The organism is Pseudomonas cremoris, from assembly GCF_014230465.1.
On record NZ_JAAXCY010000009.1, the window covers coordinates 110,871 to 166,134 of the forward strand.

53 protein-coding genes (1 of these 53 running past the window's edge) are annotated in these 55,264 nt (G+C 61.1%); 25 read left to right on the top strand and 28 right to left on the bottom strand.

Features of this window, described 5'->3' with window-relative positions; genetic code table 11:
- The 5 genes from HF257_RS22175 (at position 1) to HF257_RS22195 (ending at position 4,271) form a co-directional block, all read left to right on the top strand.
- Positions 1–1,158, top strand: coding sequence for a D-alanyl-D-alanine carboxypeptidase family protein (locus tag HF257_RS22175; RefSeq protein WP_185708609.1), 1,158 nt, complete (start codon positions 1–3; stop codon positions 1,156–1,158).
- Positions 1,159–1,243: 85 nt separating this feature from the next.
- Positions 1,244–1,519, top strand: a complete 276-nt coding sequence (locus tag HF257_RS22180; protein ID WP_185708608.1) for a DUF493 domain-containing protein — start codon at positions 1,244–1,246, stop codon at positions 1,517–1,519.
- Positions 1,519–2,166 (top strand): lipoyl(octanoyl) transferase LipB, encoded by a 648-nt coding sequence (lipB, locus tag HF257_RS22185; protein ID WP_185708607.1) that lies wholly within the window; start codon positions 1,519–1,521, stop codon positions 2,164–2,166. Before HF257_RS22180 ends, lipB begins: the two co-directional genes overlap by 1 nt.
- A gap of 26 nt (positions 2,167–2,192) precedes the next feature.
- Entirely contained in the window at positions 2,193–3,194 is a 1,002-nt protein-coding gene (gene lipA / locus HF257_RS22190) for a lipoyl synthase (protein WP_017735632.1), read from the top strand.
- A 156-nt stretch (positions 3,195–3,350) separates the two neighbouring features.
- A complete protein-coding gene (locus HF257_RS22195) occupies positions 3,351–4,271 on the top strand; it encodes a S66 peptidase family protein (RefSeq protein ID WP_185708606.1) in 921 nt (306 codons plus the stop codon).
- 108 nt (positions 4,272–4,379) lie between these two features.
- On the opposite strand, the gene HF257_RS22200 is transcribed toward HF257_RS22195, so the two are convergent.
- The 5 genes from HF257_RS22200 to leuS form a co-directional block, all read right to left on the bottom strand.
- Positions 4,380–5,705 (bottom strand): lytic murein transglycosylase, encoded by a 1,326-nt coding sequence (locus HF257_RS22200; RefSeq protein ID WP_185708605.1) that lies wholly within the window; start codon positions 5,703–5,705, stop codon positions 4,380–4,382.
- A 61-nt stretch (positions 5,706–5,766) separates the two neighbouring features.
- A complete protein-coding gene (gene arfA / locus HF257_RS22205) occupies positions 5,767–5,931 on the bottom strand; it encodes an alternative ribosome rescue factor ArfA (protein ID WP_003176285.1) in 165 nt (54 codons plus the stop codon).
- A gap of 221 nt (positions 5,932–6,152) precedes the next feature.
- Entirely contained in the window at positions 6,153–7,190 is a 1,038-nt protein-coding gene (gene holA, locus HF257_RS22210; protein WP_185708604.1) for a DNA polymerase III subunit delta, read from the bottom strand.
- Between the two features lie 39 nt (positions 7,191–7,229).
- Entirely contained in the window at positions 7,230–7,835 is a 606-nt protein-coding gene (locus HF257_RS22215) for an LPS-assembly lipoprotein LptE (protein WP_185708603.1), read from the bottom strand.
- An 88-nt stretch (positions 7,836–7,923) separates the two neighbouring features.
- Positions 7,924–10,530, bottom strand: a complete 2,607-nt coding sequence (gene leuS / locus HF257_RS22220; protein WP_185708602.1) for a leucine--tRNA ligase — start codon at positions 10,528–10,530, stop codon at positions 7,924–7,926.
- A 262-nt stretch (positions 10,531–10,792) separates the two neighbouring features.
- On the opposite strand from leuS, the gene HF257_RS22225 reads away from it, so the two are divergent.
- Both HF257_RS22225 and HF257_RS22230 read left to right on the top strand, forming a co-directional pair.
- Positions 10,793–11,110, top strand: coding sequence for a hypothetical protein (locus tag HF257_RS22225; RefSeq protein WP_185708601.1), 318 nt, complete (start codon positions 10,793–10,795; stop codon positions 11,108–11,110).
- A gap of 97 nt (positions 11,111–11,207) precedes the next feature.
- A complete protein-coding gene (locus tag HF257_RS22230) occupies positions 11,208–11,969 on the top strand; it encodes a YdcF family protein (protein WP_185708600.1) in 762 nt (253 codons plus the stop codon).
- A gap of 123 nt (positions 11,970–12,092) precedes the next feature.
- Here HF257_RS22230 and lnt read toward each other — a convergent pair whose 3' ends face one another.
- The 5 genes from lnt to miaB form a co-directional block, all read right to left on the bottom strand.
- Positions 12,093–13,616 (bottom strand): apolipoprotein N-acyltransferase, encoded by a 1,524-nt coding sequence (lnt, locus tag HF257_RS22235; RefSeq protein WP_185708599.1) that lies wholly within the window; start codon positions 13,614–13,616, stop codon positions 12,093–12,095.
- A gap of 8 nt (positions 13,617–13,624) precedes the next feature.
- Entirely contained in the window at positions 13,625–14,464 is an 840-nt protein-coding gene (locus HF257_RS22240) for an HlyC/CorC family transporter (protein WP_015373027.1), read from the bottom strand.
- Between the two features lie 41 nt (positions 14,465–14,505).
- A complete protein-coding gene (gene ybeY, locus HF257_RS22245; RefSeq protein ID WP_185708598.1) occupies positions 14,506–14,964 on the bottom strand; it encodes an rRNA maturation RNase YbeY in 459 nt (152 codons plus the stop codon).
- On the bottom strand, positions 14,957–15,961 hold the full coding sequence (locus tag HF257_RS22250) for a PhoH family protein (RefSeq protein ID WP_185708597.1): 1,005 nt from the start codon (positions 15,959–15,961) through the stop codon (positions 14,957–14,959). The genes ybeY and HF257_RS22250 overlap by 8 nt, the downstream gene beginning before the upstream one ends.
- Positions 15,962–16,186: 225 nt before the next feature.
- Entirely contained in the window at positions 16,187–17,515 is a 1,329-nt protein-coding gene (gene miaB / locus HF257_RS22255; protein WP_185708596.1) for a tRNA (N6-isopentenyl adenosine(37)-C2)-methylthiotransferase MiaB, read from the bottom strand.
- A 131-nt stretch (positions 17,516–17,646) separates the two neighbouring features.
- On the opposite strand from miaB, the gene HF257_RS22260 reads away from it, so the two are divergent.
- On the top strand, positions 17,647–17,973 hold the full coding sequence (locus HF257_RS22260) for a DUF1820 family protein (RefSeq protein WP_017735645.1): 327 nt from the start codon (positions 17,647–17,649) through the stop codon (positions 17,971–17,973).
- Positions 17,974–18,101: 128 nt separating this feature from the next.
- On the opposite strand, the gene HF257_RS22265 is transcribed toward HF257_RS22260, so the two are convergent.
- From HF257_RS22265 to HF257_RS22280, 4 genes are all read right to left on the bottom strand, one after another.
- Positions 18,102–18,656 (bottom strand): tetratricopeptide repeat protein, encoded by a 555-nt coding sequence (locus HF257_RS22265; RefSeq protein WP_185708595.1) that lies wholly within the window; start codon positions 18,654–18,656, stop codon positions 18,102–18,104.
- Between the two features lie 225 nt (positions 18,657–18,881).
- A complete protein-coding gene (gene hemL, locus HF257_RS22270; RefSeq protein ID WP_105698794.1) occupies positions 18,882–20,165 on the bottom strand; it encodes a glutamate-1-semialdehyde 2,1-aminomutase in 1,284 nt (427 codons plus the stop codon).
- Between the two features lie 16 nt (positions 20,166–20,181).
- Positions 20,182–20,805: a thiamine phosphate synthase gene (thiE, locus tag HF257_RS22275; protein WP_185708594.1), complete on the bottom strand. Its 624-nt coding sequence runs from the start codon at positions 20,803–20,805 to the stop codon at positions 20,182–20,184.
- A 21-nt stretch (positions 20,806–20,826) separates the two neighbouring features.
- The gene (locus HF257_RS22280; protein WP_185708593.1) at positions 20,827–21,624 is read right to left on the bottom strand and encodes a hydroxymethylpyrimidine/phosphomethylpyrimidine kinase; all 798 of its coding nucleotides are present in this window, start codon (positions 21,622–21,624) and stop codon (positions 20,827–20,829) included.
- A 276-nt stretch (positions 21,625–21,900) separates the two neighbouring features.
- Between HF257_RS22280 and HF257_RS22285 the strand changes: the two genes are divergently transcribed.
- From HF257_RS22285 to HF257_RS22300, 4 genes are all read left to right on the top strand, one after another.
- Entirely contained in the window at positions 21,901–24,270 is a 2,370-nt protein-coding gene (locus tag HF257_RS22285) for a hybrid sensor histidine kinase/response regulator (protein ID WP_185708592.1), read from the top strand.
- An 89-nt stretch (positions 24,271–24,359) separates the two neighbouring features.
- Positions 24,360–26,012 carry an acyl-CoA dehydrogenase family protein gene (locus HF257_RS22290; RefSeq protein WP_185708591.1) on the top strand — a complete coding sequence of 551 codons (1,653 nt, stop codon included), beginning with the start codon at positions 24,360–24,362 and terminating at the stop codon, positions 26,010–26,012.
- A 185-nt stretch (positions 26,013–26,197) separates the two neighbouring features.
- Complete coding sequence (amn, locus tag HF257_RS22295; protein WP_185708687.1) at positions 26,198–27,670, top strand: AMP nucleosidase; 1,473 nt, start codon at positions 26,198–26,200, stop codon at positions 27,668–27,670.
- A gap of 71 nt (positions 27,671–27,741) precedes the next feature.
- Positions 27,742–28,377: a pseudouridine synthase gene (locus HF257_RS22300; protein WP_105698800.1), complete on the top strand. Its 636-nt coding sequence runs from the start codon at positions 27,742–27,744 to the stop codon at positions 28,375–28,377.
- Here the strand turns inward: HF257_RS22300 and HF257_RS22305 are convergent.
- Entirely contained in the window at positions 28,372–28,581 is a 210-nt protein-coding gene (locus HF257_RS22305; protein WP_025999909.1) for a DUF2788 domain-containing protein, read from the bottom strand. The two genes, HF257_RS22300 and HF257_RS22305, sit on opposite strands and share 6 nt — an antisense overlap.
- 205 nt (positions 28,582–28,786) lie before the next feature.
- Positions 28,787–29,266, bottom strand: coding sequence for an Lrp/AsnC family transcriptional regulator (locus tag HF257_RS22310; RefSeq protein WP_003194418.1), 480 nt, complete (start codon positions 29,264–29,266; stop codon positions 28,787–28,789).
- Between the two features lie 431 nt (positions 29,267–29,697).
- On the opposite strand from HF257_RS22310, the gene HF257_RS22315 reads away from it, so the two are divergent.
- Positions 29,698–30,789 (top strand): DUF6515 family protein, encoded by a 1,092-nt coding sequence (locus HF257_RS22315; RefSeq protein WP_185708590.1) that lies wholly within the window; start codon positions 29,698–29,700, stop codon positions 30,787–30,789.
- Here HF257_RS22315 and HF257_RS22320 read toward each other — a convergent pair.
- Positions 30,786–31,679: a cation diffusion facilitator family transporter gene (locus tag HF257_RS22320; RefSeq protein ID WP_185708589.1), complete on the bottom strand. Its 894-nt coding sequence runs from the start codon at positions 31,677–31,679 to the stop codon at positions 30,786–30,788. The two genes, HF257_RS22315 and HF257_RS22320, sit on opposite strands and share 4 nt — an antisense overlap.
- A 15-nt stretch (positions 31,680–31,694) precedes the next feature.
- The gene (locus HF257_RS22325) at positions 31,695–32,114 is read right to left on the bottom strand and encodes a polyribonucleotide nucleotidyltransferase (RefSeq protein WP_185708588.1); all 420 of its coding nucleotides are present in this window, start codon (positions 32,112–32,114) and stop codon (positions 31,695–31,697) included.
- A 253-nt stretch (positions 32,115–32,367) separates the two neighbouring features.
- Between HF257_RS22325 and hrpB the strand changes: the two genes are divergently transcribed.
- Positions 32,368–34,878 (top strand): ATP-dependent helicase HrpB, encoded by a 2,511-nt coding sequence (gene hrpB, locus HF257_RS22330; RefSeq protein ID WP_185708587.1) that lies wholly within the window; start codon positions 32,368–32,370, stop codon positions 34,876–34,878.
- 35 nt (positions 34,879–34,913) lie between these two features.
- Here hrpB and HF257_RS22335 read toward each other — a convergent pair whose 3' ends face one another.
- Positions 34,914–36,002 carry an endonuclease/exonuclease/phosphatase family protein gene (locus HF257_RS22335; RefSeq protein ID WP_185708586.1) on the bottom strand — a complete coding sequence of 363 codons (1,089 nt, stop codon included), beginning with the start codon at positions 36,000–36,002 and terminating at the stop codon, positions 34,914–34,916.
- Positions 36,003–36,042: 40 nt separating this feature from the next.
- Positions 36,043–36,702 (bottom strand): YciC family protein, encoded by a 660-nt coding sequence (locus tag HF257_RS22340; protein WP_185708585.1) that lies wholly within the window; start codon positions 36,700–36,702, stop codon positions 36,043–36,045.
- 181 nt (positions 36,703–36,883) lie between these two features.
- Here HF257_RS22340 and HF257_RS22345 point away from each other — a divergent pair, with 181 nt between their 5' ends.
- The 3 genes from HF257_RS22345 (at position 36,884) to HF257_RS22355 (ending at position 38,881) form a co-directional block, all read left to right on the top strand.
- The gene (locus HF257_RS22345; protein WP_185708584.1) at positions 36,884–37,648 is read left to right on the top strand and encodes a DUF2076 domain-containing protein; all 765 of its coding nucleotides are present in this window, start codon (positions 36,884–36,886) and stop codon (positions 37,646–37,648) included.
- 118 nt (positions 37,649–37,766) lie between these two features.
- Positions 37,767–38,243 carry a LabA-like NYN domain-containing protein gene (locus HF257_RS22350; protein WP_033896500.1) on the top strand — a complete coding sequence of 159 codons (477 nt, stop codon included), beginning with the start codon at positions 37,767–37,769 and terminating at the stop codon, positions 38,241–38,243.
- A 26-nt stretch (positions 38,244–38,269) separates the two neighbouring features.
- On the top strand, positions 38,270–38,881 hold the full coding sequence (locus tag HF257_RS22355; RefSeq protein WP_185708583.1) for a 3'-5' exonuclease: 612 nt from the start codon (positions 38,270–38,272) through the stop codon (positions 38,879–38,881).
- A 264-nt stretch (positions 38,882–39,145) separates the two neighbouring features.
- Here HF257_RS22355 and HF257_RS22360 read toward each other — a convergent pair whose 3' ends face one another.
- The gene (locus HF257_RS22360) at positions 39,146–39,607 is read right to left on the bottom strand and encodes an Lrp/AsnC family transcriptional regulator (protein ID WP_185708582.1); all 462 of its coding nucleotides are present in this window, start codon (positions 39,605–39,607) and stop codon (positions 39,146–39,148) included.
- 160 nt (positions 39,608–39,767) lie between these two features.
- On the opposite strand from HF257_RS22360, the gene yedA reads away from it, so the two are divergent.
- Together yedA and HF257_RS22370 are read left to right on the top strand one after the other, a co-directional pair.
- A complete protein-coding gene (yedA, locus tag HF257_RS22365) occupies positions 39,768–40,664 on the top strand; it encodes a drug/metabolite exporter YedA (protein WP_185708581.1) in 897 nt (298 codons plus the stop codon).
- A 48-nt stretch (positions 40,665–40,712) separates the two neighbouring features.
- Positions 40,713–42,047 carry a DEAD/DEAH box helicase gene (locus tag HF257_RS22370; protein WP_185708580.1) on the top strand — a complete coding sequence of 445 codons (1,335 nt, stop codon included), beginning with the start codon at positions 40,713–40,715 and terminating at the stop codon, positions 42,045–42,047.
- 132 nt (positions 42,048–42,179) lie between these two features.
- Here HF257_RS22370 and HF257_RS22375 read toward each other — a convergent pair whose 3' ends face one another.
- Positions 42,180–43,406: a TIGR03862 family flavoprotein gene (locus tag HF257_RS22375; RefSeq protein ID WP_185708579.1), complete on the bottom strand. Its 1,227-nt coding sequence runs from the start codon at positions 43,404–43,406 to the stop codon at positions 42,180–42,182.
- A gap of 171 nt (positions 43,407–43,577) precedes the next feature.
- Entirely contained in the window at positions 43,578–44,498 is a 921-nt protein-coding gene (locus HF257_RS22380; protein ID WP_185708578.1) for a histone deacetylase family protein, read from the bottom strand.
- Between the two features lie 75 nt (positions 44,499–44,573).
- Between HF257_RS22380 and HF257_RS22385 the strand changes: the two genes are divergently transcribed.
- The 3 genes from HF257_RS22385 to HF257_RS22395 are packed head-to-tail and all read left to right on the top strand — an operon-like array spanning position 44,574 to position 46,635.
- Entirely contained in the window at positions 44,574–45,143 is a 570-nt protein-coding gene (locus tag HF257_RS22385; RefSeq protein WP_185708577.1) for a GNAT family N-acetyltransferase, read from the top strand.
- Between the two features lie 38 nt (positions 45,144–45,181).
- Positions 45,182–46,051, top strand: coding sequence for an acyl-CoA thioesterase II (tesB, locus tag HF257_RS22390; protein WP_122486136.1), 870 nt, complete (start codon positions 45,182–45,184; stop codon positions 46,049–46,051).
- Positions 46,048–46,635, top strand: a complete 588-nt coding sequence (locus tag HF257_RS22395; RefSeq protein WP_185708576.1) for an HAD family hydrolase — start codon at positions 46,048–46,050, stop codon at positions 46,633–46,635. The genes tesB and HF257_RS22395 overlap by 4 nt, the downstream gene beginning before the upstream one ends.
- A 133-nt stretch (positions 46,636–46,768) precedes the next feature.
- Here HF257_RS22395 and HF257_RS22400 read toward each other — a convergent pair whose 3' ends face one another.
- Genes HF257_RS22400 through HF257_RS22410 form a run of 3 tightly spaced genes read right to left on the bottom strand, consistent with a single transcriptional unit; the run spans position 46,769 to position 49,101 of the window.
- A complete protein-coding gene (locus HF257_RS22400; RefSeq protein ID WP_185708575.1) occupies positions 46,769–47,743 on the bottom strand; it encodes an alpha/beta hydrolase in 975 nt (324 codons plus the stop codon).
- Positions 47,744–48,631: a KPN_02809 family neutral zinc metallopeptidase gene (gene ypfJ, locus HF257_RS22405; protein WP_185708574.1), complete on the bottom strand. Its 888-nt coding sequence runs from the start codon at positions 48,629–48,631 to the stop codon at positions 47,744–47,746.
- Positions 48,632–48,684: 53 nt separating this feature from the next.
- Complete coding sequence (locus HF257_RS22410; protein WP_185708573.1) at positions 48,685–49,101, bottom strand: membrane lipoprotein lipid attachment site-containing protein; 417 nt, start codon at positions 49,099–49,101, stop codon at positions 48,685–48,687.
- A 184-nt stretch (positions 49,102–49,285) separates the two neighbouring features.
- On the opposite strand from HF257_RS22410, the gene HF257_RS22415 reads away from it, so the two are divergent.
- Complete coding sequence (locus tag HF257_RS22415; protein WP_185708572.1) at positions 49,286–50,164, top strand: DMT family transporter; 879 nt, start codon at positions 49,286–49,288, stop codon at positions 50,162–50,164.
- Positions 50,165–50,177: 13 nt separating this feature from the next.
- On the opposite strand, the gene HF257_RS22420 is transcribed toward HF257_RS22415, so the two are convergent.
- A complete protein-coding gene (locus tag HF257_RS22420; protein ID WP_185708571.1) occupies positions 50,178–51,512 on the bottom strand; it encodes an MFS transporter in 1,335 nt (444 codons plus the stop codon).
- Positions 51,513–51,723: 211 nt separating this feature from the next.
- Between HF257_RS22420 and quiC the strand changes: the two genes are divergently transcribed.
- Both quiC and HF257_RS22430 read left to right on the top strand, forming a co-directional pair.
- Positions 51,724–53,625 carry a 3-dehydroshikimate dehydratase QuiC gene (gene quiC, locus HF257_RS22425; RefSeq protein WP_185708570.1) on the top strand — a complete coding sequence of 634 codons (1,902 nt, stop codon included), beginning with the start codon at positions 51,724–51,726 and terminating at the stop codon, positions 53,623–53,625.
- Positions 53,626–53,702: 77 nt separating this feature from the next.
- The gene (locus HF257_RS22430; protein ID WP_185708569.1) at positions 53,703–54,344 is read left to right on the top strand and encodes a TetR/AcrR family transcriptional regulator; all 642 of its coding nucleotides are present in this window, start codon (positions 53,703–53,705) and stop codon (positions 54,342–54,344) included.
- A 137-nt stretch (positions 54,345–54,481) separates the two neighbouring features.
- Here HF257_RS22430 and HF257_RS22435 read toward each other — a convergent pair whose 3' ends face one another.
- A protein-coding gene (locus tag HF257_RS22435) for a shikimate dehydrogenase (RefSeq protein WP_185708568.1) crosses the window boundary here: on the bottom strand, positions 54,482–55,264 show its 3' portion. Its footprint extends 66 nt past the window's final position; 783 of the gene's 849 nt are visible here — the last part of the coding sequence; its start codon lies off the right edge, out of view; the stop codon is at positions 54,482–54,484.

A 55,264-nucleotide genomic window follows, 5' to 3' on the forward strand; every position in this document is an offset into this window, starting at 1 on the left:
ATGAACATCACCACCTTAGCCAAACGCACGTGCCTGCTTCTTTCGCTGATCATCACCCCGGCCGCCTGGGCGGTTGAAATGGTGCCGGCTTCCCCGCAACTGGCTGCCAAGGCCTGGGTCCTCATGGATGCCGCCAGCGGCAACGTGCTGGTCGAGAACAACGGTGACCAGCGCCTGCCACCGGCCAGCTTGACCAAGCTGATGACCGCCTACATCGCGACCCTGGAAATTCGTCGCGGCCAGATCGGCGAGAACGACCCGGTCACCGTCAGCGAAAACGCCTGGCGTACCGGCGGTTCGCGGATGTTCATCAAGGTTGGCTCGCAGGTGACTGTCAGCGACCTGCTGCACGGCATCATCATCCAGTCCGGCAACGACGCCAGCGTGGCCCTGTCCGAGCACATCGCCGGCAGCGAAGACGCGTTCGCCGACATGATGAACAAAACCGTGACTGACCTGGGCATGACCAACAGCCACTTCATGAACCCGACCGGTCTGCCAAACCCTGAGCACTATTCGTCGGCTCACGACATGGCGATCCTGGCGCGCGCGATCATTCGTGTTGACCCGGTGCACTACGCGATCTACTCCCAGAAGGAGTTCTTCTGGAACAACATCAAGCAGCCTAACCGCAACCTGCTGCTGTGGCGTGACAAGACCGTTGACGGTCTGAAAACCGGCCACACCGACGAAGCCGGCTACTGCATGGTGTCCTCGGCTGTACGCGATGGCCAACGCCTGATCGCCGTGGTATTCGGCACCAACAGCGAGCAGGCCCGTGCGGCCGAGACGCAAAAATTGCTGACCTACGGTTTCCGTTTCTTCGAAACCCAGACCTTCTATCAGAAGGGTGCTGAGCTTGCGACCGCTCCGGTCTGGAAGGGCGCAACTTCCCAGGTCAAGGCTGGCCTGGCTGAAGACCTGACCCTGACCATGCCTAAAGGCCAGCTGAAAAAGCTCGCTGCCAGCATGACCATGAACCCGCACCTGGTTGCCCCAATCGCCAAGGGTGACGTGATCGGTAAGGTCGAAGTCAAGCTGGACGACAAGGTCGTGCACAGCGCTGACCTGATCGCCCTGGACGCCGTCGACGAAGGTGGTATCTTCCGCCGCGTCTGGGATAGCATCCGTCTATTCTTCTACAGCTTGTTCAACTGATAAGTGTGCACCTGCAAAGCCCCGTGTTGATCCGACACGGGGCTTTGCCCGTCGCCACGGCTTACGCTTACGAGGCCGTTACGCCATGACCGATAAAGAAGTAAAGGCGCCAAAGATCGAATTCCCAGTGACGGACTATCCCGTCAAAGTGATCAGCGATACCGGTGTGGGCAACAAAGACAAGATCCTCGAGATTGTGCGTAAACACGCGACGATCAACGACAACCGTGTGGACGAGCGCTCCAGCACCAACGGTAAGTACACGACGATCCAGTTGCACATTGTTGCGACCGGTCAAGAACAGCTCTACGACATCAACAGCGAACTGCGGGCCACCGGCTTCGTGCACATGGTGTTGTGATGTCACAGGTCCTGGGCTTTCGCGAGCTCGGCCAGATGGACTATGAGCCCGTCTGGCACGCCATGCAGCGGTTCACCAACGAGCGCGGCACGTCGGCCCCCGATGAAGTCTGGCTGGTGGAACACCCGCCGGTATTCACTCAGGGTCAGGCCGGAAAGGCCGAGCACCTGTTGGTTCCGGGTGATATTCCGGTGGTGCAGGTCGACCGAGGTGGCCAAGTGACTTACCATGGCCCCGGACAACTTGTCGCATACCTATTGTTGGACGTGCGCAAGCTGGGTTTTGGCGTGCGCGATCTGGTCAGCCGTATGGAGGCTTGCCTGATCGAACTGTTGGCCAGTTACGGCGTGACGGCCACGGCCAAACCCGATGCACCCGGTGTGTATGTGGATGGCGCGAAAATCGCCTCCCTGGGGCTGCGGATACGCCACGGGTGTTCTTTTCATGGCCTGGCCTTGAACGTGGACATGGACCTGGCGCCGTTCCGGCGGATCAACCCGTGTGGTTATGCCGGGTTGGCGATGACCCAACTGAGCGAACACGCCACACCGATTAAATTTGCCGAGGTAAGTGCCCGGCTGCGTGCGCAGCTCGTCAAACACCTCGACTATGCTGAGCAGACGACCCTTACGGGCGGAATCGACTGATTATGACTACTGATGCAGTGCAAACCATGATCCCGACGGTGGACGTTACCGACCGTCCGGCCCCGGCCCCGCGTGCCAAGGTGGAAGCCGGCGTCAAGCTGCGCGGCGCCGAGAAGGTTGCACGCATTCCGGTGAAGATCATTCCGACCACCGAACTGCCGAAGAAACCCGACTGGATCCGCGTGCGTATCCCGGTTTCGCCGGAGGTCGACCGTATCAAGGCGCTGCTGCGCAAGCACAAGCTGCACAGCGTGTGCGAAGAAGCCTCCTGCCCGAACCTGGGCGAGTGCTTCTCTGGTGGCACCGCCACCTTCATGATCATGGGTGACATCTGCACCCGTCGTTGCCCGTTCTGTGACGTTGGCCACGGCCGACCAAAACCTCTGGACGTCAACGAGCCGGAAAGCCTGGCCATCGCCATCGCTGACCTGCGCCTCAAGTACGTGGTGATCACCTCGGTAGACCGCGACGATTTGCGTGACGGCGGTGCCCAGCACTTTGCCGACTGCATCCGCGAAATCCGCAAGCTGTCGCCAAACGTGATGCTCGAAACCCTGGTCCCGGACTACCGTGGCCGTATGGATGTGGCGCTGGAAATCACCGCTGCCGAGCCGCCGGATGTGTTCAACCACAACCTGGAAACCGTGCCACGCCTGTACAAGGCTGCGCGTCCGGGTTCGGACTATCAATGGTCGCTGACCCTGCTGCAGAAATTCAAGCAGATGATGCCGCACATCCCGACCAAATCCGGCCTGATGCTGGGCCTGGGCGAGACCGACGAAGAAGTGATCGAAGTCATGAAGCGCATGCGCGAACACGACATCGACATGCTGACCCTGGGCCAGTACCTGCAACCGTCCCGCAGCCACTTGCCGGTGCAGCGTTTTGTGCACCCGGACACCTTTGCCTGGTTCGCCGAGGAAGGTTACAAGATGGGCTTCAAGAACGTCGCGTCGGGCCCGTTGGTACGTTCGTCGTACCACGCTGACGAGCAGGCCAAGCTGGTCAAGGCGAGCCTGGTTTCGTAAGCCGCACCGCAGATTGAATGTGGTAGCGGGCTTGTGTGGGAGCGGGCTTGCTCGCGAATGCGGTGTATCAGTCAACTATTCAGGTGACTGATACACCGCATTCGCGAGCAAGCCCGCTCCCACATTTCGTTCCGCGTTAGTCAAGGAGAGTCGTGGATGAGCACTGCAGTACCTGCCCTTCGCCCCGAAGGCACCATCGCCCTGATCGCCCCCGCAGGCCCGGCCGAACTGGACGCCGAAAAAGCCGCACAATGGGTGCGTAATCGCGGCTACAACCTGCGTATTTTTCCGGGTGTATTTGAACGCGATGGCTATCTGGCCGGCAGCGACGACACCCGCCTCAACGACCTCCATGCCGCCTTCGCCGATTCCGACATCGATGCCATCTTCTGCCTGCGCGGCGGCTATGGCACGCCACGCCTGCTCGACCGCTTGGACTTCGGCCTGCTACGCGACAACCCCAAGCCATTCGTAGGCTATAGCGACCTTACCGCCGTGCACCTGGCTATCAGCCGGTACGCGGGCTTCGTGACGTTCCACGGGCCGATGTTCAAAGTCGACCTGCTGGGCGACAAGCAGCAACCCACCGAGTCTTCACTGTTCAGCATGCTGCGCGGCCAACTGGGCGTCGGCAGCGTGCTGGCACACCCGGTGGCCTACCCATTGACCACTATTGCGCCTGGCATTGCCTGTGGGCGCTTGCTGGGGGGCAACCTGTCGATGATCGCAGCGGTGATGGGGACCGCCTTTGAGATCGACGCCGAAGGCATCATCTTGCTGATCGAAGACGTCAACGAGCCCATCTACCGTATCGACCGCTTGCTGACGCACCTTCGCCTGGCGGGCAAGCTGGCCCAAGTGGCGGGTGTGCTGGTGGGGGACGTGGCTGGTGTGGACAAGGTTGCGTTGGAGCAGTTGCTCAAGCAGACCTTTGAACCGCTGTGCATTCCGGTGTTGGCGGGGTGGCGCAGTGGGCATTGCGACCCGAACCTGACGTTGCCGATGGGAGCGTTGGTGCGGTTGGATGCGGGGGAGCAGCGGGTGGTATTGGAGCAGGATGTGGTAGTTAAGCCCTAGTTTTCTGTCGCCTGTTGCGAGCAAGCCCGCTCCCACATTTGATGTGTGAATACATTCAAAATGTGGGAGCGAGCTTGCTCGCGAAGGCGGTAGTTGCCATAGGCAGATCTATCGGTCCTGCAACGACTCCAACAGCTTCACCGTCGGATACCCATCCGCAGGCCAGCCTAACGCCTGCTGCGCCGCACGAATCGCCTTACGCGTATTGGCACCGATAATCCCATCCGGGTTGCCCGCGTCATAACCCTTGGCACTCAGCGCCGTCTGCAAATCAATGCGTTGGGAGCGACTCAGCGGCCGCTCATCTTTTGGCCAATCGCCACGAATCACACCACCCCCCGCAAAGCGCTCCGACAACAGGCCAACCGCCAGTGCGTAGGACGACGAGTTGTTGTACTTGAGGATCGCGCGGAAGTTGTCCAGCACCAGGAACGCCGGGCCACGGTAACCTGCCGGCAGCAACAGGGCGGCAGACAGTTGATCGACGTTTGGCGGCATGCTCGCGCCCGGTGGCAGTTGGATGCCCAGTTTCAGCCACTCAGCGACCGTTTTGCGGATGCCGCCATCGGCCAGCGCGTAATCGAAGTTCGCCGGCAATTGCTGCACTTCAAACCCCCACGGCTGGCCTTTCTGCCAGCCGGAGCTTTGCAGGTAATGCGCGGTGGAGGCGAGGGCATCGGTCGGGCTGTTCCAGATGTCACGGCGACCGTCGCCATCGAAGTCGACGGCGTGGGTGTTGTAGGTGGTCGGGATGAATTGGGTCTGGCCCATGGCACCTGCCCAGGAGCCTTTCATCTGATCGGCGGAGATGTCGCCGTGCTGGATGATCTGCAGCGCTGCCAGCAGTTGAGCCTGGGCGAACGCCGGGCGGCGGCCTTCGTAGGCCAAGGTCGCCAGGGAGCGGATCACCGAGTTATTGCCCTGGAACTGGCCGAAATTGCTCTCCATGCCCCATACCGAGACGAGTGCCTGACGATCAACGCCGTAGCGGTCTTCGATTTTTTGCAGGATATCGGCGTATTTCACCAGCAACGCCTGGCCATTGCGTACGCGCAGTGGCGACAGGGCGCCGTCGAGGTATTCCCACACCGGGCGAGAGAATTCCGGCTGGCTGCGGTCGGCGCGGATCACCGCCATGTCAGGGGTGACATTGGCGAAGGCAGTGTCGAACACGGCAGCGGTGATGCCGGCCTTCAAGGCTTGCTCGCGGAAACCGGCCTGCCATTCGGCAAAAGTCTGGGTCGGTTGAATATCTAGGTTGTCCACCGCCAGAGGAGCCACGACAGCGGGAGCCGCGACCGGTGCGGTCTGGAGTGGCGGCAGGGGTTGAGCGTCGGCCGCGGTAGGTTTTTCCGCGCAGGCGACTAGCAGAATGAGGCTGGAGGCAGCGATCAATTGGCGAAGGTGCCAACGACGGGAAAGACAAGAGGGCATGCACAGGTCCAGAGGTTACAAATCAGGAACAGACCTTATCATGTCAGAGGGCGGCTTGCCTTCAGGCAGCCAGAAAGTAAGAAGCCTCCCAGCTATTAGACTGGAAGGCTTCGCGGCGGTAGCTGCCTTTGCCCTTGCCGGCGCGTTCCTGACGGCTGCGGAACAGTGGCTGGGCGATGATGGATTTGGCCTTGTTGGGGCCATGCTTGGATGGCTTTTTGCTCATGTTCGTTACTCTCTGGGTGGGTTAAAGCGGTGCAAATCATCTGCCGAAGTTTGAGCGCTGTAAAGCCTGCCACATTTCAGAAATTGTAAATGCGATCAAAAAATGTGGGAGCGGGCTTGCTCGCGAAGACGGAGGGCCAGACCCTGATGTGCTGAATGACACGACGCCTTCGCGAGCAAGCCCGCTCCCACATTGGATTTGTGGTGTTTTTGAGAGGCGTTTTATTCGGCGGGAAGGGTTAGGCGCTGACCAGCCATCAACAGCGACAACCGACTCAGGCTCATCCACGGCGAACCGGCCGCCTGGCCCTTGATCTGCGCGTCAATGCGCTGCGCTTCCAGCAACAGTTGCGCCCAGCGTTGCGCCGAGTGCCGTTGCAGCGCCTTGCTCATCAGCGGTTTGCGTTTGTCCCACACCGGTGGCCGTGCCTGGCTGAAACACTTGTCCAGCGGCGTACCTTGGCTGTATTGCAGGGCAATATTGGCCAGTACCCGCAGCTCCCGGGCCAAAGCCCAGAGAATCACCGGAGGTTCCACGCCCTCGCCACGCAGGCCTTCGAGCATGCGCAGGGCGTGAGCGGGTTCGCCGTTGAGAATCGCATCCACCAAGCCGAACACGTCAAACCGCGCACTGTCCGCCACGGCGCCCTGCACGGTTTCGACGGTGATCTGCCCGTCTTCGGCCATCAACTTGAGCTTTTCGATCTCCTGGGCCGCGGCAAGCAAGTTGCCCTCGACCCGGGCGGCGATCAACTCCACCGCGTCCTGAGTCGCCGAGAGCCCCGATTGGGACAAACGCTGGCGAATCCACTGCGGCAACTGATTGCTGTCTACCGGCCAGATCTGGATGAACTGGGTTTGCGCCCCTTCCACCAAGGCCTTGCCCCACTTGGTTTTCTGCGCGCTGCCATCAAGCTTGGGCACGCTGATCAGCAGTACCGTGTCTTCGGCGGGGCGCGAGCAATATTCCATCAGCGCGGCTGCGCCCTTGTCGCCTGGCTTGCCTGACGGCAGACGCAGTTCCAGCAAGCGTTTTTCGGCGAACAGCGACATGCTCGCGCCGGCCTGCAGCAACGTACCCCAGTCGAAACTGGCGTCGGCGGCGAACACCTGGCGTTCATCGAAACCTTGCTGGCGCGCGGCGGTGCGAATGGCGTCGGCGGCTTCCTGGCACAACAGCGGGTCATCACCGCTGACGATGTAGACAGGCGCGAGGCCACCTTGCAGGTGTTTGGCGAGTTGGGCGGGGGCAAGTTTCATAGGCAGGGTAAACGGGGCGCGTGGGGCGCCCCGTTTGGCTTACTCGACAGGAACTTCAACAGGCGATTGTTTCGGCGTGTTGTCTTCATACTCTTGCGCGGCTTTCAGCGCGTCGGCGTCAGCCTTGGCCTTGTTGTCAGCAGCTTGCTGCAGGGTCTCAAGTTGTTCCGGGGTCAGCATCGACAGGCGCAGGACCATGCGCTGTACCAGCTCACGACGCATTTCCTTGCGTACCTGGGTGACTTCGGAGTCCGAACCCACCAGGTTGTTGCCATCATGGCTCACGATTTTCTGAACCTGGATCTTGTCACCCATCAGCGGCAGGTGGTCGCGACCCTGGATTTCGAAGTTGAGCGTGGTGCTCAGTTCGATATCAGACGCACGACCGGCGCTGGCGTAGCTCAGGTTACGCTGGGTTTCTTGTTCGTTGGCCAGGAACAGCTTGTAGGTCGCGCCGGTATAAACGTGCACACCGCTGTTTTCCAGAACCTGGCGCAGTTGGGTCACGGTCGGGCTGTAGGCGTCGCGGGCGCTGACGTCCAGTTCCTTGATCGACAGGTCATTGGTGCCGGTACCGCGCAGCTGGAAGCCGCAAGCGCTCAGCAGTACGGCAAGGCCCATAACCAGCAGATTGCGTTTGATCATTTTGTTGCTCCCCTTGAAACCATGTGGGCCTTATCGAGGCCCTGAAGGCTTTGTTCGGCGCAGGGATTGAACCCTGCGCCCGATCCGATTAGCTAGCGACGATATTGACCAGTTTGCCAGGCACCACGATCACTTTGCGGATCGTCAGGCCTTCGGTGAAGCGCAGCACGTTCTCGTTGACGCGTGCGACGGCTTCGACTTCTTCGCGGGTGGCGCTGGCAGGCATGTCGATCTGGCCACGCAGCTTGCCGTTGACCTGAATCACCAGTTGCAGCGTGTCCTGAACCAGGGCGCTGTCATCTTGCACCGGCCAGCGGGCGTCGATGACGGCGTCGCTGTGCCCCAGGCGGTTCCACAGGTCGTGGCTGATGTGCGGCGTGATCGGCGCCAGCAGCAGGGTGACCGTTTCCAGGCCTTCCTGTACCAGTGCGCGATCCTGTTCGGTGGCCTGCGGGGCTTTTTCCAGCACGTTCATCAGCGTCATCACCTGGGCGATGGCGGTGTTGAACTTGTGATTCTGGCCCACATCCTGGCTGGCTTGCTTAATGGCCAGGTGAGTGCTGCGGCGAATGGCTTTCTGCTCGTCGCTCAGGGCGGCCACGTCCAGTTTGCCCGGCAAGCCTTGGCTGATATGGGCGTGAGCCAGGCGCCAGACGCGCTTGAGGAAGCGGTGCGAGCCTTCGACGCCGGAGTCGGACCATTCGGCGCTCATGTCAGGCGGCGAGGCGAACATCATGAACAGGCGGCAGGTGTCGGCGCCGAACTGATCGATCATCGACTGCGGGTCAACGCCGTTGTTCTTCGACTTGGCCATTTTCTCGGTGCCACCGATTTCGACCGGCAGGCCGTCGGCGATCAGCTTGGCGCTGATGACCTTGGCTTTGCTGTCACGTTCAAGCTCGACGTCGGCCGGGTTGAACCAGGTGTAGGCGCCGTTGGCTTCGCGACGATAGTAAGTCTCGGCGACCACCATGCCTTGGGTCAGCAGGTTTTTGAACGGCTCATCGGAGCTCACCAGGCCTTCGTCACGCATCAGCTTGTGGAAGAAACGCGCGTACAGCAGGTGGAGGATGGCGTGCTCGATACCGCCGATATATTGGTCCACCGGCAGCCAATGGTCAGCTGCGGATTTCTCGACCAGGCCACCCTCGTAGTGCGGCGAGGCGTAGCGGGCGTAGTACCACGACGACTCGACGAAGGTGTCCATGGTGTCGGTTTCACGCTTGGCAGGCTGGCCGCATTTCGGGCAGCTGCACTCGTAGAACTCGGGCATGCGTGCCAACGGCGAACCGGCGCCGTCCGGCACCACGTCTTCCGGCAGTACGACCGGCAGTTGGTCTTCCGGTACGGGCACGTCGCCACAGGTGGCGCAGTGGATGATCGGGATCGGGCAGCCCCAGTAGCGTTGGCGGCTGATGCCCCAGTCGCGCAGGCGGAACTGGGTGCGCGAGGCGCCCAGGTTCTTCTTGATCAGTGCAACTTCCATGGCGTCGAAGGCGCCTTGGAAATCCAGGCCGTCGAACTCGCCAGAGTTGATCAGGGTGCCGTGTTCGCCGTAGGCGTCTTGCCACGGAGCCGGGTTGGTTTCACCGGAACTGGTGCGCACCACCGACTTGATCGGCAAGTTGTACTTGGTGGCGAATTCAAAGTCGCGCTCGTCATGGGCCGGTACTGCCATTACAGCGCCATCGCCGTAATGCATCAGCACGTAGTTGGCGACCCACACTGGCAGCTTCTCGCCAGTCAGCGGGTGCTCGACGAACAGGCCAGTCGGCAGGCCCTTTTTCTCTTGGGTGGCAACGTCGGCTTCGGCCACGCTACCGCCTTTGCATTCGGCGATGAAAGCCTGCAGCTCAGGGTTGTTCTGTGCAGCCTGGGTCGCCAGCGGGTGCTCAGCGGCCACGGCGACGTAGGTTGCGCCCATCAAGGTGTCTGGACGGGTAGTGAAGACTTTGAGTGCGCCCGCTGCGCCGATGGAATCGACGTTGTACGGGAACTGCACTTCCATGCCCTTGGACTTGCCGATCCAGTTGCGCTGCATGGTCTTGACCTGTTCAGGCCAGCCCGGCAAATCGTCGAGGCTCGACAAGAGTTCATCCGCGTAGGCGGTGATCTTGAAGTAGTACATCGGGATTTCGCGCTTTTCGATCAGCGCACCGGAGCGCCAGCCGCGACCGTCGATCACCTGCTCGTTGGCCAGTACGGTCTGGTCGAGCGGGTCCCAGTTCACGGTGCCGTTCTTGCGGTAGATCACGCCTTTTTCGAACAGGCGAGTGAACAGCCATTGTTCCCAGCGGTAGTAATCCGGCTTGCAGGTGGTCACTTCGCGGGACCAGTCCACGGCCAGGCCCAGGCTGCGCAGCTGGGTCTTCATGTAGGCGATGTTTTCGTAGGTCCACTTGGCGGGAGCCACGTTGTTTTTCATCGCGGCGTTTTCCGCCGGCATGCCGAAGGCGTCCCAACCCATGGGTTGCAGGACGTTCTTGCCTTGCATGCGCTGGTAGCGGGAAATCACGTCACCGATGGTGTAGTTGCGCACGTGCCCCATGTGTAGCTTGCCGCTGGGGTAAGGGAACATCGATAGGCAGTAGTAAGTCTCCTTGCCTGGCTGTTCACTGACTTCAAAGGACTTTTGCTCGTCCCAGAAAGTTTGGGCGGCGTTTTCTATTTCACGGGGCTGATATTGTTCGTGCATGGCTACTTTTGAACTGAATAGGGGTGGCCTAATCCTCTTCGGTGCAACATTCAGGTCCATCGACACCAAAAAGCGGCGCGTCCGTGCCCAAACCCTGCGGGAAGTGGAGTTACAGGAAGCGCCGTAGCATACATGACCCCACTCTATCGAGGGAAACCCTGATTGCGCGGCAGGGGCCGTCTGTCGCGGCGCCAGGCAGGTGCAGCCGTGGGGACTACGCTGTTTATTGGGGAATGAGTCATATCTTCAATGAGGTGAGGGGATGGTTGAATCGCAGCGAACTTTAACGAAACCGCAGTTGTATGAAGGACTGATCGACCGTTTGGGTCGGGCATTGGATGCAGCAAGAACCGCAGGCCGATTGCGTGATGAGCGGCCTCAGGAGCTGGAGTTGCGAGGCTTGAGCCAGGCAGAGCTTGAACTGATCAAGGGCTATCTGGAATTGCATCACCACCACGCCTCTCCTGGGCAGGCCTCCCCGCCAACCCAAGAGCCCTTGCGTTCGGCCAAGGTGATCTGGCTGAAGGACTTTTCCACAGGTCGCGGGCCGGAAAAACTTCGGGCCGTACGGTGGAAGTGAAAAACACTGTTTTCCATAAGCGTTCTCAAAATGTGCTGGTAAAGATTGTCGCTAAATCCCGTTGCATCTAGGCTTCGGGCATCTTTGGAGATGCCCGATGCCTTTTCGTTATTTCATCAAACAATTGTTGTTGCCCCCCGGCATTCTTTTGCTGCTGTTGGCGCTTGCCTGGTGGTTTCGCCGAAGCCGCCCGCGTCTGGCCGGGCTTTGTTTTGCCCTGGGTTTTGGTGGGATGTGGCTGATGAGCCTGCCGGTGATGGTGGAGTGGGGCGCGCGGGCGCTGGAGACCGAGCCGCCGCTGGCGCGTGAAGACTGGTCGACCTTGGCCCAGCGCGCAGACGCCATCGTGGTATTGGGCTCGGGGCGCGAGCGCGGTGACCCGGCCTGGGGCTCCGACCAGCCCACCGGTATAGGCCTTGAGCGCCAGCGCTACGCGGCGCGACTGGCCAAGGCATCCGGGCTGCCGGTGCTGACCACCGGCGGCTTGCATTACGGCACGCCGCCCAGCGAAGCCGAGTTGATGGCGGTGTCGATGCAGGATGACTTCGGCGTGACGGTGCGCTGGAAGGAAGAACGCAGTCGGACCACGTGGGAAAATGCGCAGATGAGCGCCGAGATTCTATTGCCCGAGGGGATCAAGCGTGTGGTGGTGGTGACCCAGGCCTGGCATATGCCGCGCTCGGTGTGGAGCTTTGAAAAGGCAGGTTTTACCGTGGTGCCGGCGCCGGTGGGGTTCCTCGGCGTGGACAATGCCCGGCCGCTGGGTGGTTGGATGCCGGAGTTCGTATCGGTGTGGCGCAGTGGGCAGTTGATCAATGAAGCGGTGGGGCAGGTGGGTTACCGATTGTTTTACCGATAACATCACAAATCAAAATGTGGGAGCGGGCTTGCTCGCGAATACGGGGTGTCAGTCGCTACAGATATCGACTGGTCCACCGCATTCGCGAGCAAGCCCTCTCCCACATTGGTTTTGTGTTGGCCGTTAGACGGTCTTCGCCATCCGACCCGCCAGCAGCGCCCAACCAAACAAAGCCAGGCACACAATGATCAACGGCCATGAACGCCATTGCAGGTACGGCGTCAGGTTGTGCATTGGCACCACTTCCCCATAAAGAATGCCGCGTTCGAACTGCGGGATCTGCGCGGTGATCTGCCCAAACGGGTTGATCAGGCCGGTCACGCCATTGTTGGTGGCGCGGATCATCCAGCGGCCAGCCTCCAGCGCACGCATCTGCGCCATTTGCAGGTGTTGCAGCGGGCCGATGGAGCGGCCAAACCAAGTGTCGTTGCTAATGGTCAGCAGCAGGTCGCTCTGGGCCGACAGGCCGGCGGCGAACTCTGGGTACACCACTTCGTAGCAAATGAAGGGGGCGATTTGATAGCCCTTGGCCTGCAACATCGCCTGGTCGGCGGGGCCTCGGGCGAAGTCGGACATGGGCAGGTCGAAGAAGGCGATCAGGCCGCGCAGCATGTCTTGCAGCGGTACATATTCACCAAAAGGCACCAGCTTTTGCTTCAGGTAGGTGCCGTCACCTTCGCCGACCACGGTAATGCCGTTGAAGTAGCGCTTCTGGTGGTGCACTTCCTGGCGGATCGGTACGCCGGTGATCAGCGCGGTGTGCCGGTCGGCGGCGAACTTGCCCATCATGCCCAGGTAGCCCTCGACGGACTCCTTGAGCACTGGCACCGCGGTTTCCGGCCACACCAGCAGGTCAACCGGTTTGGAACTGAAGCTCATGTCGCGGTACAGCGCCAACTGCGCATTGAGCTGTTCCGGGTCCCATTTCATGCTCTGCTCGACGTTGCCCTGGATCGCAGCCACGGTCAGTGGCGCGCCGGAAGGCGTGGTCCAGGCATGGTGCTTGAGGGCCAGGCCGATGGCCCAAGGTGCGACCAGCAGCACCAGGCCCGCGCCGATAAAGGCATTACGCTTGCTGGCCAGCAGGCGTGGTAGGTTGCACAACAGCGCTGCGGTGAGTGCCAGGGCAAACGAAATCAGCCACATCCCACCCACCGGCGCCAGGCCGGTCAGGGGGCCGTCAAGCTGGCTATAGCCGGAATACAACCACGGGAAACCGGTGAGGAACCAGCCGCGAAATGCTTCCTGGCCAACCCACAGTGCTGCGAAAGTCAGCGCATCGGCCAACGGTGCTTCATTGCGGCGTAACCAGCGCACCCATAACCAAGCGGGCAGCGCGAAGAACCAGGCAATGGCGGCTGTAAACAACAGCATCAGGAAACCCGCCAGCAGTACCGAAGCGCCGCCGAAGTGGTGGATGCTGTAGTAGATCCAGCTGGTGCCGGCACCAAACAGACCGAAACCGAAGCACCAGCCACGACCCAAGGCCTGGCGTGGGCTCAGTTCCCGCAGCCCGATATAGAACAATCCGACGGCCACCAGAGCAAACGGCCACAGATCGAATGGCGCCAGCGCCAGGGTAGTGATGGCGCCGGCCACCACGGCCAGCAAGTTACCGGGCCAGCCGGGTGCGATCAAACGGCGCATTTCAGTCCTTAACGGGCAATAGGTGTCAGGCGAATCAAGTGAATTCGACGGCTATCGGCATTCAGGATGCGGAAGCGATAAGCGCCGATCTCGGTGGTTTCGTTACGCTTTGGCAGATGCCCAAACGCACTCATCACCAGGCCGCCCACGGTGTCGAACTCGTCGTCGGAGAATTCGCTGTCGAAGAACTCGTTGAAGTTCTCGATCGGCGTCAGCGCCTTGACCAGGAAGTCTCCGCTCGGCAAAGGCTTGATGTAGCTGTCTTCTTCGACGTCGTGCTCGTCTTCGATGTCGCCGACGATCTGTTCCAGCACGTCTTCGATGGTCACCAGGCCAGCAACGCCGCCGTATTCGTCGATCACAATGGCCATGTGATTGTGGTTGGCGCGGAATTCACGCAGCAACACATTCAGGCGCTTGGATTCGGGTACGAAGGTGGCCGGCCGCAGCAGATCCTTGATGTTGAAGTTGTCGCCGTTCTCCTTGAGGATCAGCGGCAGCAGGTCCTTGGCCAGCAGGACGCCCATGACGTCGTCATGGCTTTCACCGATCACCGGGTAGCGCGAGTGCGCCGAGTCGATTACGGCCGGGAGGAATTCCCGTGGGGTCTGGGTCGCCTTGATGCTGATCATCTGCGAGCGCGGGACCATGATGTCCCGCACTTGCAGGTCAGCCACCTGGATGGCGCCTTCGACGATGGCCAGCGCTTCGCTGTCCAGCAACTTGTTCTGGTGGGCCTCGCGCAGCAGCTCCAGCAGCTCCTGGCGGTTTTTCGGCTCGTGGGCAAAAGCCTGGGTCAGTTTACCCAGCCATGACTTCTGCCCGTTGCTCGATCGGTCTTCGCTCATAGCGATTACTCTGAATCCTTTGTTGTTACAGTTGAGTGTTTTTAAGCTTCGTCGTCGGCATACGGGTCCGGATGACCCAATTCTGCAAGCAACGTTTGTTCCAGTGTTTCCATTTCCTCGGCTTCTTCATCGTCTATATGGTCGTAACCCAAGAGATGCAAGCAGCCGTGGATGACCAGGTGAGCCCAATGGGCTTCAAGGTCCTTGCCTTGTTCCTTCGCTTCGCGTTCTACCACCTCGACGCAGATAACCAGGTCTCCCAGCAGTGGGATATCCAGTAACTCATCCGGTACGTCGGCGGGGAAGGACAGCACGTTGGTCGCGTAGTCCTTTTGGCGCCAGGTGTGATTCAGTTCGCGGCCCTCGGGTTCGTCCACCAGACGAATGGTAAGTTCCGAGTCGGCGGTGCGCTGGCGTAGGGCCAGGGTGCACCATTGGCGGAACTGTTCTTCGCTGGGGGCGGCCGCTTCGGTGGCCAGCTGCAGGTCTAGCTCAAGCATCGCGGCGGGTGTCCTTGGACAAACCATCATCACGGTGTTCGAAGCGCTCGTAGGCCTCGACAATGCGCTGCACCAGCGGGTGGCGCACGACGTCCTTGGGCGAGAAGTGCGTGAAGCTGATGCCTGGCACGTCCTTGAGCACTTCAATCACATGACCCAAGCCCGACTTGGTGCCCTTGGGCAGGTCAACCTGGGTAATGTCGCCGGTGATGATGGCCGTGGAGCCGAACCCGATGCGGGTCAGGAACATCTTCATCTGCTCGACCGTGGTGTTCTGGCTTTCGTCGAGGATGATGAAACTGTTGCTCAAGGTGCGGCCGCGCATATAGGCCAGCGGGGCGATCTCGATCACCTGGCGCTCGATCAGCTTGGCCACGTATTCAAAGCCGAGCATTTCGTACAGCGCGTCGTAGAGCGGGCGCAGGTACGGGTCGATCTTCTGTGCGAGGTCGCCGGGCAGGAAGCCGAGCTTTTCGCCCGCCTCGACCGCTGGGCGCACCAGCAGGATGCGGCGCACTTGCTCGCGCTCAAGAGCATCCACGGCACAGGCCACGGCCAGGTAGGTCTTGCCGGTACCGGCGGGGCCGATGCCGAAATTGATGTCGTTGCCGAGGATCGCCTTTACGTACTTCTGCTGATTCAAGCCCTTTGGGCGAATCATGCCTTTTTTGGTACGCAAGGCCACGCTGGCTTCAGCGACAGGGTTGTTGGCCAAATCTTCCACAGCCGATTCCTGTAAATACAGGTGCACGGTTTCTGGCGACAGCTCGCTACCCTTGGTTTCGCGGTAGAGGCGGCGCAGCAGGTTTTCTGCGGATTTAGTGGACTGGGTTTCACCAACGAGCTCGAACTGATTGCCGCGATTGCGGATCTCGATGCCCAGGCGTTGTTCGATCAGGCGCAGGTGCTCGTCGAACTGTCCGCACAGATTGGCGAAACGGCGAGCCTCAAATGGCTCGAGGAGAAAACGATGGGGTTCTGCTATGGGTGCGTTCAAGGTCGCTTTTAGCCGCCCTTTGGCTGTTGAGGTGAAAGAGAGAATAACGCCAGTGGCGCGGGTACGAAAGCACTTACGTCATTGGAATGTTGCGCAGTTCCAATGTGGGAGCGGGCTTGCTCGCGAAGGCGGTGGGTCAGTCAATACCTGTATCAACTGATCTGCCGCCTTCGCGAGCAAGCCCGCTCCCACATTTTATCTCCATCAGTCAGACATATTGATGGGTTATTGGATCAGCGAGCCCCTCAACGAGTGCGGTTGCGCCGCATCGATGTGCACATCGGCAAACTGACCGATCAGGGTCGGATTATCGCAGCGAAAGTTGACGATTCGGTTGTTCTCGGTGCGACCCTGCAATTCGCCCGGGTCTTTTTTCGAATAGTCGGTGACCAGGATGCGCTGGGTCGAGCCGACCATTTGTCGGCTGATCTCGAAGCCTTGCTGGTTCAACCGATGCTGCAACGCGTTCAGGCGTTCTTTTTTCAGCGCTTCCGGGGTCTCGTCCGCCAGGTCGGCCGCCGGAGTGCCGGGGCGTTGGCTGTAGACGAACGAGTAGGAGAAGTCGAAACCGACGTCTTCAATCAGCTTCATGGTCTGCTGGAAGTCTTTCTCGGTCTCGCCGGGGAAACCGACGATAAAGTCCGAGCTGATGCAGATGCCCGGCACCGCCGCGCGCAGTTTGCGCAGTTTGGATTTGTACTCCAGGGCGGTGTGGTTGCGCTTCATCGCCGAGAGGATACGGTCCGAGCCCGATTGCACCGGCAAGTGCAGGTGTTTGACCAGTTCCGGCACTTCAGCGTGGGCCTGGATCAGGCTGTCGGAAAACTCCAGCGGGTGCGACGTGGTGTAGCGAATGCGCTCGATGCCATCGACGGCGGCAACCACACGGATCAGCTCTGCCAGGTCGGCCAGGCGTCCGTCGTGGGTCAGCCCACGGTAGCCGTTGACGTTCTGGCCCAGCAGGGTCACTTCACGTACTCCGTTTTCGGCCAGGTGGATGATTTCCGACAGCACATCGTCAAATGGACGGCTGACTTCTTCACCACGGGTGTAGGGCACCACGCAGAACGTGCAGTACTTGCTGCACCCTTCCATCACCGACACATAAGCGCTTGGCCCGTCGATGCGCGGCTCGGGCAAATGGTCGAATTTTTCGATTTCGGGGAACGACACGTCGACTTGCGGCAGCTTGCTGATACGCGCAGCGTCGATCATTTCTGGCAGGCGGTGCAGGGTTTGCGGGCCGAAGACCACATCGACATAGGGCGCGCGGTCGCGAATCGCGGCGCCTTCCTGGCTGGCCACGCAACCGCCGACGGCGATCACCATGTCCGGATTAGCCAATTTCAGTTCACGCCAGCGGCCCAGCTGGGAGTACACACGGTCCTGGGCCCGCTCGCGGATCGAGCAGGTATTGAGCAGGATCACGTCGGCATCTTCGGCGCGGGCAGTGACTTCCAGGGCCTGGTGTTCGCCCAGCAGATCGACCATGCGCGAGCTGTCGTACTCGTTCATCTGGCAACCGTGGGTTTCGATGTAAAGCTTCTTGGCCATGGGAATCGTCAACTGGTGGTAAAGAACCGCGCATTATAGGGGGCATGCCCATTGGTTCCTAGCGTTGTGCATCGGGTGCCATGCTATAGTTCGCGCCCTCTTTTATATCCCCGATGTGTTATTCGCCCACCATGACCAAACGTGAAGCTCCAATCTACAAGGTGATTTTCCTCAACCAGGGCCAGGTGTTCGAAATGTACGCCAAGCAGATCTATCAGAGCGATCTGTGGGGGTTCCTGGAAGTGGAAGAGTTCGTCTTTGGCGAGCGCACCCAGTTGGTCGTCGACCCGGGCGAAGAAAAACTCAAGGCTCAATTCGAAGGCGTGGTGCGCAGCTTTGTGCCGATGCATTCGATTGTGCGCATCGATGAAGTCGAGCGTTTGGGCACGCCGAAGATCAGTGAGGCGCGGGGGATGGGCAATGTGATGCCGTTTCCGATGCCGATGCCAGAGAAATAAGACTTTAGACCGCGTTGTACCCTTCGCGAGCAAGCCCGCTCCCATATTGGACCGAGTTCCAAGTTTGGAATGCAGTTAAATGTGGGAGCGGGCTTGCTCGCGAAAGGGCCTTTAAAAGCCCGGAAGATTTAAGGCAGGGGTGAAAACGGCGAACGCCCATCCGCACTCTGCAATTCCTGCAAATAGTTACGGAAAATCTGCCCCAGCACCTGCGTTGCCACTTCCAGTTCATCGCGCTGCATATGCTCGGCCACTTCGTCGGCTGTATCCAGTGCATCCTCTGCACCGTTGACCGCCGCCATTTTCAGCACGATATAGGCCTGGACGTTATTGGCCGGCACGCCTTCGCCGTGGAAGAACATAGTGCCCAGCTGGAATTGCGCCTCGGCATGGCCCTGCAGCGAGGCTTTCTCGAAGTAGCTCAAGGCTTTGTTGAGGTCGCGGGCGGGGTTCTTGCTGTCGTGGTAGTACGCGCCCAACTCGTATTGCGCCTGCGCATCCCCGGCATCGGCCTGTTTCTGGCACGCGCTCAGCGCTTCGGCCTGGCCGTCTGGCTGGGTATTGAGGGTGCAACGACCCATCGCTGGGATTAACAACGAGTTGCCGCCTGCTTGTGCATGTGCCAGCAGCGGCTGAAGGAGCAACAGGCAGCCCAGAACCAGGGTGCGGCCGGTGCGTTTCATGGGAATCGACTTACCTCTGACGGGGCACGCGGATCCTCAGGGGATCCAATAAGCGCGCATTATGAAATAAGCAGGCCTCTGCTTACAAAGTCTTTACTCGTTTTTCTGCTGGTTGGGCAAGTTATCTGCCGGATTGCAGGTGAATTCTCGAAAAAACTCGGAAATATCTGTCAGCAAAGTAGCAAATCAGACACCGCTAGGGCGGTGTCTGATTTTTTCGGCCATTTATTTCAAGGCAGCGAACGCGCGCTCGGCAGCGTCGAGGGTCAGTTTCAATTCGGCTTCGCCATGGGCGATCGAGGTGAAGCCGGCTTCGAACGCGCTCGGCGCCAGGTACACGCCACCTTCCAGCATCAGGTGGAAGAAGCGTTTGAACAGATCGGCATCGCTGCCCATCACGTCGTCAAAGGTGACGATATCGTCGGCACCGCTGAAGTACAGGCCGAACATGCCACCCGCCTGGGTGGTCACAAACGGGATGCCGGCGGCGTCTGCACGCTGTTGCAGGCCGTCCAGCAGGCGCGTGGTGTAGTCGGTCAGCTCGGCGTGGAAGCCCGGACGGCTGATCAGGCGCAGGGTCGTCAGGCCGGCGGCCATGGCCAATGGGTTGCCGGACAAGGTGCCCGCCTGGTACACCGGGCCCAGTGGCGCGATGTGCTGCATGATCGCGCGTTTGCCGCCGAAGCAGCCCACTGGCATGCCGCCGCCGATGATCTTGCCGAAGGTGCTCAGGTCCGGCGTTACGCCGTAGTAAGCCTGGGCGCCGCCGAGGGCCACACGGAAACCGGTCATCACTTCGTCGAAAATCAGCACCACGCCGTGCTTGTCGCACTGCTCGCGCAGGCCTTCAAGGAAACCCGGCGCCGGCGGCACGCAGTTCATGTTGCCGGCCACCGGCTCAACGATGATGCACGCTACGTCCTGGCCCACTTCATTGAGCATCTGCTCGACGGCGGCGATGTCGTTGAATGGCAGGGTCAGGGTGTGTTTGGCAAAGGCTGCAGGCACACCGGCCGAGCTCGGCACGCCCTGGGTCAGCAGGCCGGAACCGGCTTTCACCAGCAGGCTGTCGGAGTGGCCGTGGTAGCAGCCTTCGAACTTGATGATGCTGTCGCGGCCAGTGAAACCACGGGCCAGGCGGATCGCGCTCATGGTGGCTTCGGTGCCGGAGCTGACCATGCGCACCATTTCCATCGATGGCACGATGGCACACACCAGGTCGGCCATCTCGGTTTCCATGGCGGTCGGGGCGCCGTAGGACAGGCCGTGTTCCAGCTGCTTGCGCACCGCGTCCAGTACGTCCGGGTGGCTGTGGCCGAGGATCATCGGGCCCCAGGAACCCACGTAGTCAACGTAGCGCTTGTCATCTTCGTCGGTGACGTAGGCGCCTTCGGCATGTTTGAAGAACAACGGCGTGCCGCCCACGCTCTTGAACGCACGCACGGGGGAGTTCACACCGCCGGGGATGTGCTTCTGGGCATTGGCAAACAGCGTTTCGGAACGGGACATGGCAGGCTCTCTGAAATCAGGAATTAAGAAGGGCGTTGAAGGCGCGGGCGCGGCGCGTGACTTCCTGGGTGCTTTCGGCACCGAACAGGCCGTGGACCACTGCCAGCAGGTCGGCACCGTGGGCCACCAGCGGTTCGGCGTTCTCCAGGGTGATGCCGCCGATTACGCAGATCGGCAACTGCAGGCGCGCGCGGGCCTGGGCCAGCATTTCGACGGTGGCCGCTGGAGCGCCAGGCTTGGTGCTGGAATTGAAGAAGCGTCCGAAGGCGACGTAGCTGGCGCCTTCCTTCGCCGCCTGCTCGGCCAATTCGATCTGGCTGTGGCAGGTGGCGCCGATGATCGCCTTGGAGCCCAGCAGCGCACGCGCCGGGGTCAGCGGACCGTCGGTCTGGCCCAGGTGCACGCCGACACCGAGGCGCGCGGCCAATTCGGCGTCGTCGTTGATGATCAACTGAGTCTTGTAGCGTGAGCACAACTCCCGCAGCTTTTCCGCTTCACGCAGGCGTCGGGCTTCGTCGCTGCTTTTGTCGCGGTACTGCAGCAGCGTCACGCCACCGTCCAACGCCGCTTCGACGTAGGCGAGGAATTTGCCGGCCAACAGTTGGCTGTCGGTAATGGCGTAAAGGCCACGTAGTTTCATCGAGCAGGCCTCTTTAGAGTCTTACGAACAAAAATCCAGCGGCAACCGGCGCGGTACAAACTGGCCTTGGCCGAGTTGTTCGGCGTCACGCAGGGTGCGCCAAGTGTAGTTGAGCGCCGATTGCACGGCGCTGACCAGGCCTTCGCCCTGAGCGATCCGACCGGCCAGCGCACTGGCCAACGTACAGCCGGAACCGTGGTAGCTGCCAGGCAGGCGCTGGCAGGTGAACGTCTGCTGGGTGCCGTCGCGGCTGTATAAACGGTTGTGCACTTCATGCTCATCGCCATGGCCGCCGGTGATCAGCAGATGCTTGATATACGGCAGTAACTTCGCAGCGCATTCGTCCGCCGTGCCCTCGGGCAGTTCGGCGAGGATGCGCGCTTCGGGCAGGTTCGGCGTGGCGATCAGCGACAGCGGCAACAGCCGCTCGCGCATCGCATAACCGACTTCATCCTTGCCCAGGCTGCCGCCGCCGCCGGCGCGCAATACCGGGTCACAGACCACCGGCAGGTGCGGATGCACTTGCAGCAGTTCGACCACGGTGTCGACCATTGCGGTGGAGCCGAGCATGCCCAGCTTGACCGCCGCCACTTCGGAATCGCCGAGCACGGCATTGGCCTGGGCCAGTACCCACTCGCGGTCGAGCACGCGGAAATCGCTGACGTTGACGGTGTTTTGCACGGTCAAGGCGGTGACGGCCGGAGCCGCATGGCAACCCTGGGCGAGCAGGGCTTCGATATCTGCCTGCAAGCCGGCGCCACCACTGGGGTCGTGGCCGGAGAGACAGAGGACAACGGGGCGAGAGCTGTAGATATTCATGGTGCGCGAGCTTACCACCAAACGCTTTTGGCGTGGCCGTCCGACGATGGCTGAATTTTGCTTGTGCGGCGACGATTTTTTGGCGCTTTTACGATGCTTGAAATGCGCTGAAAGCCGCGTTCTAGAGCCTTTAGAAAAATTATTTCAATGGTGTCCAATAGCCTTTAATGGCTATGCTAGAGTGGATCCAAACTACTAACTGTATCGCCGGTATACGTCTTCTCAAAAGGAATGGGGGGCTTTTTGACAGAACCGGACAGGTCACGCTGGGGCTCTATGCGCTATTTGCTGATTTTATTGTTGTGTGGGCTTCCGATGCTCGCCAGCGCCGTCGAGTTCGACCAGGACACGCGAAGCCTGCCGCTGGGCCGAGTCATGCAAGTGCTCGAAGACCCGAGTGCCGCCCTCACCATCGCCGAAGTCAGTTCCCCCGCCTACGCTGCGCAATTCAAGACCCATGACAAAGCCACGCTCAATGCCGGTTATTCACGCTCGGTGTTCTGGCTCAAAGTCGACCTGCACTACCTGGCCAAAGACCCTCGCGCCCCGCGCACCTGGTTCCTGGAACTGGCCTACCCGCCGCTGAACCACCTGGACCTATACCAAGGCGATGGCGCCGGTGGTTATCGACTGACCACCCGCACTGGCAGCGCGCTGCCGTTTTCCAGCCGTGAAGTGCGCCAGAGCAATTACCTGTTCAAGCTCAACTTCGTGCCCGATCAGCAGGAAACCCTCTACCTGCGCCTGCAAAGTCAAGGATCGATCCAAGCGCCATTGACCCTCTGGGCCGGCACCGCGTATCTGGAGCAGCAGCCACTGCGACTTTACGTACTCGGTGCGATCTACGGTGTATTGCTGGGCATGTTGATCTACAACCTGTTCATCTACCTGAGTGTGCGCGACACCAGCTACCTCTATTACATCTTCTATATCGCCTCGTTTGGCCTTTACCAACTCTCGGTCAATGGCGTGGCCGTGGAGTACTTCTGGCCCAACAACCCCTGGTGGACCAATGCGGCGGTGCCGTTCCTGATTGGCTCGGCGGCGTTGTTTGGCAGCCTGTTCGCTCGCAGCTTCCTGCACACGGCGCAGCACAGCCGTTGGCTTGATCGCATTCTGTTGGGGCTGGCGGCCTGCGGCGCGGCAGTGATGGCATTGGCTCTGCTGACCAGCTACGCCGTGGCCCTGCGCCTGGCGACTGGGCTGGCGCTGGTGTTTACCGTGACCATCTTTGTTGCCGCGATCAAGGCGTGGTATTGCGGCCAGCGCATGGCCCGTTATTTCATCATCGCCTGGTCGGCGTTCTTGCTGGGTGGGGTCATCAATACGCTGATGGTGCTGGGCTACCTGCCGAACGTGTTCCTGACCATGTACGCCAGCCAGATCGGCTCGGCCATTGAAGTCGCGCTGCTGTCGCTGGCCTTGGCAGATCGCATCAACAGCATGCGAGAGCAGCAGGCGCAGATTCTCTTCGATGCCAGCCAGAAACTTGAAGTGCTCAACCAGCAGTTGGCCCGCAGCAACCGGCTCAAAGACGAATTCCTCGCCACCCTGACCCACGAACTGCGCACGCCCATGAACGGTGTGATCGGCTCCCTGGAGTTGATGCAGACCGTGCCCCTGGACGCCGACCTGGCGCAGTACCAGCAAACCGCCGCCGGTTCGGCGCGGGACATGATGCGCATGGTCAACGGCATCCTCACGCTTACCGAGTTGCAAGCCGGGCGTTTGAGCGCCCACCCCCAGATGTTCAGCCTGCGGGGTGTGCTCGACACGCTGCGCCAGCAGTTCGCCCCCAGTGCTCAAAGCAAGGGCCTGGCGTTTTCCATCGACGTGGCGGTTGAGCTGCCGGACCGTGTGGTCGGCGACTCGGACAAGTTACTGCAGTGCCTGGATTGCCTGTTGGACAACGCGTTCAAGTTCACTCACACAGGTTCCGTACGGCTGCGCGTCGTTGGCGTGCCTCACAGTGACGGCGGCCTTCGGCTGAGCTTTATTGTCACCGACACCGGCATCGGCTTTGCCTTCCTGGATGAGGCAACCCTTTACCAGCGCTTCTTCCAGCTCGATGGCTCCACTACCCGTGAATATGGCGGCCTGGGCATCGGCCTGGCCATCTGCCGACAATTGATCGAGCTGCTGGGCGGGCGTCTCACCCATCACTCCGAACCGCGCAAGGGCAGTCGCTTCCAGTTGGAAATGGAAGTCGCCGCAGTGCCGCCGGAGCCAAGGCAGGTGCTCGATCAACACCGCGCGCCACAGGACTGCGCGGTGCTGCTCGTGGATGGCAATAGCGTCGGCCAGTTGGTCGTGCGCGGCATGCTGCTGAAACTGGGTTACCGCGTGAAAACCGCAGACAGCGGCCCAAGCGCACTGGCGACCTTGCAAGGCGAGACATTCGACGCTGTGTTGTTGGATATCCCCGAGGGCGGGTTCTCATTGTGCTGCCAGATCCGTGCGTTGCCGGGCTGCGGTGAATTGCCGGTGATTGCCTTGAGCACGTCGCTGAGTGTGTCGGAGCGTGAACAATGCCATGGCATTGGCGTGACTGACCGCCTGGCCAAGCCGGTGCGTTTCGAAGCGCTCCAAGCGGTATTGGAGCGTCGGTTGCTGTGTCCACTTGAGGGCGAAAGCGCCGGACATTAGGCGGGTATGTCACTTTTTTAAGCCGGGTGGCGGTGCTTAACTGAGATTCGGGCCTCAACTCAATGTGGCCTTTTTCCAGGAGGCCCGTCATGAACCTGCATCAGTTCGCCGAAACCCACGACGTCACCAACCAGCCCCCATCCCTGGACGGCACCAACCTGTATCGCATCGACTTGCCCCTGCAAGAATGGTCGCGTCGCTTTGGCGCCGGTTGGGCAGAAGGGCGCATCGATGCCTACGGTGCACTGGCTGGCGGGCCGTTGATGGAGGCCGGGTTCCTGGCGAACCAGAACAAGCCGGTGTTCAGCAGCCACGACCGTTACGGCCATCGAATCGACTTGGTGGAGTTCCACCCGGCCTATCACGAGTTGATGCGAACCGCCGTCGAACATGGCCTGCCGTCGCTGCCATGGGCTCACCCACAGTCCGGCGCGCATGTGGCTCGAGCCGCGATGACCTACCTGCACAGCCAGGCCGAAGCGGGCACTGGTTGCCCGTTGACCATGACCTTCGCCTGCGTGCCAGCCCTGCGCTTGCAGCCGGACTTGGCGGATATCTGGCTGCCGAAAATCCTTGGCATCCAATATGACCCGCGCAATGTCGGCATCGCTCACAAGGCGGGCGCCACCATTGGCATGGCCATGACCGAAAAACAGGGCGGCACCGACGTGCGTGCCAATACCACCCGCGCTTATCCGGTGGGTGCGGGTGGGCCGGGGCAGGCCTATGAACTGGTGGGGCACAAGTGGTTCTGTTCGGCGCCGATGTGCGACGCGTTCCTGACCTTGGCCCAGACCGACAAAGGACTCACCTGTTTCCTGCTGCCTCGGCATCGCCCGGATGACACACGCAACGAGTTCTACATCCAGCGCCTGAAAAACAAGCTTGGCAACTGCTCCAACGCCTCCAGCGAAGTGGAGTTCCTGGGTGCCTTGGCGTGGATGATCGGCGAAGAAGGCCGAGGCGTGCCGACCATTATCGAGATGGTTGCCATGACCCGCTTCGATTGCATGGTTGGCTCGAGCGCGCTGATGCGCCAGGCGTTGACCCAGGCCAGTCATCATTGCGCCCATCGCTCCGTCGGTGGCCGCGTGCTCAGCGAGCAGCCGTTGATGCAAAACGTGTTGGCGGACCTGGCCCTGGAAAGCGAAGCCTCATTGGCCCTGAGCATGCGCATGGGCCGCGCCCTGGACCACTTGGGCGATGAACAGGAGGCCAGGTTCGCCCGCTTGGTGACGGCGGTGGGCAAGTACTGGATCTGCAAACGTGCCCCAGCAATGATCAACGAAGCGGCCGAATGCATGGGCGGTGCGGGGTATGTCGAGGACAGCATCCTGCCGCGCCTGTACCGTGAGGCACCGGTGAATTCGACGTGGGAAGGTTCTGGCAATGTGCAATGCCTGGACGTGCTGCGGGCACTGTCGAAAGAGCCGGGTGTGTTGGAAGCGTTGTTTGTAGAGCTTGGCGATGTGCATGGCGACAAGCAACTGGCGCGGCATATTGAGCAACTGAAATCGGCGTTCATGGACACTCAGGATATTCAGTACCGTGCGCGGCAATTGACCGAGGATATCGCGGTGGCGTTGCAGGCCAAGTTGTTGCTGGAAGCGGGGAATGCGGCGGTGAGTGATGGGTTTATTGCCAGCCGGTTGGGTGAGTCGTCTGGGCGGGTGTATGGAACCTTGCCGCGTGGTGTGGATGTGGCAACCATCGTCACCCGCTCTACGCCCGAATCCCTCTGACGGCATGCGGTCAAAATGTGGGAGCGGGCTTGCTCGCGAATGCGGTGTACCAGTCAAATATGTATTAACTGACAGACTGCATTCGCGAGCAAGCCCGCTCCCACATTATTAATTGCATGCCAACTCTGCTGTTTCAGTGGGGCTGGGATACAGGCAAGATAAAGGCCTGCATGTCAGAACACAGGATGCTTACCGTGACCGAAGCTTTTGTTGTCGTTCAATCCGCCGAAGAAGCCGTGGACCGGCTGGCGGCTCTGCATGAGCGTGCTACCGGCGCACTCAATCAAGCCCTCAAGCAATACCTCAAGGACCGCGTCGAACCCGATGCCGAACAGCGCGCGCTGTTTCGCTACCCGGAGCTGCGCCTGACCTACCACTGCCACGGCGAAGTCCCACAGACCACCCGCGCCTATGCCAAGGTCCAACTGCCGGGGACCTACAGCGTCACCGTCACCCATCCTGCAGCGTTCCGTAAATACCTGCTGGAGCAGTTGGTGCCGCTGATGCACGATTTCACCGTGACGGTGGAAGTCGGCGTCAGCCAACAGAATATTCCGTACCCGTACGTGGTGGAGCAGGGCGACGAACTGGCCGGCTCCGGTGTGACCGCCGCGACCCTGGCCCGTGTGTTCCCGAGCACCGACTTGTCGGCTGCCACCGATGGCATTGCCGATGGCCTCTACGACTGGGAAAACACCGATCCGCTGCCCCTGGCGCTGTTCGATGCGGCCCGCGTGGACTTTTCCCTGCGTCGCCTGGTGCACTACACCGGCAGTGACTGGCGCCATGTACAACCGTGGATCCTGCTGACCAACTATCACCGCTACGTTGACCAGTTCATCCTGCATGGCCTGGAACAACTGCGCAGTGACCCGCGTTTTGTGCGCATGGTGCTGCCGGGCAACGTGGTGATCGACAAGAGCATGGACCATGGCGAAGCGTCCGCCATTGCCGCTGGCGTGGTCTGGCACCGCTACCAGATGCCGGCCTACCACCTGCAAGCCAGTGATGGCCACGGCGTGACCTTGGTGAACATCGGCGTCGGCCCGTCCAATGCCAAGAACATCACCGATCACCTGGCCGTGCTGCGTCCGCATTGCTGGCTGATGATTGGCCACTGCGGCGGCCTGCGCCAATCCCAGACCATCGGCGACTACGTGCTGGCTCACGCCTATATGCGCCGCGACGGGATTCTCGATCGAGTGGTACCGCCGAACATCCCGATCCCGGCCCTGGCCGAAGTGCAGATGGCCTTGCAACAGGCGGCCGCCAATGTCACCGGCGAAAAAGGCGAAGAGCTGAAAAAACGCCTGCGTACCGGCACCGTGCTGACTTACGACGACCGTAACTGGGAGCTGCGTTGGGCCCAGGAACGGCCGCTGATCAACCTGTCTCGCGCCGTCGCCGTTGACATGGAAAGCGGTACCATCGCGGCCCAAGGCTATCGCTTGCGGGTGCCGTACGGCACGTTGTTGTGTGTATCGGACAAGCCGCTGCACAGCGAAATCAAACTGCCGGGTTCGGCCAACGCGTTCTATGAGCGCGCGGTGAGCCAGCACTTGAAGATCGGCATCGAAGCGGTGGATCTGCTGCGCACCGAACTCAACTCGCTGCACTCGCGCAAACTGCGCAGCTTCGACGAACCGCCGTTCCGCTAAGCGGTTGGGATGGTTATTTAACGGTCAGGCCACTAGCATTGTCGGTCCTGACCGTTAGATGTTCCTTTGCCATGTCCCGTCCCACTCGTCCTGATTCGCGCCGCCCTGGTGTGAAACCCCCGTATTCAGCTGCGCGCCGCGTTGCCAAGGCGCCACCGGCCGAGCCGAAGCTGATCCTGTTCAATAAACCCTTCGACGTGCTGACCCAGTTCAGCGACGAAGGCGGGCGCGCCACCCTCAAGGACTTTATCGACATCCCCGGCATCTACCCGGCGGGTCGCCTGGACCGTGACAGCGAAGGCCTGTTGCTGTTGACCAACGATGGCCAGTTACAGGCGCGCATCGCCGACCCCAAGCACAAGTTGGCGAAGACTTACTGGGTGCAGGTGGAAGGCGAACCCACTGAAGAACAGCTGCAACGCCTGCGCGATGGCGTTGAACTGAACGACGGCATGACCTTGCCCGCCGAAGCCCGGCAGTTGGAAGAACCCACGTTATGGCCGCGCAACCCGCCCGTGCGTTTTCGCAAAAGTGTGCCCACCCATTGGTTGGAACTGGTGATTCGCGAAGGGCGCAACCGTCAGGTGCGGCGCATGACGGCGGCGGTGGGTTTGCCCACGTTGCGCCTGGTGCGGGTGCGAATTGGTGACTGGTCAATCGACGGCCTGGATCAAGGCCAGTGGAAGGAAGTGCCAGCGCGCCTATAGGGCGCCGGACTCGATAAGGCCGATCACCACGCTCTTGATGATGAACGCGGCCACGCCCAGCCCCAGCACGAAGAACAGGATGAACGAGCCAAAGCGCCCGGCTTTGGACTTTTTCGCCAGATCCCACACGATAAAGCCCATGAAGATGATCAGGATGGTGACCAGGCCGGTCATCATCCATTCTTCAAACAGGGCGGGGTCGATGTTGTTCATGGGGACATTTCCGACAAAGGCAGGCGGGAAGTATAAGGCAGCGGCGCAGGCGCAACATTGACCTGGATCGAAGTGAGTTCCAAATGTGGGAGCGGGCTTGCTCGCGAATGCGGTGCATCAGTCACCTATGTATTAACTGACAGACTGCATTCGCGAGCAAGCCCGCTCCCACAGGGGATCTTCATTGTTCCTGAGATCAGGTACGCAAGTGAGTCAGTGGCAACTCAGTGCTATTGAGCACCTGGTTCAGCACAAAACTCGACCGCACGCTGGTCACCCCTTCAATCCGGGTCAAATGCCCCAGTAGCAGTTTCTGGTAGTGGTCCATGTCCGGCACCACCACTTTCAACTGATAGTCGGCGTCCATCCCGGTCACCAGGCTGCATTCCAACACTTGGGGCAGGGTGCGGATGGCCGCTTCGAAGTTCTCGAAACGCTCCGGAGTATGCCGGTCCATGCCGATCAGCACGTAGGCGGTAAGGCTCAGGCCGAGCATCTTGCGGTCGAGCAGGGCGACCTGGCGGGCGATGTAGCCGTCGTCCTCCAACTGCTTGACCCGGCGCGAGCACGGCGAAGGCGACAAGCCGATGCGTTCGGCCAACTCCTGGTTGGAGATCCTCGCGTCGCGCTGCAATTCCGCCAAAATACTCAGGTCGTATCGGTCAAGCTTGCTCATTGGGTTGGCCTTTGTCGTAACTATTGCGGCGAATTATCTATGAAGGGTTAAAAATTGCGCAAGCACTGTTTATTGACGCAATCTTCGCAATCATCTGTCGGGCGCAGGCGGGTATCTTTATCAACAGAATCACCGCCTGGACAACAGTCCATCGCAGCTCGCCCAATCAGGCCTGCTGCGGCCGCCACCCCAGCAGGGTTGAGCCGGCCTCCAGGCTGCACACTGTCCACAAGACGGCGTGAGGTGAGCCAACGCCAAAAGCGTTGAGCCAGGACGAAGTTCTCAAGGGGTGGCCGACGGGTCACCCCTTTTCTTTTGCCTGTAAAAATACTTCTCGTGACTGATAACCTGTCTCAGAACCGGGTGAGGCTTTTCCAGTCTCATGTTATGAGGCCGGACACTCTAGGCCCTAATCCGCAGTGAGGAATAGCATGAAGCGCATCTGGCGTTTGGCAGGTGTAGGTTTGCTGATGGTCACCGTTGGCACGCAAGTGATGGCTGACGACCGTGATAACCCACCGCGCCCTGAGGGCGGCGGTCAGCATGAACGAGGGCAAGAGGGTGGGCGGCCAGGCAATAACCAGCCACGGCCACAGAACAACCAACCACGTCCGGAAAACAATCAACCGCGTCAGCAGCAGGCGCCGCGTGTCGAGAACGCGCAGCCGCGTCCGCAGAACCAGCATTTCGATCGCGCCGAGCAACAGCCGCATAGCGGCGGGCAGTGGCAGGGCCGTCCACAAAATGTGGAGCAACCTCGGCCCGCACCGCAACCGGCGAACAACCTGCCGATCCAGGGGCGTCCAGACACCGTTCGGCAAACCCAGGAGCCGCGCCAGGGCAACTACCAGGACATCCCGCGTCGTAACGATGGCAACCCGCATTGGCAGGCCGGCAATGGGCCGGGGCCACGTCCTGGCGGCGGCTTCAACAATGGCCATCCGAACGACGTGCGCTGGGCAGGTCGCCCTGATGGGCACGGCAATGGTTGGGGCCCAGGCCCGCAATATCGCCCTGGTTATACCGTCGACCGCTTCCCCGACCGCAACTACCGCGTGCCTTACCGTGGCCAGGATTACTTTTTCTCCGGCGGCTACTGGTACCGTCCGCAGGGCCCGCGTTATGTGGTGGTGACGCCGCCGTACGGCATCCGCGTGCAATACCTGCCGGACTACGCACGGGAAGTGTGGGTGGGCAGTGCGCTGTTCTTCCTCGCCGCCGGTGCGTATTACACCTACGAGAGCAGCACCCAGCAGTACGTGGTGGTGCAACCGCCAACGCAGGTGCCCGCGCCACAGCCCGCGCCGCAAGGCAATGGCTATGATGTGGTTGCCTACCCCGCCAACGGCCAGTCACCGGCCCAGGTGCAGCAGGACGGCTACGACTGTTATCGCTGGGCGGTGCAGCAAAGTGGTTTCGACCCGCAGCAAGTCACCTACGCCCCCGACCCTGCGGTGGTGCAAACCTACCGCCAGGCCCAGGGCAACTGCCTGACCAGCCGCGGCTACCAGGTGCAGTACTAGGCCTTGTTACCTGTGACCACTTCCCGCGGGTCGGCGTGCACCAGCACTTCGGCACGCGGGTAGGCCTGGTGAATGGCGTCGGCGGCTTGGTCGCTGATGCCGTGAGCGACTGACAGCGTCAATTCCCCCGGCAATTCCAGGTGCAACTGCACGAACCAGTGGTTGCCCGAGATGCGCGTGCGCAAGTCATGGGCACCCAGCACCCCCGGAACGCCACGAGCCAGTTCCAGCATGTGCTGGCTGACTTCCGGCGGCAGTTCTTCATCCATCAACACCGCAAAGCTTTCCCGGGCGATCTGGACCGCGCTCCATAAAATGTAGGCGGCGATGCCCAGGCCGAACCACGCATCCACTTGATGAAAGCCCATGCCCGCGAGCACCAGCGCCACCAGGATGCTGCCGTTGAGCATCAGGTCCGAGCGGTAATGCAGCGAGTCCGCCCGCACGGCGTTGGAGCCGGTTTCGCGGATTACCCGGTGTTGCAGCATCAGCAGCGCCACGGTCAGTACCAACGAAAAGATGATCACGCCGATGCTCAACCACGGCGCGCCCACCGGTTCCGGGTGCTGTAGACGCTGGTAGGCCTGGAACGCGATCAACACCGCACTGCCGCCGATAAACAGCGCTTGGGCCATGCCCGACAATGATTCCGCCTTGCCATGCCCGTAACGGTGATCGTCATCTGCCGGGCGTAGCGCGTAATGCACTGCAAGCAAATTGAGCAGCGACGTCACGCCGTCCAGCAGCGAGTCGGTCAACCCGGCGAGCATGCTCACCGAGCCGCTGAGCCACCAGGCAATGGCCTTGGTGATAATCAGCGCACATGCCACGCCCACCGAGGCGCGGGTGGCCAGGCGCAAAAGCCTGGCGTGTTCGGGACTGCTGGTCATAGACGGATCGAATCCTTAAGCGGCGGGTTGCAGGCCCAGGGAAGCCAGCTGTTGCACGCTGCCCTTGAACTGGATCATGCGTGGGTCGTCCAGCGGCAGGCTGCGGCCGGTTTCTTTCTGGATGATGGTTTGCAGCTTGGCGTTGTCGACCTTGCCATCTGCGCCGATGGCTTCGTGGAGTTTCGCCGGGTCGACCTGGGCAGTCTTGCCCGGTTCGAAGTAGATGGCGCCGGTGGCGAAGTCGACGCCAAAGGCAATCAGGCCTGGGATCACGTAGAACAGAAGGCCGATGGCATCGAGCACCGCCACGGTGGGGTCGATCTTGCCGTCGATCTGGCCACGGCGGTCGGGGAAGAAGATCGAACCGCAGGCGGTCAGTTGGCTCAGCAGGGTAACGGTGAGGACACCGCCGATGATACGGGACGCGATACGCATGGATTTCTCCTGAACACAATTTAAGGGTGACTAGTGAACCAGATCTGTCAGGCAGCGATTATCCAATGTGGGAGCGGGCTTGCTCGCGAATGCGGTGTACCAGTCACCTATGCATTAACTGACAGACTGCATTCGCGAGCAAGCCCGCTCCCACATTGGATTATGTTCACAACCCACGCCAGTGGTGTTTCTACGACCACCGCCGGCATCCGGCAGTTCGCCGTTATACTCGCCGCTCTGCTTTGGAGCCAGTATGAATTCGTTGCCGATCGATGATGTTTTACCCGCCCTGCGTGACGCCTTGGCGACTCGCCATGAAGCCGTGCTGGAAGCGCCCCCCGGCGCCGGTAAAACCACCCGCGTGCCCTTGGCGCTGTTGAACGAGCCATGGCTGGCCGGGCAGACCATCCTGATGCTCGAACCCCGCCGCCTGGCAGCCCGCGCCGCGGCGGAGCGCCTGGCCAGCGAGCTGGGCGAGAAGGTTGGCGAAACCGTGGGCTATCGCATTCGCCTCGACAGCAAAGTCGGCCCCAACACCCGTATTGAAGTGGTCACCGAAGGCATCCTCACCCGTCGCCTGCAAGACGACCCGGCGCTGGACGGCGTGGGCCTGCTGATTTTTGACGAGTTCCACGAGCGCAGCCTCGACGCCGACCTGGCGCTGGCCCTTAGCCTGAATGGCCGCGACTTGTTCCGCGATGAGCAGCCGCTGAAAATCTTGCTGATGTCCGCGACCCTCGAAGGCGAGCGCCTGGCGGGCTTACTGGATAACGCGCCGATCCTGCGCAGTGAAGGCCGCATGTTCCCGGTGCAGATGCGATGGGGGCGGCCGTACCAGGCGGGGGAGTTTATCGAGCCGCGTTTGGTACAGACCATCCTCGAAGCCCTGCATGACGAAACCGGCAGCGTGCTGGTGTTCCTACCCGGCCAGGCGGAAATTCGTCGGGTCAACCAGCAACTGGCCGACGCCCTCGGTGATCGCAGCGATGTGCTGCTGTGCCCCCTGCATGGCGAGCTGGACCTCAACGCTCAACGCGCCGCCATCGATCCGGCACCCCTCGGCAAACGCAAAGTAGTGCTGGCCACCAACATCGCCGAGACCAGCCTGACCATCAACGGCGTGCGCGTAGTGATTGATGCCGGGCTGGCGCGCGTGCCGCGTTTCGACCCCGGCAGCGGCATGACCCGCCTCGACACCCAGCGCATCTCCCGCGCCAGCGCCACCCAGCGTGCCGGTCGGGCAGGGCGGTTGGAGCCTGGGGTGTGTTATCGGTTGTGGTCCGAGGACCAACATGAAGGGTTGGCGGCCTACAGCAGCGCGGAAATCCTTGCCGCCGACCTTGCAGGTTTAGCCCTGCAGTTGGCTCGCTGGGGCGTCACCCCCAATCAACTGGTGTGGTTGGATGTGCCGCCGACCGCTGCGTATGCCCAGGCCCAGGACTTGTTGATGCGACTGGGCGCCTTGAACGACGAAAAACTCACCGCTCACGGCCAGAAAATGGCTGAGTTGCCGGCTCATCCGCGTATCGGTCATCTGCTGCTACGCGGTCAGGAGCTGGGTTTGGCGGCAACCGCGTGTGATGTCGCGGCGCTGCTGGGGGAGCGCGATATCTTGCGCGGAGGCGGCGCGGATTTGCACAGCCGTCTGGCGCTGCTTTCCGGCGAAGAACGTGCACGCGGCGCCCAAGGCGGCGTGCAGCGGGCCAAGCAGCTGGCACGCCAGTATCGCGGCTACCTGAGAGGCCAGGCCACGCAACCGGTCGCCGACCCTGACCACCCGCGCTGGCTCGGCGCCTTGTTGGCACTGGCCTACCCGGACCGGGTTGCCCAGCAACGTCGCCCCGGCGGCGCTGAATACCGCTTGGCCAACGGCCGTGCCGCGCTGTTCGCCGAAGCCGACAGTCTGATGAAACAGCCGTGGTTGGTGATCGCCGACCTCGGCAGCCGCCAGGGCCAGCGCGAAGAGCGTATCTATTTGGCGGCGGATTTTGACCCCGCACTGTTCGATTCGGTGCTGGCCGAGCAAGTGCGTAATGTCGACCAACTCGACTGGGACGAGCGCGAAGGCGTACTGCGCGCTGAACGCCAGCGCAAAGTCGGTGAACTGGTGCTCAGCCGCGAGGCCCTTACTGGCCTCGACGAATCCGCTCGCAGCCAGGCGCTGGTTAACCTGGTACGCCGCAAGGGGCTGGAGTTATTGCCCTGGACTCCGGAACTGCGCCAATGGCAGGCCCGCGTCATGCTGCTGCGCCAACTGGATGCCGGTAAAACCAGCGAATGGCCCGATATCAGCGACAACGCCTTGCTCGCCGGGCTGGAGCACTGGCTGATGCCTTACCTGGGCAAAGTCTCGCGGCTGAGCCATTTCGCCAACCTGGATATCGCAAGCTTCCTGCACAACCTGCTGCCCTGGCCGCTGCCCCAGCGCCTTGACGAGCTGGCGCCGCAGCATGTGAAAGTGCCGTCGGGTTCGTCGGTGAGGTTGGACTACAGCGAACAGCCACCGATTCTGGCGGTGCGCTTGCAGGAACTGTTCGGGCTGGCAGACACCCCGCGCATAGCCGGCGGCCGTCAGGTGGTGAAGCTGCACCTGCTGTCCCCGGCGCGACGGCCGGTGCAGGTGACGCAGGATCTGGCGAACTTCTGGCGCAGTACCTACGCCGACGTGAAGAAGGATCTGAAGGGGCGGTACCCCAAGCACTACTGGCCGGATGACCCGTTGGTGGCCGAGCCCACTGCCAGGATCAAACCGAGAAAGCCGTAACGATGAAGATCCAAATGTGGGTTTCGAGGTGTTACTTACGGTGAGGTGGGCAACAGGAAACGTGCAATCACCGGCAGATGGTTGGAGATACGCAACGTGTCGTCCTGGCGTACCCGGGCTTCCACCCGCTTGATGCGCGGGCTGTAGAACAGGTAATCAAGCGTGCGGTCCGGCCCATCGACACTCGGGTCATTGGGAAAGTGAGTCAGCCACTTTTCACGGTCGATGCCGCTGGATTGGCTGTTGCTCGGGATCATTGGGTATTTGTCCCACAGCAGGTGCAGCTCGCTGTCCGGTGAATACTGCCCGCGCTTGCCGGCGTCCAGGCGTAGGAATTGCCCCAGGGGCAGCAAGTTGAAATCCCCGCCGATCAACCAAGGCGTGCCCCGGCCTTCGAATTTATCCAGCAGTTTGACGGTGGCCTGGACCTGCTCCTGTACGGCGTTGCGTCCGGGCATGTCGCCGTCCAGGCGAGTATTGAGCACCGCCAGTTGGCCGCCGTCGCTCAGCGGCAGGTAGGTCAACAACAGGGCGGGCTTGGGTTGGAACTGACGGCTGATGAAGTTGGCCGGGGCCGCCGGCAATTGCAGGCGTTCGGCGTGTTCGATCTGGTAGCGGCTCAGCGTCGCCAGCTTGCGCCCTACACTGCCGAAGATATGCCAGTCGGGAACGAAGTCGGCTTTCCAGTCGAAGGCTTGGGCACTGCAGGGGTAGAGGTCGACCAGGCGCTCTTGCAGCAGGGCGAGTTGGTCCTGGTAATGGGACGGCTTGGCGTTTTCATCGATCTCCTGCAGCAGCAGGAGGTCGGGTTGTTCGTCGCGAATCACCCGCGCCACTTCGTCGAGGCTGGCGGCCATGTCCTCCACGGTGGGGCGTTCATCTGGGCCACTGCCATCGGCGGTGTCGTACCAGAACACGTAGTTCTTGCCGGCCAAGTATTGCACGTTCCAAGTCATGACCTTGAGCGCCTGCCCCGGCAGCAGTGTCGGCGCACGGGGGGCGACGCAGCTCACCGGCAGGGTTTCCTTCGCTTCGGGGCGCCAGGTCAGGCTGTAGATCAGGGTGGCGAGCAGGCCTGCAATGATCAGCAGGCCCAACAGGGTTATGCGCAATAAACGGGTCATCGGCTCGGCTTATAGCGTTTTAGGAATGGCACGGAGCATATCACCGCGCGTCGGCATCGCCACCGATCAGCATGAATAAACGGAACAACACCACACTGGTGAACAGTTGCAGGAAGCTGTGAGCGCTGTCGATCAACAGCCCCAGCAGCGGCGCCGGGGTTGGGTAGGCGGCCACGCTGGCACCCTTGAGCAGCCACAATGGCGTCATCACGCACAGCAGGCACACCAGGATTCGCCAGAAATGCCCACGGGTCAGGCGGAAACTTTCCTTCATCGCTTCCAGTGCTGGCATGCCGCGCAGCACCAGCAGGTATTCGGCGAATGCCAGTACCACCATCAGCCACAGGCCGGGCAGGAAATACAGCGACAGCCCCAGCAGGATCAGCAAGGTACTGATGGCTGTCAGCAGGGCGAAGCGCGGCCACAGGGTCAGCGCCATGGCCCATACGTCCTTGGTACGCGGCGACTCGCCACGGGTGCGGGCGTCAAGAAACAAGATCAGCGCGCCGGTGTACAGCGGGTACACCAGCAACCCCACGACCACGCTGTAGCCGGGGAAGGCATCCGGGCCGATTGCGTGGTTGAGCACCTGTTGCAGCAGGGCTTCGAGGATCACCAACGGCAGGCACAACTGGACGATGGCGCCCAGGTTGTGTTGGGTGAAACGCAAGGAGTCGCGGAGCACGTCTAACGGATTCATCAAGTTCATCGCTGGCCTGAAAGCAAGGGCAACACTTTAACCGATCATGGCTGGGCGTAAGCAAACGTAAACCTTGAGTAAAGACCATTGAAACAACTGGTAACAGCCCCATAACTAGTCCGTACCTTAGCCTGATCACAGGCGGGACCATGATTTCTACCGGCAATCTAACGAGGTCGCCATGAACAGCGAAGAGCAAACCCTGATCGATGGACTGTTTTCACGGTTGCAGCAAGCCGAAACGGACTCAGCCCCCCGCGACGCCCTGGCCGAAGCGCGGATCAAGGAGCACATGACTCGCCAACCGGCGGCCGGGTACTACATGACCCAGTCGATTCTGGTGCAGGAACACGCGCTCAAGAGCCTCGACGCGCAGAACAAGCAGCAAGCGCAGCAGATCCAGCAGTTGCAGGATGAGTTGCAGCAGGCCAAATCCCAGGCTTCCCAACCGGCGCCAAGCAGTGGCGGTTTCCTGTCGAGCATCTTTGGCGGCGGTTCCCGCGAGCCACAGCCAGTTCCCAGTGCTCCGGCTTCCAACGGTGGCGGCTGGCGTGAGCCGGCGCGGCCTTCGTTTGGCCAGCCTGCGCCGCAGCAAAACTACGGCGCGCCCCAGCAAAACTATCAACAGCCGCAGCAAGCGCCCGCCGCTCCTATTGGCAGCGGTTTCCTCGGTGGTGCGCTGAAAACCGCCGCCGGTGTGGCCGGTGGCGTGATGCTGGCTGAAGGCATCAGCAGCCTGTTCAACCACAACTCGCAACAACCGCAGGTCGTGGAAGAAATCATCCGCGAAGAGCCGGCGCCGGCCAGTGACAACGGCAACTGGGGCAACGATGACCAGCGCTTTGCCGGTAATGACAGCTGGGGCAGCAACAACTCGGACAGCTTCGCCGACAGCGATTATTCCGACGACTCCTCTTCCTTCGGCGACGACGATTCCTTCGTCTGACACACCCAGGCCCAGGGCGCTTCGTCGCCCCGGGCTGATTTTTTCCGGAAACTTTCACGCGGCTGGCATACTGGGACCCTTTCCGGGCCTTGGCGCCTGGCTGTCATGAGGAAGTGCGGTGAAGAAAATTGCAGTGTTCGCCGATGTGCAAAACCTCTACTACACCGTCCGCCAGGCCTATGGCTGCCACTTCAATTACGCCGCCCTGTGGGCTGACATCAGCTCGCGCGGGCAGATCGTCGAGGCGTACGCCTATGCCATCGACCGGGGCGACAGCAAGCAGCAGCAATTCCAGCAGATCCTGCGCAACCTGGGCTTTACGGTAAAACTCAAGCCCTACATCCAGCGCAGCGACGGCTCGGCCAAGGGCGACTGGGATGTGGGCATCACCATCGACATCATGGACGCCGCCGACCACGTCGACGAAATTGTCCTGGCTTCCGGCGACGGTGACTTCGACATGTTGCTCGACCGGGTTATCCACAAGCATGGCGTGGAAGCTGTGGCCTATGGCGTGCCGGGGCTGACGGCGAACTCGTTGATCCGTGCCGCCAGCCGCTACGTGCCGATTGAAGGCGCGTTGTTGCTCAAATAAATTGATTAGACGGAGTTGGAACAGGTTTGGAACGTATAGCGGTCATCGACTTTGAAACCACCGGCATCACCCCGAGCAGCCACTGCCGCGCCACCGAAATCGCCGTGGTCATCCTCGAACGTGGCCAGATCGTGGACCGCTACCAGAGCCTGATGAATGCCGGCGTGCGCGTGCCCGGTTTCATCGAGCAACTTACCGGCATCAGCAACGCCATGCTGCGGGCTGCGCCGCCGGCGGAACGGGTGATGAACGAGGTCAATGAGTTCGTCGGCACCACGCCGCTGCTGGCGCACAACGCTGCGTTCGACCAGAAGTTCTGGGACTTCGAACTGGGCCTGATCCGCCGCACCCGCCTGCAAAAATTCGCTTGCTCGCTATTGCTGGCGCGTCGCCTTATGCCGACGGCACCGAACCACAAGCTCGGCACCTTGAATGCGTTTGCCCAACTGCCTCACACCGGCAAGGCTCACCGGGCGATGGCGGATGCGGAGATGGCTGCCAACTTGACCGCCCACCTGGCTCAGGAACTGCGCGGTACTCATGGTTTGCGTGAGCTGTCCCATGATTTGCTGTGCACACTACAGAAAGTGCCAGCGGCGAAGATCAATGAGCATCTGAAGAAACATCGCGGGTTCTGATCCCGCCACACTCCAAAAAACACCGAAGATCCAAATGTGGGAGCGGGCTTGCTCGCGAAAGCGGCGTATCAGTCGCCGAATACAGTGACTGACACGCCGCATTCGCGAGCAAGCCCGCTCCCACAGGGGTTATGCGGTGTTCATCGAGGCTGTACACACTCCAACGCCCGATCCACCCCCCCCTTCGCCATCCCTACTAAATGCAGCACCGCCCGCTGGATGGATCTTGCGGTGAAGCAACGTTTGCCCGTGATGATGGTGGGGTCAGCCACCATTTTTTCCGCTGCTCTCCAACTGCGCCAACGGCACCCGCCGTTCTATCGCACTCGACAAAATAATCGAGGTCTTGCTGAACCCAAACTTCGCCACCCGGTTGATCAAATTCTCCAACTCCGGCATCGACCCCACCGCCGCCTGCATGATCACGCACGGGTCACCGGTCACTCGGTGGCACTCCGTCAGTTCGGGGATTTCTGCCAAGGCGTCGTACACCTTCTGGCTTCCATGATTGGTCAGCCGCAACTCAATTACACACTGGATTGGCAAGCCCACTTTGGACAGGTCCACCTTGGCTTGATACCCCGTGATCACCCCGCTGGCCTCAAGCTTGGCCACGCGTTCAGCCACGGCTGGAGCGGAGAGATTTACCGTGCGCGCTAGTTGCGCATAGGACGCGCGGCCGTCTTCGAGCAGGGCGCTGAGGAGCATGCGGTCGTATTTGTCCATGATAAGGCTCCAGTTGCACGTGGCTTTCGAAAGCACGGTTTATAGCCTTCATAACCATGTTTTGAAAAGTGTATGGGCGCTTTAAACAGGTTTTGTAACTTATGTTTAACGGGCTGCTTTTTTAGAATAAGCGTCCTTTCTTCTGCCATAGAGCCGCCCAATGCCTGGCCCCAGTCGCTTTCCCTTACCGTTGATCGCTGCTTTTTTTGCGCTGTATGTGATCTGGGGTTCCACTTACCTGGTGATCCGTATCGGCGTGGAGTACTGGCCGCCGCTGATGTTGGGCGGGATTCGCTTCTTGGCGGCAGGTGCGGTGATGTACGGTTTTCTGCGCTGGCGCGGGGTGCCGGCGCCGACCTGGGTGCAGTGGAAAGCGGCGGCCAAGATCGGCATTTTGCTGCTGACCTTTGGCAATGGCGCGGTCAGCGTCGCGGAGCACACAGGTGTGTCGTCCGGTGTGGCCGCGCTGGCGGTGGCGACGGTGCCGCTGTTTACCTTGTTGTGTGGCTATTTTTGGGGCGCGCGCAATACAAAGCTGGAATGGGCGGGTGTGATTCTGGGCATGATTGGCATCGCCATGCTCAATATGGGCAGCACCTTGCAATCGAGCCCGATGGGCGCGGCTTTGTTGTTATTCGCCGCAGCGTCGTGGGCGTTCGGTTCGGTGTGGAGTCGGCGCTTGCCGCTGCCTCAAGGCGCCATGGCCAGTGCGGCTGAAATGCTGGTGGCGGGTGTCACGTTGTTGATCGGCAGTGCGCTGACCGGTGAGCGCCTGCACGCCATGCCACCCGTGGAGGGCTGGTTGGCCCTGGCTTACCTGGCCGTGTTTGGTTCGATCATCGCCTTCAATGCCTACATGTACCTGCTCAAGCACGTGCGTCCGGCGGCGGCAACCAGTTATGCCTACGTCAACCCGGCGGTGGCGGTGTTGCTGGGGATCGTATTCGTGGGCGAGACCATTGGTCTGGAAGAAGCCTTGGCCATGTTGGTGATCATCAGCGCGGTGCTGTTGATCAGCCTGCCCCAGTGGCGCAAGCCCAAGCCGGAAATAAGGTAAACTGCGGCCCATTGCGTTCCTTGCGCTGAATTTTCCTACGGTAAACACATGACTTTCGCCACCCTTGGCCTGATCGAACCCTTGCTGCGCGCCCTTGAGACGCTTGGCTACCAGACCCCGACGCCGGTGCAGGCGCAAGCCATTCCGGCGGTGCTGGCCGGTCGCGACCTGATGGCTGCGGCCCAGACCGGTACCGGCAAGACCGCCGGTTTCGCCGTGCCGTTGCTGCAACTGCTGACCATGGAAGGGCCGAAAGTCGCCGCCAACTCGGCGCGTGCGTTGATCCTGTGCCCCACCCGCGAGTTGGCCGAGCAGGTTCACGCCAGCGTTGCCGAGTATGCGCAAAACCTGCCGCTGACCACTTATGCGGTGTACGGCGGCGTGAGCATCAACCCGCAGATGATGAAGCTGCGTAAGGGCGTCGACATTCTGGTCGCCACGCCTGGCCGCCTGATCGACTTGTTCCGCCAGAACGCGCTGAAGCTCAACCAGCTGCAAACCCTGGTGCTGGACGAAGCCGACCGCATGCTCGACCTGGGCTTCTCCGAAGAGTTGGCGAACATCTACCGCATGCTGCCGAAAAAGCGCCAAACGCTGCTGTTTTCCGCGACCTTCTCCGATGATATCCGCCAGTTGGCCGGGCAGATGCTCAACGACCCGCTGAGCATCGAAGTCAGCCCGCGCAACGTCGCCGCCAACACCGTGAAGCAGTGGATCGTGCCGGTAGACAAGAAGCGCAAGCCGGAGCTGTTTGTGCACTTGATGCGCAAAGGCCGCTGGAAACAAGTGCTGGTGTTCGCCAAGACCCGTAACGGCGTGGATGCGCTGGTGGACAAGTTGCAGGGCTTGGGCATCAATGCCGACGGTATCCATGGCGACAAACCGCAGGCCACGCGCCAACGTGCGCTGGACCGTTTCAAATCCAGCGATGTGCAGATCCTGGTCGCCACCGATGTGGCGGCCCGTGGCCTGGACATCGAAGACCTGCCGCTGGTGGTCAACTTCGACCTGCCAATCGTTGCCGAGGATTACATCCACCGCATCGGCCGTACCGGTCGTGCGGGTAATACCGGCGAGGCGATTTCCCTGGTGTGTGCCGATGAAGTGAACATGCTTTCGGCCATCGAAATGCTGACCCGTCAGACCTTGACTCGCCACATGGAGCAGGATTTCGAACCGGAGCACCGCGTGCCGGACACCGATGCCAGTGGGCAAGTGGTGAAGAAACCGAAAAAACCGAAGAAGCCTAAAACGTCCGGTGGTGGCGGCAAGCGCAACCTGGGCAAGTGGGTGGACAGCGGGGAAGTGGCGCCGGCGGAACCTTCGATCAAGCCGGTGCGCAAGGTGCCGGTATTTAATACTGGGCCGCGTAAGAAGAAGTGATTTTGCGCTGTAGCTGATGGCCTCTTCGCGAGCAAGCCCGCTCCCACACTTGACCGAGTTTCAACATGGAAATGCGGTCAAAATGTGGGAGCGGGCTTGCTCGCGAAGGCGGCGTTGAATCCAACAAAAATCTCAGCGCTTAAGCCACTCCAACATCCCCCGCCCAGCCGCCCGCCCACTGGCAAAGCATCCCGTCAGCAAATACCCGCCAGTCGGCGCTTCCCAGTCCAACATCTCCCCCGCACAAAACACCCCCGGCAATTGCTTGAGCATCAAACGTTCGTCCAATGCCTCAAACGGCACGCCGCCTGCAGTGCTGATGGCTTCATCCATTGGCCGCGTCTTCACTAAGGTCAGTGGCAGCGCCTTGATATCCACAGCCAACTTCGCCGGATCATTGAAATGTTCCACAGGCGCCAACTCGCGCAACAGCGCCGCTTTTACCCCATCCAACCCCAACTGGCTGTGCAAATGCTTGCTCATTGACCGCGAACCACGCGGCTTGGCCAACGCGGCCTGAACCTTGTCCACAGGCTTGCTTGGCAGCAGGTCGATATGCACCGTGGCCGAGCCGGTTTGGTTGATCGCTTCCCGAATGGGCGCCGACAGTGCGTAGATCAGGCTGCCCTCGATGCCGGTCGCGGTGACCACACATTCGCCCAGCCGAGGTTTGTCGTCACCCAGTCCGATGGCGACGTTTTTCAGCGGTGCGCCGGCGAATTTGCTGACCATCAATTCGCTCCAGGCCGACACCTCGAAACCACAGTTGCTCGGCTGTAGCGGGGCGTAGGGCACGCCCTTGTCTTCCAGCAGTTTGAGCCAAGCCCCGTCGGAACCCAGGCGCGACCAACTCCCCCCGCCGAGGGCCAACAGCACCGCATCGCTGTGGATGGTTTTTTCGCCTTCGGGGCTGTGGATAAGTAAATCACCGTCGGCATTCCAACCGGTCCAGCGGTGTCGGGTGTGGATAACCACGCCTTGGTCCCGCAGGCGCTTGAGCCAGGCACGCAGCAGGGGCGCGGCTTTCATGTCGGTAGGAAATACGCGGCCCGACGTGCCGACAAAGGTCTCGATCCCCAACCCGTGTATCCATTCACACAAGGCTTCGGCGCCAAACGCACGCAGCAACGGTGCCATGTGCGGTGCGCGTTCGGCGTAACGCGACAGGAACGCCGGGTAGTCTTCGGAGTGGGTGATGTTCATGCCGCCCACGCCGGCCAGCAGGAATTTTCGCCCCACCGAGGGCATGCCGTCGTACAGGTCGACGCGCAGCCCTGCCTGGCTCAAGACTTCGGCGGCCATCAGCCCGGCGGGGCCGCCGCCGATGATAGTGACGTGTCGAGGTGGGGTCTGGGGCATGGCAAGGGCTACGGTCGAATAAACAGGCCGAGCATTCTACCCGACGAACGCGCAAACGCCTGATCAAAAAACGTACAGCTTTGTGCAGCCCATGCAGGCAGTGGCTCTTGGAGGCTTACGCTCAAGTTATCCACAGGCCGTTCCACAGGCATTGTGGGTAAAGCCCACGGTTCAATGACAACCTGATGACGTCCACACCCGTTGTGCGCTGTGGTGCAGGATGCCGTGGCGGCGGGCCAGGGCAGGGCGGTCCTTGCTGTAGCCGCCGCCGATCACGCCCATCACGGGAATGTCGCGGCCCAGGCAATGGCGCATCACGCTTTCATCGCGGGCGGCCACGCCTTGGTCTGTCAGCTTGAGGTAACCGAGGGCGTCGTCCTTGTGCACGTCGACACCGGCGTCGTACAGCACCAGGTCCGGTTGGTACAGCGGCAGCAGGTAGTTGAGGGCATCGTCCACCACCTTGAGGTAGTCGACGTCGCCCATGCCCATGGGCAGCGGGATGTCCCAGTCGCTCTGGGCCTTGCGTGCGGGGAAGTTCTTTTCGCAGTGCAGCGACACGGTGATGGCGTCCGGTGTGTCATGGAGGATGCGCGCGGTGCCATCGCCTTGGTGCACGTCGCAATCGAAGATCAGCACACGGTTGACCCTGCCGCTGGCCAGCAGGTAATGGCTGATCACCGCCAGGTCATTGAAGATGCAAAAGCCTGCGGGGTAATCGTAGTGGGCGTGATGGGTGCCCCCCGCCAAATGACAGGCCAGGCCGTGTTCCAAGGCTTTTTCTGCGGCCAGGATCGAGCCGCCCACCGCCCGCACGGTGCGTCGGGCCAGGGCTTCGTTCCAGGGGAGGCCGAGACGGCGCTGGTCTTCGCGGGACAGTTCGCCACCCATGTAGCGTTCGATGTAGCCGGGGTCATGGGCCAGGGCCAGGATCTCGGGTGGGCAGAGTTGTGGGCGCAGCAGTTGGCTGTCCTCAGTCAGCCCACTGGACACCAAGTGGTCACGCAACAGGCGGAACTTGTCCATGGGGAAGCGATGGTCCGCCGGGAACTCAGGGCTGTAGTCGTCGTGGTAGATCAGTGGCAGGGGCATGGGATTTTCTGACGGGAACCTGCGACGCATCTTACCCGCGTTGTACACTCACGCACATGGCAAGGGTGGGGACCCATGGAGCCGATACTCGAACTGGAAAGTGCACGCCTGGTGTTGCGCCAATGGCGCGACAGCGACCTGCCGGAATTTGCACGCATGTGCGCCGACCCGCAGGTGATGCGCTATTTCCCGGCCAAGCTGAGTCACCTGGAAAGCGCCGCGTTGATCGGCCGGATTCGCGGCCACTTCGCCGAATACGGGTTTGGCCCATGGGCCTTGCAGCGTAAAGACACCGGCGAATTCATCGGCCTTACCGGCTTGCAGCATGTCAACTTCGACGCCGCATTTACCCCCGCAGTGGAAATCGGCTGGCGCCTGGCCCGTGAGCATTGGGGCCTGGGTTACGCCAGCGAGGCGGCCTGGACGGCGCTGCGGTGTGGTTTCGACCGGTTGCAGTTAGACGAGATCGTCGCCTTCACCACCGAAGCCAATCTGCCATCACAAAAAGTCATGCAGGCCATCGGTATGCATTACGATCCCCAGGCAGATTTTGAACACCCCAAGGTCGCAGCCGATGACCCGCTGCGCCATCATGTGTTGTATCGCATCACCCGCGCCCAATGGTTGGACACGCTGCACGGATAAGCAGCCCGGAATGCCCTATAGATTGTAGGAGTTGCTCTATGAGCCAAGTATTGGAAGATCTGGTAGACCTGCTGACCCTGGAGCCGATCGAGGAAAACCTCTTTCGCGGCCGCAGTCAGGACCTGGGTTTTCGCCAACTGTTCGGCGGCCAGGTGCTTGGCCAGTCGCTGTCGGCCGCCAGCCAGACCGTAGAAGAAGCGCGGCACGTGCACTCCCTGCATGGTTATTTCCTGCGCCCGGGCGATGCGGCCTTGCCGGTGGTGTATTCGGTGGACCGCGTGCGTGATGGCGGCAGCTTCAGCACCCGTCGCGTCACGGCGATCCAGAAAGGCCACCCGATCTTCACGTGCACCACGTCGTTTCAGTACGACGAGCAAGGCTTTGACCACCAGACCACCATGCCCGTGGTGGTCGGCCCGGAGAACCTGCCGTCGGAACTGGAGTTGACCCAGCAGCGCGCCCACCTGATCCCCGAGCACATGCGCGACAAGTTGCTGTGCCCCAAGCCGATTGAAGTGCGCCCGGTCACCGAAAAAGACCCGTTCAACCCGCAGCCGTCAGACCCGGTCAAGTACGTGTGGTTTCGTGCCGACGGCGCTTTGGCCGACACGCCTGCGCTGCATAAATACCTGTTGGCCTACGCCTCGGATTTCGGCCTGCTGACCACCTCGCTGCTGCCCCATGGCAAGACCGTGTGGCAGAAAGACATGCAGGTCGCCAGTCTCGACCACGCGTTGTGGTTCCACGCTGACCTGCGTGCAGACGACTGGTTGCTGTACGCCATGGACAGCCCATGGGCCGGTAACTCCCGTGGTTTCTCCCGTGGCAGCGTATACAACCGTGCCGGGCAGTTGGTGGCATCGGTGACCCAGGAAGGCTTGATCCGCCATCGCAAGGATTGGGCATGAGCCTGTCAGACGTTAAGCACTGGGTGTTCGACATGGACGGCACCCTGACGGTGGCCGTGCATGATTTTGCGGCGATTCGTGAGGCCCTGGACATTCCGCCGCAAGACGACATTCTCACTCACCTCGCCGCGCTGCCGGTGGATGTGGCGGCGGCCAAGCATGCGTGGTTGCTGGAACACGAGCGCGAGCTGGCGTTGGGTTCGGTCGCTGCCGAAGGCGCGGTAGAGCTGGTACGTGAGCTGGCTGGGCGGGGTTATCGCCTGGGTATTCTGACCCGCAATGCGCGGGAGCTGGCGCACATCACCCTTGAGGCGATTGGCCTGGCGGACTGCTTTGCCGTCGAGGATGTGTTGGGGCGTGATGATGCGCAACCGAAGCCGGATCCGGATGGGTTGTTGAAACTGGCGGCGGCCTGGGAGGTAGCGCCAGGCGAGATGGTGATGGTCGGGGACTATCGCTTTGACCTGGATTGCGGCCGGGCGGCGGGGACGCGGACGGTGTTGGTCAACTTGCCGGAAAACCCGTGGCCGGAGTTGGCAGATTGGCATGCCGAAGACTGCTCGGCCTTGCGCCGGATGCTGTAGTCCTGACACCGAGGATCAAATGTGGGAGCGGGCTTGCTCGCGAACGCGGTGTATCAGTTTCCAATAGGCTGACTGATCCAGCGCATTCGCGAGCAAGCCCGCTCCCACATTTTTGACCGAACTCACCCAGTGACTACTGGGCAAACAACACCTTCTGCCCCTGCGGCGACGTAAACATCCCATCCCCGTTATGCCCCACCCCTGGTACTTCCACCAACTTATGCCCCAACTGCGGGTGCCGCTGCTTGAGGTAGTCAAAATAGTTGTGCCCGCGAATCAGCCGATACGCACCCTGGGTTTCGGCCTCGCAGCTTTTATCCAAGGCTGGGTGGTTCGGGTCGGTGTCTTGCTGGCCCAGCAGGTAGGTGATGTTGCGTGACACATACGCCTGCTCAAGCTGCTCGGCGCTCTGGCCCTTGGCGTAGGCCGGCAGGTTTTGCAGGCCGTATTTCCAGTCGTTGAAGCCCGGGCAACTGGCAATGTCGAACTTCACCGGGCGCTGCGGGGTGAAGTAGGCGTAGGACGATGGGTTGGCCACCACGTACCGCAAGCTGATGCCTTCGTTTTGCAGCATCGGGTGATCGTGGCCGGTGAGGGCGAAACGCTGCACCACCTGGCCGCCGCCGGAATGCCCGGCGACTACGATTTCCTTGAGTGCCGGGAACAGCTTGCGGTTGCCCAGGTGCTTGATGATCTGGTCAAGGGCGCCATAGGAGCTGATTTGGCCCGGACCAGTGGAAGGCTCTCCGGCCATCCAGTCATTGCCATTCCAGCGCAGTACCTGGTTGTCCAGGTGGTTGCGCTTGATGTCCGATTCATTCAGGAACTGCGGCGCGATCACCAGGGTGCTCCCGCCAACTGCGGCATGCTCGGCGGCGTCGATGCCACTTTGCAGGTAGGTTTGTGCGTTGCGCAGCCGCCCATGCACGATGATCAATGCGCGGGTGACGGCGGGTAGCGGTTTGCTCCAGTCCTGGCTCAAGCCGAGGCTGAGGTCGCCGGCCTCCAGGTGGAAACGATCAGGACTGACTTCCTTGACGCCATGCTCGGCGGCCCAGGTTGAACACGTGACTAACAAGCCCAGCAGTAATCCCAATCGTTTTTTCATTTAGAGACTCTTGGCGGAAAAGGTGTCGCATTGAGTGATCTGGCCCTGGGCGAAGCCGGTCTTGAACCAGCGCACGCGCTGCGCCGAGGTGCCGTGGGTAAACGAGTCTGGCACCACGCGGCCCTGACCCTGTTGCTGCAAACGGTCATCGCCAATGGCGTTGGCCGCGTTCAGTGCTTCTCCGATATCACCGGGTTCCAGCCAGTTCAGGCGCTTCTGCGCGCGATTGGCCCACACGCCGGCGAAGCAGTCGGCTTGCAGCTCCTGGCGAACCAGCAGGCCGCCGTCGCCTTGCATCTGCCGGCCTTGCTGGCGCGCGGTTTGGATCTTGGCCGAGATGCCCAGCAACGTCTGCACGTGATGCCCGACTTCGTGGGCGATCACATAGGCCTGGGCGAAGTCGCCAGCGGCTTGGAAGCGTTGCGACATTTCGCGGAAGAAATCCAGGTCCAGGTACACCTGCTGGTCAGCCGGGCAATAGAACGGGCCGCTCGCCGAGGTGGCGCCACCGCAGGCGGAATTCACACGGCCACGGAACAGGATCAGTTTGGGGTTCTTGTAGGTCAGGCCGTTTTCCTTGAACACCTGGGCCCAGGTGTCTTCGGTGTCGCCGAGCACTGCGCGTACAAAATCAGCTTGTTCGTCATTGGCTGGCGGGGCTTGGCGTTGTTGAGTGCTCACCGAGGGAGCCTGGTCCATCTGGCCGGTCAACTGGCCGAGGATCTGCAGCGGGTCCTGGCCGGTCAGCCAGCCGATGCCGACGATCAGCACGATCGCCGTCAGGCTCAGGCCCTTGCCGCCACCAAAGCGCATTCCACCACCACCGCCGCCGCCGTCATCGCGGGCATCCACTACGTTGTCGCTGCGTCGGCCTTTTTTCCATAGCATGGGGCAATCCTCTCGGTGAACGGTCCTACAAACAAGTGGGATGATTATGGACGTTATTGGCGGCAGTAGCCTTCACCGGTGTCTACGATCAGGCAGTCCTTCTTGTCCGCCAGCCATTTCAGGCCAGTGGCTTCGCCGTCGCCGGCGGTCAATTGCTGCGGGCCGTCTGGGCGCGTGAAGGCGATGCCGTCTTCGTTGGCTTCACCTTTGAAGGTGCCCGAGTCATCGGCATCAAGGCCGTATTGCATGGTGAGGATGTAATGCCCGCGGCCAATGCTGTCGTCCTTGGCGATGGTCAGGTTGAGGCCTTCGACGCCAATCCACTTGCCCACCCATTTGTCGGTGGGCGGGGTTTGCGGCACCAGGGTGGCTTGCACGGAGGCGGGCGCAGGTTTAGGTGCTTCCTTCGCCTCTTTATTGCAGGCAGTGAGCAGGGCAAGGGCAGAAAGAACAAAAAGCGTTTTTTTCATAGCGACAAGGCCTTGGTTAAAAAGTAAGCAACACGGCGGTCAACGTGCAGCGTTGGACTCGAATCCCGTGATTTAGTGCGCTGTTCGCACGGTGTTTGGTTATGCTCTGGGGGCAGACGCAGGCCCGGCTGCTAGATTACCGGGTTGAGCAGCCCGCGTTCAGCCCGTCATGCAAGAGAAGCCAATGACTGTCAGCACACCCCTCTCCGGCGTCAACCATCCCTTCAAAGGCATTTTGCTGATTGTACTGGCGACGTTCCTGTTCTCCAGCCACGACGCCTTGTCCAAATACCTGGCCGGGTTCTACCCGATCGTGATGGTGGTGTGGGCGCGCTACCTGGTGCACACACTGTTGATGGCCGGAATTTTCCTGCCGCAATCGGGCTTGCGCGTGCTGCGCAGCAAACGGCCAGGGATGCAGGTGGTGCGCGCCTTGTGCCTGTTGGGCACGAGCCTGTTTTTTACGGCGGCGCTGCACTATATCCCGCTGGCGGAAGCCACGGCGGTGAACTTCCTGGCGCCGATCCTGGTGACGGCGCTTTCGGTACCGCTGCTCGGTGAACACGTCACCCGTGGCCAGTGGCTGGCGGTTATCTGCGGGTTTGTCGGCGTGCTGATCATCATCCACCCCGGCGGCGAGCTGTTCACCCCGGCGGTACTGCTGCCGCTGTGCTCGGCGCTGTTCTTCTGCTTCTACCAACTGCTCACGCGCATCCTCAGCCAATACGACACTCCCACCACCAGCAACTTCTTTGCCGGGCTGTGCAACACCTTGGTGATGAGTGCGCTGGTGCCGTTCTTCTGGCAGATCCCGACGCTGTGGCATGGTGCGTTGATGCTGGCGCTGGGCACCTGCGGGATGACCGCGCACTTGATGTTGACCCAGGCGTTCCGCTTTGCGGCGCCGGCCTTGTTGGCGCCGTTTGGCTATTGCCAGATCGTGTTTGCGGGGTTGTTGGGCTGGCTGGTGTTCAGTCATACCCCCGACGTGACCACGGTGGTCGGCATCGGGGTGATCTGCATGAGCGGGTTGGCCGCTGCCTGGCAGCAGCGGCGCCGATAGCTCGGACTGTGGCTTAGACGTCTACGGTAGGAATCTTGCGCGGTGCCATGAAGTACATCCACGTCAGCGCCAGGAAGTACATCGCCGGGATCAGCGTGAACAACACGGTGTAGTTGTTGTTGGTCACGGTGAGGATGTGGCCGACGATCTGGGTCATGAACATGCCGCCGATAGCCGCGCACATGCCGCCGAAACCGAACACCGTGCTCATCATGTGCTTGGGCGTGTAGTCCATCACCAGGCTCCAGATGTTCGCGGTCCAGGCCTGGTGCGCGCCGATGGCCAGGGAGATGGCGAACACCGCGACCCACAGTTGGCTTGAACCGGCCGCCATGATCACGCCGACGATGCAGCAGGCAAACAGCAGCATCGACAACAACCGCGCCTTGATCGAGTTCATCCCACGGCCGATCAGGAACGACGACAGAATCCCCCCACCCACGCTGCCGAAGTCGGCGGTCAGGTAAATGATGATCAGCGGGATACCCATCTGGGTCACGTTGATGCCCAGGTTGTATTGCTGGTTCAAGAACGGAGGCAGCCAGTACAGGTAGAACCAGAACACCGGGGCGGTCAGGGCGTAGGCGATGGCGAAGGCCCAGGTGCCGCGCATGCGCAGGATGCGGCTGAACGGTACGCCGGGTTGTTCCGGTTCGACTTGCTGTTGTACGTAGTCTAGTTCGGATTGTTTAACCGTCGGATGGTCTTCCGGGTTGTAGTACTTCAACCCCCAGAACACCAACCAGATCACGCCCAGTGCCGCCATGCACAGGAACGCCGCCTGCCAGCCCCACACATGCAGGATCAGTGGCAGCAGCATTGGCGTCATCATCGCGCCGACGTTGGTGCCAGCGTTGAAGATACCGGTAGCCACCGCGCGCTCACCGGCGGGGAACCACAGCCGAGTGGTCTTGACGCAAGCCGGGTAGTTGGCGGCTTCGGTCAGCCCGAGGATAAAGCGGCAGACCATAAAACCTACCGCCGACGTCGCCAAGCCGTGGGCACCGGTGGCCAGGCTCCACAGCAGCACGGCGCAGAAGAACACGCGCTTCACGCCCACCCGGTCGATCAAGCGGCCCTGCAGCACAAAGCCGATGGCATAACCGACCTGGAACCAGAAGTTGATGTTGGCGTAGTCCATCGCCGTCCAGCTCATTTCCTTGGCGAGGATCGGCTGCATCACGCCCAGGGCGGCGCGGTCGATGTAGTTCAGGGTGGTAGCGAAGAACACCAGGGCCAGCATGCCCCAGCGAGTTTTACCCACGGCCAGGGCGCCGCGGATCTTGTCGCCGATGCCGGCGTGCGGGGTGCCCGGGCGCTCGGCCAGGACGGAGTTTTGCGAAGGCATGAGGTCGTACCCGTTTTTGAAATTTTTATGGTGTGTTTTGGGTCTTCTTTGCGTGGTCGATGGTGCGCAGCGGTTAAAAAATCGTCAATTCGCCAAAGGGGCATAGTGTTCGATAATCGCACCAAAAACTAACCGGTTCGTACATTTTAATTGCTGCGGGTAGGCTGGGGGCGAATAATTTGCCATAAACAACAATTGCCGGGAGTCGTCCATGCAACGTTCCATTGCCACTGTTTCCTTGAGCGGCACCCTGCCGGAAAAGCTCGAAGCCATTGCCGCCGCCGGGTTCGACGGTGTGGAAATCTTCGAAAACGACTTGTTGTATTACGACGGCAGTCCCCGGGAAGTTAGGCAGATGTGTGCCGACCTCGGCATTGCCATCACCTTGTTCCAGCCGTTTCGCGACTTTGAAGGCTGCCGCCGTGACCGCCTGGCGCGCAACCTGGAGCGTGCCGAGCGCAAGTTCGACTTGATGCAGGAACTGGGCACCGACCTGGTGCTGGTGTGCAGCAACGCCTCGGCGGATTCGGTGGGTGATGAACGCATCCTGCTGGACGATCTCGGCCTGCTGGCCGAACATGCCGGTCGCCGTGGTTTGCGTATTGGCTATGAGGCGCTGGCCTGGGGCAAGCATGTGAACACCTGGCAACAGGTGTGGAACCTGGTGCGTCAGGTCGATCACCCGGCCTTGGGTGTGCTGCTCGACAGCTTCCACACCCTGTCCCTCAAGGGCGATCCAAGCGCCATCGCCGAGATCCCGGGCGACAAGATCTTCTTTGTGCAAATGGCCGACGCGCCGATCCTGGCCATGGACGTGCTGGAGTGGAGTCGGCATTTCCGCTGTTTCCCCGGCCAAGGCGAATTCGACTTGGCGGGGTTCCTGGCGCCGATCATCAAGAGTGGCTACACCGGGCCCTTGTCCCTGGAAATTTTCAACGACGGTTTCCGCGCCGCACCCACCCGTGCGAATGCGGCGGATGGTTTGCGCTCGTTGCTGTACCTGGAAGAGAAAACCCGCGAGCGTTTGAAACAGGAAGTGCCGGCGCAACCGGTGGAGATCCTGTTTGATACCCCGCCTGCCAGTGAATACGACGGCATCGAGTTCCTGGAATTCGCCGTGGATGAAAGCCTCGGCGCCAAGTTGACGCATTGGCTGGAGCGCCTGGGCTTCGTCAAGGCCGGGCAGCACCGCTCCAAGAGCGTGAGCCTGCTGCGCCAGGGCGATATCAACCTGATCCTCAACTGCGAACCCTATTCCTTCGCTCACAACTTCTTTGAAGCCCACGGGCCGTCGTTGTGCGCCACGGCGGTGCGGGTCAAGGACAGCGCCAAGGCCCTGGAGCGGGCGGTGGCTTACAAGGGCCAGCCTTATCGCGGCCTGGTCGGGCCCAACGAGCTGGAATTGGCAGCGGTGCGTGCACCGGATGGCAGCCTGATCTACCTCGTTGACCAAAACGAAGGCGGGATTTATGACACCGACTTCAACCTGCAACCGGCCAACACGTCCAGCGGTGGCTTGCTGCGCATTGACCACATGGCCATGGCGCTGCCGGCCGACAGCCTCGACAGCTGGGTGCTGTTCTACAAGAGCCTGCTGGATTTCGAAGCCGACGACGAAGTGGTGCTGCCCGACCCGTATGGCCTGGTGAAAAGCCGCGCATTGCGCAGCCGCTGCAGCTCGATCCGCCTGCCGCTGAATATTTCCGAGAACCGCAACACTGCCATTTCCCACGCGTTGTCGAGCTATCGCGGCTCAGGTGTGCACCACATTGCCTTCGACTGTGCGGATATTTTCGCCGAGGTACGCCGGGCCAAAGAGGCGGGTGTACCGCTGCTGGATATTCCGCTCAACTACTACGACGACCTGGCGGCGCGGTTTGATTTTGACGACGAGTTCCTCAGCGAGCTGGCGTATTACAACGTGCTGTACGACCGCGACGCGCAGGGCGGTGAGTTGTTTCACGTGTACACCGAGCCGTTCGAAGGGCGGTTTTTCTTTGAGATCATCCAGCGTAAGAACGGTTATGCCGGCTATGGTGCGGCCAACGTGGCAGTGCGCTTGGCGGCAATGGCCAAATCGCGCAGCGGCGCGGTACGACAGGCCCGTTTATAAGGGCCGGCGAGGTGCTTCCTTCGGGAAGCATCGCAGCCCATAATCACCGCCTGCATAACACTGGCCGTGAGCGCAACATGACTTCCGAAGCACCGCGCAAGAGTCGCAAGAACAACCCGGAAAAGACCCGCGAAAACATCCTCCAGGAAGCGGTCGTCGAGTTCGTCCAGCAGGGCCTGTCCGGCGCTCGCGTGGACGCCATCGCCGAGCGCATCCACACCTCCAAACGCATGATCTATTACTACTTCGGCAGCAAGGAGCAGTTGTACGTCGAGGTGCTGGAAAAGCTCTACGGCGACATCCGCAACACCGAAACCCGCATGAACCTCACCGCCCTGGAGCCGCGCGAAGCGATCCGGCGGCTGGTGGAGTTCACCTTTGATCACCACGACCAGAACGTGGACTTCGTGCGTATCGTCAGCATCGAAAATATCCACAACGCCGAATACGTGAAGCGTTCGGATTCGATCAAGGCAATGAACAGCAACATCCTTGAAGCACTGGGTGCGACCCTGCGACGTGGTGCCGAGATGGGGTTGTTTCGCGAGGGGCTGGAGCCGCTGGATGTGCATTTGCTGATCAACTCATTCAGCTTCTACCGGGTGTCCAACCGGCATACGTTCAGTGAGATTTTTCAGATCGAGCTGTCGGATGAAGCGATCAAACAGCGGCATCGGGAGATGATTTGTGAGTCGGTGATGCGGTACCTCCAGGCCTGAAAATCTCGGCACTGAAATGCATTCAATGTGGGAGCGGGCTTGCTCGCGAAGGCGGTGGTTCAGTCAACTCATAGGGTGAATGACACACCGCCTTCGCGAGCAAGCCCGCTCCCACATGTTGATTTTCATTTTGCCAGTTAGCCATCCATGCTCTGAAAATGCGCCAACATCCGCTGTGCATCCGGCGCTTCGCCACTGAACAACTCAAACGCTTTCACCGCCTGGAACACCGCCATATTGCCGCCATCCAGCGTACGGCATCCCAAGGCGCGGGCGTCGCGCAGCAGTTCGGTTTCCAGCGGGAAATACACAATTTCGGCCACCCATAACTCGGCCCGCAACAGGGTTGCCGGAACCGGTGTGCCCGGCAATTTGGCCATGCCCATCGGCGTGGTGTTCACCAACCCATCCGCCTCGGCCATGGCATTTTCCAGGTGCTTGCCGACCTGAGCGCGCCCAGGGCCGAAACGTTGGGCGAGGTTGTCTACCAAGTCGCGGGCGCGGGTGGTGTCCACGTCAAAAATACTCAACTGCTCCACACCTTCTGCCAGCAGTGCATGGGCCACGGCTGCGCCTGCGCCACCCGCGCCCATTTGCACCACGCGTTGGCGAGCCACGTCATTCAGGTTGCGCCGAAAACCTTCGGCAAAGCCCAGGCAGTCGGTGTTGTGGCCGATGCGTTTGCCGTCCTTGAACACCACGGTATTGACCGCGCCAATGCCCCTGGCCTCATCGGACAAATCGTCAAGCAACGCCAGAACCGCCTGCTTGCACGGGTAGGTAATGTTCAGCCCGGTGAAGTGCATCAACTCGGCGGCGTCCAGCAGGTCGGGCAGGGCGTTGATGTCCAGTTGCAGCGGCTCAAGGTCGATCAGGCGGTACAGGTAGCGCAGGCCTTGTGCGTCAGCTTCCTGTTCATG

What these genes read in the sequence shown, in the direction of transcription:
- HF257_RS22175 (WP_185708609.1), top strand. Translation starts at nt 1, where the DNA reads ATGAACATCACCACCTTAGCCAAACGCACGTGCCTGCTTCTTTCGCTG.
- HF257_RS22180 (WP_185708608.1), top strand. Translation starts at nt 1,244, where the DNA reads ATGACCGATAAAGAAGTAAAGGCGCCAAAGATCGAATTCCCAGTGACG.
- lipB (WP_185708607.1), top strand. Translation starts at nt 1,519, where the DNA reads ATGTCACAGGTCCTGGGCTTTCGCGAGCTCGGCCAGATGGACTATGAG.
- lipA (WP_017735632.1), top strand. Translation starts at nt 2,193, where the DNA reads ATGATCCCGACGGTGGACGTTACCGACCGTCCGGCCCCGGCCCCGCGT.
- HF257_RS22195 (WP_185708606.1), top strand. Translation starts at nt 3,351, where the DNA reads ATGAGCACTGCAGTACCTGCCCTTCGCCCCGAAGGCACCATCGCCCTG.
- HF257_RS22200 (WP_185708605.1), bottom strand. Translation starts at nt 5,705, where the DNA reads ATGCCCTCTTGTCTTTCCCGTCGTTGGCACCTTCGCCAATTGATCGCT.
- arfA (WP_003176285.1), bottom strand. Translation starts at nt 5,931, where the DNA reads ATGAGCAAAAAGCCATCCAAGCATGGCCCCAACAAGGCCAAATCCATC.
- holA (WP_185708604.1), bottom strand. Translation starts at nt 7,190, where the DNA reads ATGAAACTTGCCCCCGCCCAACTCGCCAAACACCTGCAAGGTGGCCTC.
- HF257_RS22215 (WP_185708603.1), bottom strand. Translation starts at nt 7,835, where the DNA reads ATGATCAAACGCAATCTGCTGGTTATGGGCCTTGCCGTACTGCTGAGC.
- leuS (WP_185708602.1), bottom strand. Translation starts at nt 10,530, where the DNA reads ATGCACGAACAATATCAGCCCCGTGAAATAGAAAACGCCGCCCAAACT.
- HF257_RS22225 (WP_185708601.1), top strand. Translation starts at nt 10,793, where the DNA reads ATGGTTGAATCGCAGCGAACTTTAACGAAACCGCAGTTGTATGAAGGA.
- HF257_RS22230 (WP_185708600.1), top strand. Translation starts at nt 11,208, where the DNA reads ATGCCTTTTCGTTATTTCATCAAACAATTGTTGTTGCCCCCCGGCATT.
- lnt (WP_185708599.1), bottom strand. Translation starts at nt 13,616, where the DNA reads ATGCGCCGTTTGATCGCACCCGGCTGGCCCGGTAACTTGCTGGCCGTG.
- HF257_RS22240 (WP_015373027.1), bottom strand. Translation starts at nt 14,464, where the DNA reads ATGAGCGAAGACCGATCGAGCAACGGGCAGAAGTCATGGCTGGGTAAA.
- ybeY (WP_185708598.1), bottom strand. Translation starts at nt 14,964, where the DNA reads ATGCTTGAGCTAGACCTGCAGCTGGCCACCGAAGCGGCCGCCCCCAGC.
- miaB (WP_185708596.1), bottom strand. Translation starts at nt 17,515, where the DNA reads ATGGCCAAGAAGCTTTACATCGAAACCCACGGTTGCCAGATGAACGAG.
- HF257_RS22260 (WP_017735645.1), top strand. Translation starts at nt 17,647, where the DNA reads ATGACCAAACGTGAAGCTCCAATCTACAAGGTGATTTTCCTCAACCAG.
- HF257_RS22265 (WP_185708595.1), bottom strand. Translation starts at nt 18,656, where the DNA reads ATGAAACGCACCGGCCGCACCCTGGTTCTGGGCTGCCTGTTGCTCCTT.
- hemL (WP_105698794.1), bottom strand. Translation starts at nt 20,165, where the DNA reads ATGTCCCGTTCCGAAACGCTGTTTGCCAATGCCCAGAAGCACATCCCC.
- thiE (WP_185708594.1), bottom strand. Translation starts at nt 20,805, where the DNA reads ATGAAACTACGTGGCCTTTACGCCATTACCGACAGCCAACTGTTGGCC.
- HF257_RS22280 (WP_185708593.1), bottom strand. Translation starts at nt 21,624, where the DNA reads ATGAATATCTACAGCTCTCGCCCCGTTGTCCTCTGTCTCTCCGGCCAC.
- HF257_RS22285 (WP_185708592.1), top strand. Translation starts at nt 21,901, where the DNA reads ATGCGCTATTTGCTGATTTTATTGTTGTGTGGGCTTCCGATGCTCGCC.
- HF257_RS22290 (WP_185708591.1), top strand. Translation starts at nt 24,360, where the DNA reads ATGAACCTGCATCAGTTCGCCGAAACCCACGACGTCACCAACCAGCCC.
- amn (WP_185708687.1), top strand. Translation starts at nt 26,198, where the DNA reads ATGCTTACCGTGACCGAAGCTTTTGTTGTCGTTCAATCCGCCGAAGAA.
- HF257_RS22300 (WP_105698800.1), top strand. Translation starts at nt 27,742, where the DNA reads ATGTCCCGTCCCACTCGTCCTGATTCGCGCCGCCCTGGTGTGAAACCC.
- HF257_RS22310 (WP_003194418.1), bottom strand. Translation starts at nt 29,266, where the DNA reads ATGAGCAAGCTTGACCGATACGACCTGAGTATTTTGGCGGAATTGCAG.
- HF257_RS22315 (WP_185708590.1), top strand. Translation starts at nt 29,698, where the DNA reads ATGAAGCGCATCTGGCGTTTGGCAGGTGTAGGTTTGCTGATGGTCACC.
- HF257_RS22320 (WP_185708589.1), bottom strand. Translation starts at nt 31,679, where the DNA reads ATGACCAGCAGTCCCGAACACGCCAGGCTTTTGCGCCTGGCCACCCGC.
- HF257_RS22325 (WP_185708588.1), bottom strand. Translation starts at nt 32,114, where the DNA reads ATGCGTATCGCGTCCCGTATCATCGGCGGTGTCCTCACCGTTACCCTG.
- hrpB (WP_185708587.1), top strand. Translation starts at nt 32,368, where the DNA reads ATGAATTCGTTGCCGATCGATGATGTTTTACCCGCCCTGCGTGACGCC.
- HF257_RS22335 (WP_185708586.1), bottom strand. Translation starts at nt 36,002, where the DNA reads ATGACCCGTTTATTGCGCATAACCCTGTTGGGCCTGCTGATCATTGCA.
- HF257_RS22340 (WP_185708585.1), bottom strand. Translation starts at nt 36,702, where the DNA reads ATGAATCCGTTAGACGTGCTCCGCGACTCCTTGCGTTTCACCCAACAC.
- HF257_RS22345 (WP_185708584.1), top strand. Translation starts at nt 36,884, where the DNA reads ATGAACAGCGAAGAGCAAACCCTGATCGATGGACTGTTTTCACGGTTG.
- HF257_RS22360 (WP_185708582.1), bottom strand. Translation starts at nt 39,607, where the DNA reads ATGGACAAATACGACCGCATGCTCCTCAGCGCCCTGCTCGAAGACGGC.
- yedA (WP_185708581.1), top strand. Translation starts at nt 39,768, where the DNA reads ATGCCTGGCCCCAGTCGCTTTCCCTTACCGTTGATCGCTGCTTTTTTT.
- HF257_RS22370 (WP_185708580.1), top strand. Translation starts at nt 40,713, where the DNA reads ATGACTTTCGCCACCCTTGGCCTGATCGAACCCTTGCTGCGCGCCCTT.
- HF257_RS22375 (WP_185708579.1), bottom strand. Translation starts at nt 43,406, where the DNA reads ATGCCCCAGACCCCACCTCGACACGTCACTATCATCGGCGGCGGCCCC.
- HF257_RS22380 (WP_185708578.1), bottom strand. Translation starts at nt 44,498, where the DNA reads ATGCCCCTGCCACTGATCTACCACGACGACTACAGCCCTGAGTTCCCG.
- HF257_RS22385 (WP_185708577.1), top strand. Translation starts at nt 44,574, where the DNA reads ATGGAGCCGATACTCGAACTGGAAAGTGCACGCCTGGTGTTGCGCCAA.
- tesB (WP_122486136.1), top strand. Translation starts at nt 45,182, where the DNA reads ATGAGCCAAGTATTGGAAGATCTGGTAGACCTGCTGACCCTGGAGCCG.
- HF257_RS22395 (WP_185708576.1), top strand. Translation starts at nt 46,048, where the DNA reads ATGAGCCTGTCAGACGTTAAGCACTGGGTGTTCGACATGGACGGCACC.
- HF257_RS22400 (WP_185708575.1), bottom strand. Translation starts at nt 47,743, where the DNA reads ATGAAAAAACGATTGGGATTACTGCTGGGCTTGTTAGTCACGTGTTCA.
- ypfJ (WP_185708574.1), bottom strand. Translation starts at nt 48,631, where the DNA reads ATGCTATGGAAAAAAGGCCGACGCAGCGACAACGTAGTGGATGCCCGC.
- HF257_RS22410 (WP_185708573.1), bottom strand. Translation starts at nt 49,101, where the DNA reads ATGAAAAAAACGCTTTTTGTTCTTTCTGCCCTTGCCCTGCTCACTGCC.
- HF257_RS22415 (WP_185708572.1), top strand. Translation starts at nt 49,286, where the DNA reads ATGACTGTCAGCACACCCCTCTCCGGCGTCAACCATCCCTTCAAAGGC.
- HF257_RS22420 (WP_185708571.1), bottom strand. Translation starts at nt 51,512, where the DNA reads ATGCCTTCGCAAAACTCCGTCCTGGCCGAGCGCCCGGGCACCCCGCAC.
- quiC (WP_185708570.1), top strand. Translation starts at nt 51,724, where the DNA reads ATGCAACGTTCCATTGCCACTGTTTCCTTGAGCGGCACCCTGCCGGAA.
- HF257_RS22430 (WP_185708569.1), top strand. Translation starts at nt 53,703, where the DNA reads ATGACTTCCGAAGCACCGCGCAAGAGTCGCAAGAACAACCCGGAAAAG.